The 56085-nt window shown below is 69.6% G+C and carries 55 protein-coding genes, 2 tRNA genes and 2 pseudogenes (2 of these 59 cut by a window edge); 34 read left to right on the top strand and 25 right to left on the bottom strand.

Annotated elements, in window-relative coordinates; all coding sequences use genetic code 11:
• Positions 1 to 1775, top strand: the 3' portion of a protein-coding gene (lon, locus tag KBY19_RS05495; RefSeq protein WP_099884164.1) for an endopeptidase La. It extends 709 nt beyond the left edge of the window; only the last 1775 of its 2484 coding nucleotides appear in the window; its start codon lies beyond the left edge, outside the window; it ends in the stop codon at positions 1773 to 1775.
• A 97-nt stretch (positions 1776 to 1872) separates the two neighbouring features.
• Here lon and KBY19_RS05500 read toward each other — a convergent pair whose 3' ends face one another.
• A complete protein-coding gene (locus tag KBY19_RS05500; RefSeq protein ID WP_210965274.1) occupies positions 1873 to 2826 on the bottom strand; it encodes a lysozyme in 954 nt (317 codons plus the stop codon).
• Positions 2827 to 3200: 374 nt separating this feature from the next.
• Here KBY19_RS05500 and KBY19_RS05505 point away from each other — a divergent pair, with 374 nt between their 5' ends.
• The gene (locus tag KBY19_RS05505) at positions 3201 to 3605 is read left to right on the top strand and encodes a MarR family winged helix-turn-helix transcriptional regulator (RefSeq protein WP_099886778.1); all 405 of its coding nucleotides are present in this window, start codon (positions 3201 to 3203) and stop codon (positions 3603 to 3605) included.
• Positions 3606 to 3639: 34 nt separating this feature from the next.
• Here KBY19_RS05505 and KBY19_RS05510 read toward each other — a convergent pair.
• The 3 genes and pseudogenes from KBY19_RS05510 to KBY19_RS05520 all read right to left on the bottom strand — a co-directional run.
• Positions 3640 to 3948 (bottom strand): annotated as a pseudogene (locus tag KBY19_RS05510) (roadblock/LC7 domain-containing protein); the annotation flags it as partial.
• 255 nt (positions 3949 to 4203) lie between these two features.
• Positions 4204 to 4350 (bottom strand): annotated as a pseudogene (locus KBY19_RS05515) (roadblock/LC7 domain-containing protein); the annotation flags it as partial.
• Positions 4347 to 7031, bottom strand: coding sequence for a nitrate- and nitrite sensing domain-containing protein (locus tag KBY19_RS05520; RefSeq protein WP_210965275.1), 2685 nt, complete (start codon positions 7029 to 7031; stop codon positions 4347 to 4349). The gene KBY19_RS05520 and the pseudogene KBY19_RS05515, both read right to left, overlap by 4 nt.
• Positions 7032 to 7681: 650 nt before the next feature.
• Here KBY19_RS05520 and KBY19_RS05525 point away from each other — a divergent pair.
• Positions 7682 to 8509 carry a protein phosphatase 2C domain-containing protein gene (locus KBY19_RS05525; RefSeq protein ID WP_185018128.1) on the top strand — a complete coding sequence of 276 codons (828 nt, stop codon included), beginning with the start codon at positions 7682 to 7684 and terminating at the stop codon, positions 8507 to 8509.
• A 26-nt stretch (positions 8510 to 8535) separates the two neighbouring features.
• Here the strand turns inward: KBY19_RS05525 and KBY19_RS37455 are convergent, their stop codons facing one another.
• From KBY19_RS37455 to KBY19_RS05555, 7 genes are all read right to left on the bottom strand, one after another.
• Positions 8536 to 9108 (bottom strand): C40 family peptidase, encoded by a 573-nt coding sequence (locus KBY19_RS37455; protein WP_307843442.1) that lies wholly within the window; start codon positions 9106 to 9108, stop codon positions 8536 to 8538.
• On the bottom strand, positions 9083 to 9658 hold the full coding sequence (locus KBY19_RS36245; RefSeq protein WP_247690628.1) for a hypothetical protein: 576 nt from the start codon (positions 9656 to 9658) through the stop codon (positions 9083 to 9085). The genes KBY19_RS37455 and KBY19_RS36245 overlap by 26 nt, the downstream gene beginning before the upstream one ends.
• A gap of 444 nt (positions 9659 to 10102) precedes the next feature.
• Positions 10103 to 10987, bottom strand: coding sequence for a protein kinase (locus KBY19_RS05535; RefSeq protein WP_210965276.1), 885 nt, complete (start codon positions 10985 to 10987; stop codon positions 10103 to 10105).
• 114 nt (positions 10988 to 11101) lie between these two features.
• The gene (locus KBY19_RS05540; RefSeq protein ID WP_099884174.1) at positions 11102 to 11377 is read right to left on the bottom strand and encodes a hypothetical protein; all 276 of its coding nucleotides are present in this window, start codon (positions 11375 to 11377) and stop codon (positions 11102 to 11104) included.
• A 4-nt stretch (positions 11378 to 11381) separates the two neighbouring features.
• Complete coding sequence (soxR, locus tag KBY19_RS05545) at positions 11382 to 12032, bottom strand: redox-sensitive transcriptional activator SoxR (protein WP_247690629.1); 651 nt, start codon at positions 12030 to 12032, stop codon at positions 11382 to 11384.
• Positions 12033 to 12111: 79 nt separating this feature from the next.
• Positions 12112 to 12852, bottom strand: a complete 741-nt coding sequence (locus KBY19_RS05550) for a TetR/AcrR family transcriptional regulator (protein ID WP_210965277.1) — start codon at positions 12850 to 12852, stop codon at positions 12112 to 12114.
• Between the two features lie 132 nt (positions 12853 to 12984).
• Positions 12985 to 13932: a diiron oxygenase gene (locus tag KBY19_RS05555; protein ID WP_185018131.1), complete on the bottom strand. Its 948-nt coding sequence runs from the start codon at positions 13930 to 13932 to the stop codon at positions 12985 to 12987.
• 229 nt (positions 13933 to 14161) lie between these two features.
• Here KBY19_RS05555 and KBY19_RS05560 point away from each other — a divergent pair, with 229 nt between their 5' ends.
• Both KBY19_RS05560 and dnaK read left to right on the top strand, forming a co-directional pair.
• Positions 14162 to 15277: a ferritin-like domain-containing protein gene (locus KBY19_RS05560; RefSeq protein WP_210965278.1), complete on the top strand. Its 1116-nt coding sequence runs from the start codon at positions 14162 to 14164 to the stop codon at positions 15275 to 15277.
• 53 nt (positions 15278 to 15330) lie between these two features.
• A complete protein-coding gene (gene dnaK, locus KBY19_RS05565) occupies positions 15331 to 17319 on the top strand; it encodes a molecular chaperone DnaK (RefSeq protein ID WP_210965279.1) in 1989 nt (662 codons plus the stop codon).
• An 89-nt stretch (positions 17320 to 17408) separates the two neighbouring features.
• Here dnaK and KBY19_RS05570 read toward each other — a convergent pair whose 3' ends face one another.
• Positions 17409 to 17903: a MarR family winged helix-turn-helix transcriptional regulator gene (locus KBY19_RS05570; protein ID WP_210956175.1), complete on the bottom strand. Its 495-nt coding sequence runs from the start codon at positions 17901 to 17903 to the stop codon at positions 17409 to 17411.
• A 56-nt stretch (positions 17904 to 17959) separates the two neighbouring features.
• Between KBY19_RS05570 and KBY19_RS05575 the strand changes: the two genes are divergently transcribed.
• On the top strand, positions 17960 to 18505 hold the full coding sequence (locus tag KBY19_RS05575; protein ID WP_210965280.1) for a carboxymuconolactone decarboxylase family protein: 546 nt from the start codon (positions 17960 to 17962) through the stop codon (positions 18503 to 18505).
• A gap of 21 nt (positions 18506 to 18526) precedes the next feature.
• On the opposite strand, the gene KBY19_RS05580 is transcribed toward KBY19_RS05575, so the two are convergent.
• Complete coding sequence (locus KBY19_RS05580) at positions 18527 to 19027, bottom strand: DUF5949 family protein (protein WP_210965281.1); 501 nt, start codon at positions 19025 to 19027, stop codon at positions 18527 to 18529.
• A 284-nt stretch (positions 19028 to 19311) separates the two neighbouring features.
• On the opposite strand from KBY19_RS05580, the gene KBY19_RS05585 reads away from it, so the two are divergent.
• A complete protein-coding gene (locus KBY19_RS05585; protein ID WP_099884194.1) occupies positions 19312 to 19758 on the top strand; it encodes a hypothetical protein in 447 nt (148 codons plus the stop codon).
• A gap of 311 nt (positions 19759 to 20069) precedes the next feature.
• Here KBY19_RS05585 and KBY19_RS05590 read toward each other — a convergent pair whose 3' ends face one another.
• The 5 genes from KBY19_RS05590 to KBY19_RS05610 form a co-directional block, all read right to left on the bottom strand.
• Positions 20070 to 20477, bottom strand: a complete 408-nt coding sequence (locus KBY19_RS05590; RefSeq protein WP_180289951.1) for a rodlin — start codon at positions 20475 to 20477, stop codon at positions 20070 to 20072.
• 140 nt (positions 20478 to 20617) lie between these two features.
• On the bottom strand, positions 20618 to 20899 hold the full coding sequence (locus KBY19_RS05595; RefSeq protein ID WP_099884198.1) for a hypothetical protein: 282 nt from the start codon (positions 20897 to 20899) through the stop codon (positions 20618 to 20620).
• A gap of 380 nt (positions 20900 to 21279) precedes the next feature.
• Positions 21280 to 21897: a chaplin family protein gene (locus tag KBY19_RS05600; RefSeq protein WP_307843443.1), complete on the bottom strand. Its 618-nt coding sequence runs from the start codon at positions 21895 to 21897 to the stop codon at positions 21280 to 21282.
• A 164-nt stretch (positions 21898 to 22061) separates the two neighbouring features.
• Positions 22062 to 22298, bottom strand: a complete 237-nt coding sequence (locus KBY19_RS05605) for a chaplin (protein ID WP_099884201.1) — start codon at positions 22296 to 22298, stop codon at positions 22062 to 22064.
• A gap of 336 nt (positions 22299 to 22634) precedes the next feature.
• On the bottom strand, positions 22635 to 23036 hold the full coding sequence (locus tag KBY19_RS05610; RefSeq protein WP_099884203.1) for a rodlin: 402 nt from the start codon (positions 23034 to 23036) through the stop codon (positions 22635 to 22637).
• A 378-nt stretch (positions 23037 to 23414) separates the two neighbouring features.
• Between KBY19_RS05610 and KBY19_RS05615 the strand changes: the two genes are divergently transcribed.
• Positions 23415 to 24341 (top strand): universal stress protein, encoded by a 927-nt coding sequence (locus KBY19_RS05615; protein WP_099884205.1) that lies wholly within the window; start codon positions 23415 to 23417, stop codon positions 24339 to 24341.
• Positions 24342 to 24877: 536 nt separating this feature from the next.
• A complete protein-coding gene (locus KBY19_RS05620; protein WP_210965282.1) occupies positions 24878 to 25900 on the top strand; it encodes a hypothetical protein in 1023 nt (340 codons plus the stop codon).
• Positions 25901 to 25968: 68 nt separating this feature from the next.
• Here the strand turns inward: KBY19_RS05620 and KBY19_RS05625 are convergent, their stop codons facing one another.
• The 3 genes from KBY19_RS05625 to KBY19_RS36250 all read right to left on the bottom strand — a co-directional run bounded on the left by KBY19_RS05625 (position 25969) and on the right by KBY19_RS36250 (position 29008).
• Positions 25969 to 27105, bottom strand: coding sequence for a branched-chain amino acid aminotransferase (locus KBY19_RS05625; protein WP_210965283.1), 1137 nt, complete (start codon positions 27103 to 27105; stop codon positions 25969 to 25971).
• A gap of 312 nt (positions 27106 to 27417) precedes the next feature.
• On the bottom strand, positions 27418 to 27738 hold the full coding sequence (locus KBY19_RS05630) for a hypothetical protein (protein ID WP_099884211.1): 321 nt from the start codon (positions 27736 to 27738) through the stop codon (positions 27418 to 27420).
• Between the two features lie 337 nt (positions 27739 to 28075).
• Positions 28076 to 29008, bottom strand: coding sequence for a hypothetical protein (locus KBY19_RS36250; protein WP_247690630.1), 933 nt, complete (start codon positions 29006 to 29008; stop codon positions 28076 to 28078).
• A 179-nt stretch (positions 29009 to 29187) separates the two neighbouring features.
• On the opposite strand from KBY19_RS36250, the gene KBY19_RS05640 reads away from it, so the two are divergent.
• A complete protein-coding gene (locus KBY19_RS05640) occupies positions 29188 to 29367 on the top strand; it encodes a hypothetical protein (RefSeq protein WP_210956179.1) in 180 nt (59 codons plus the stop codon).
• 167 nt (positions 29368 to 29534) lie between these two features.
• Here KBY19_RS05640 and KBY19_RS05645 read toward each other — a convergent pair.
• A tRNA-OTHER gene (locus tag KBY19_RS05645) sits at positions 29535 to 29639 on the bottom strand.
• A 75-nt stretch (positions 29640 to 29714) separates the two neighbouring features.
• Here KBY19_RS05645 and KBY19_RS05650 point away from each other — a divergent pair.
• Complete coding sequence (locus tag KBY19_RS05650; RefSeq protein ID WP_210965284.1) at positions 29715 to 30644, top strand: aminoglycoside phosphotransferase family protein; 930 nt, start codon at positions 29715 to 29717, stop codon at positions 30642 to 30644.
• Here KBY19_RS05650 and KBY19_RS05655 read toward each other — a convergent pair whose 3' ends face one another.
• Positions 30645 to 31901, bottom strand: coding sequence for a hypothetical protein (locus KBY19_RS05655; protein ID WP_210965285.1), 1257 nt, complete (start codon positions 31899 to 31901; stop codon positions 30645 to 30647).
• 404 nt (positions 31902 to 32305) lie between these two features.
• On the opposite strand from KBY19_RS05655, the gene KBY19_RS05660 reads away from it, so the two are divergent.
• The 5 genes from KBY19_RS05660 (at position 32306) to KBY19_RS05680 (ending at position 35663) form a co-directional block, all read left to right on the top strand.
• Positions 32306 to 32842 carry a bifunctional DNA primase/polymerase gene (locus KBY19_RS05660; protein WP_247690644.1) on the top strand — a complete coding sequence of 179 codons (537 nt, stop codon included), beginning with the start codon at positions 32306 to 32308 and terminating at the stop codon, positions 32840 to 32842.
• Positions 32832 to 33134 carry a hypothetical protein gene (locus KBY19_RS05665; protein ID WP_210965287.1) on the top strand — a complete coding sequence of 101 codons (303 nt, stop codon included), beginning with the start codon at positions 32832 to 32834 and terminating at the stop codon, positions 33132 to 33134. Before KBY19_RS05660 ends, KBY19_RS05665 begins: the two co-directional genes overlap by 11 nt.
• 23 nt (positions 33135 to 33157) lie before the next feature.
• A complete protein-coding gene (locus tag KBY19_RS05670; protein ID WP_247690632.1) occupies positions 33158 to 33481 on the top strand; it encodes a hypothetical protein in 324 nt (107 codons plus the stop codon).
• A 530-nt stretch (positions 33482 to 34011) separates the two neighbouring features.
• Entirely contained in the window at positions 34012 to 35061 is a 1050-nt protein-coding gene (locus tag KBY19_RS05675; RefSeq protein WP_210965288.1) for a ParA family protein, read from the top strand.
• Positions 35061 to 35663: a hypothetical protein gene (locus tag KBY19_RS05680; RefSeq protein ID WP_210965289.1), complete on the top strand. Its 603-nt coding sequence runs from the start codon at positions 35061 to 35063 to the stop codon at positions 35661 to 35663. Before KBY19_RS05675 ends, KBY19_RS05680 begins: the two co-directional genes overlap by 1 nt.
• 627 nt (positions 35664 to 36290) lie before the next feature.
• On the opposite strand, the gene KBY19_RS05685 is transcribed toward KBY19_RS05680, so the two are convergent.
• Entirely contained in the window at positions 36291 to 37046 is a 756-nt protein-coding gene (locus tag KBY19_RS05685) for a GntR family transcriptional regulator (protein WP_210965290.1), read from the bottom strand.
• Between the two features lie 171 nt (positions 37047 to 37217).
• On the opposite strand from KBY19_RS05685, the gene KBY19_RS05690 reads away from it, so the two are divergent.
• Genes KBY19_RS05690 through KBY19_RS05720 form a run of 7 tightly spaced genes read left to right on the top strand, consistent with a single transcriptional unit; the run spans position 37218 to position 42491 of the window.
• Positions 37218 to 37595: a hypothetical protein gene (locus KBY19_RS05690; RefSeq protein WP_210965291.1), complete on the top strand. Its 378-nt coding sequence runs from the start codon at positions 37218 to 37220 to the stop codon at positions 37593 to 37595.
• A complete protein-coding gene (locus tag KBY19_RS05695; protein WP_210965292.1) occupies positions 37592 to 38977 on the top strand; it encodes an FtsK/SpoIIIE domain-containing protein in 1386 nt (461 codons plus the stop codon). The genes KBY19_RS05690 and KBY19_RS05695 overlap by 4 nt, the downstream gene beginning before the upstream one ends.
• Before the next feature lie 18 nt (positions 38978 to 38995).
• On the top strand, positions 38996 to 39187 hold the full coding sequence (locus KBY19_RS05700) for a hypothetical protein (protein WP_209268813.1): 192 nt from the start codon (positions 38996 to 38998) through the stop codon (positions 39185 to 39187).
• A 17-nt stretch (positions 39188 to 39204) separates the two neighbouring features.
• Complete coding sequence (locus KBY19_RS05705) at positions 39205 to 39561, top strand: hypothetical protein (RefSeq protein WP_247690633.1); 357 nt, start codon at positions 39205 to 39207, stop codon at positions 39559 to 39561.
• Positions 39558 to 40916 (top strand): replication initiator, encoded by a 1359-nt coding sequence (locus tag KBY19_RS05710; protein ID WP_210965293.1) that lies wholly within the window; start codon positions 39558 to 39560, stop codon positions 40914 to 40916. The genes KBY19_RS05705 and KBY19_RS05710 overlap by 4 nt, the downstream gene beginning before the upstream one ends.
• The gene (locus KBY19_RS05715) at positions 40906 to 41103 is read left to right on the top strand and encodes an AlpA family transcriptional regulator (protein ID WP_114024264.1); all 198 of its coding nucleotides are present in this window, start codon (positions 40906 to 40908) and stop codon (positions 41101 to 41103) included. The genes KBY19_RS05710 and KBY19_RS05715 overlap by 11 nt, the downstream gene beginning before the upstream one ends.
• Entirely contained in the window at positions 41100 to 42491 is a 1392-nt protein-coding gene (locus KBY19_RS05720; protein ID WP_210965294.1) for a tyrosine-type recombinase/integrase, read from the top strand. The genes KBY19_RS05715 and KBY19_RS05720 overlap by 4 nt, the downstream gene beginning before the upstream one ends.
• 255 nt (positions 42492 to 42746) lie before the next feature.
• Here the strand turns inward: KBY19_RS05720 and KBY19_RS05725 are convergent.
• A tRNA-Arg gene (locus KBY19_RS05725) sits at positions 42747 to 42818 on the bottom strand.
• A 140-nt stretch (positions 42819 to 42958) separates the two neighbouring features.
• On the opposite strand from KBY19_RS05725, the gene KBY19_RS05730 reads away from it, so the two are divergent.
• From KBY19_RS05730 to prmC, 11 genes are all read left to right on the top strand, one after another.
• Positions 42959 to 43423: a response regulator gene (locus KBY19_RS05730; protein ID WP_307842512.1), complete on the top strand. Its 465-nt coding sequence runs from the start codon at positions 42959 to 42961 to the stop codon at positions 43421 to 43423.
• A 189-nt stretch (positions 43424 to 43612) separates the two neighbouring features.
• On the top strand, positions 43613 to 44470 hold the full coding sequence (locus KBY19_RS05735; protein ID WP_210965295.1) for a DALR anticodon-binding domain-containing protein: 858 nt from the start codon (positions 43613 to 43615) through the stop codon (positions 44468 to 44470).
• A 54-nt stretch (positions 44471 to 44524) separates the two neighbouring features.
• Entirely contained in the window at positions 44525 to 45943 is a 1419-nt protein-coding gene (gene lysA, locus KBY19_RS05740; RefSeq protein ID WP_099884250.1) for a diaminopimelate decarboxylase, read from the top strand.
• Positions 45944 to 46158: 215 nt separating this feature from the next.
• Positions 46159 to 47460: a homoserine dehydrogenase gene (locus KBY19_RS05745; protein WP_210956189.1), complete on the top strand. Its 1302-nt coding sequence runs from the start codon at positions 46159 to 46161 to the stop codon at positions 47458 to 47460.
• A gap of 116 nt (positions 47461 to 47576) precedes the next feature.
• Positions 47577 to 48701 (top strand): threonine synthase, encoded by a 1125-nt coding sequence (gene thrC / locus KBY19_RS05750; protein ID WP_099886782.1) that lies wholly within the window; start codon positions 47577 to 47579, stop codon positions 48699 to 48701.
• Positions 48702 to 49273: 572 nt separating this feature from the next.
• Positions 49274 to 50305, top strand: a complete 1032-nt coding sequence (gene thrB, locus KBY19_RS05755) for a homoserine kinase (RefSeq protein WP_247690634.1) — start codon at positions 49274 to 49276, stop codon at positions 50303 to 50305.
• Positions 50306 to 50708: 403 nt separating this feature from the next.
• The gene (rho, locus tag KBY19_RS05760) at positions 50709 to 52823 is read left to right on the top strand and encodes a transcription termination factor Rho (protein WP_210956190.1); all 2115 of its coding nucleotides are present in this window, start codon (positions 50709 to 50711) and stop codon (positions 52821 to 52823) included.
• A gap of 406 nt (positions 52824 to 53229) precedes the next feature.
• Entirely contained in the window at positions 53230 to 54414 is a 1185-nt protein-coding gene (locus KBY19_RS05765) for an LCP family protein (protein ID WP_099886783.1), read from the top strand.
• Positions 54415 to 54629: 215 nt separating this feature from the next.
• Positions 54630 to 54854, top strand: a complete 225-nt coding sequence (rpmE, locus tag KBY19_RS05770) for a 50S ribosomal protein L31 (protein WP_099884254.1) — start codon at positions 54630 to 54632, stop codon at positions 54852 to 54854.
• Between the two features lie 134 nt (positions 54855 to 54988).
• Positions 54989 to 56059, top strand: coding sequence for a peptide chain release factor 1 (prfA, locus tag KBY19_RS05775; RefSeq protein WP_099886784.1), 1071 nt, complete (start codon positions 54989 to 54991; stop codon positions 56057 to 56059).
• Positions 56060 to 56078: 19 nt separating this feature from the next.
• On the top strand, positions 56079 to 56085 hold the 5' end (the start) of the coding sequence (gene prmC, locus KBY19_RS05780) for a peptide chain release factor N(5)-glutamine methyltransferase (protein ID WP_099884256.1). Its footprint extends 839 nt past the window's final position; only the first 7 of its 846 coding nucleotides appear in the window; it begins with the start codon at positions 56079 to 56081; the stop codon falls past the right edge of the window.

A 56085-nucleotide genomic window follows, 5' to 3' on the forward strand; every position in this document is an offset into this window, starting at 1 on the left:
GCCAGCTCGAAGCCGTCCGCAAGGAGCTCGCCGAACTCAACGGCGACCCCGAGGACGAGAGCGAGGACTACCGCGCCCGCGTCGAGGCGGCCGACCTGCCCGAAGAGGTCAAGAAGGCCGCCCTCAAGGAGGTCGACAAGCTGGAACGCTCCAGCGACCAGTCCCCCGAGGGCAGCTGGATCCGCACCTGGCTCGACACCGTCCTGGAGATGCCCTGGAACGAGCGCACCGAGGACGCCTACGACATCACCGGCGCCCAGGCCGTTCTGGACGCCGACCACGCCGGGCTGCAGGACGTCAAGGAACGCATCACCGAGTACCTGGCCGTACGCAAGCGGCGCACCGAGCGGGGCCTCGGTGTCGTCGGCGGGCGGCAGACGGACAATGCCGCGCGGAGCGCGTCCTCTACGGGTGGTGGTGGGCGACGGGCGGGCGGCGCCGTGCTGGCGCTGACCGGCCCGCCCGGCGTCGGAAAGACCTCGCTGGGCGAGTCCGTGGCCCGTGCGATGGGCCGCACGTTCGTCCGCGTCGCACTCGGCGGCGTCCGGGACGAGGCCGAGATCCGCGGCCACCGGCGCACCTACGTCGGCGCCCAGCCCGGCCGCATCGTCCGTGCCATCAAGGAGGCCGGATCGATGAACCCGGTCGTCCTGCTGGACGAGGTCGACAAGGTCGGCTCCGACTTCCGCGGCGACCCGGCAGCGGCCCTGCTGGAGGTCCTCGACCCGGCGCAGAACCACACCTTCCGGGACCACTACCTGGAGGTCGAGCTCGACCTGTCGGACGTTGTCTTCCTGGCCACCGCCAACGTCCTGGAAGCCATCCCGCAGCCCCTGCTCGACCGCATGGAGGTCGTCGAGCTCGACGGGTACACCGAACACGAGAAGATCACCATCGCCCGCGACCATCTGCTGCCCCGCCAACTGGAGCGAGCCGGCCTGGAGAGCGGCGAGGTCGTCTTCGACGAGGCGGCACTGCGCAAGCTCGCCGCCGAATACACCCGGGAGGCAGGCGTCCGCTCCCTGGAGCGGTCGGTCCAGCGGGTGCTGCGCAAGGTCGCGGCCAAGCACCAGCTGGGCGAGGCCGAGCTGCCCTACACCGTCGGGGTGGAGGCGCTGCGCGAACTGATCGGCCATCCGCGGCACACCCCCGAGGCCGCACAGGACCCGGCCGAGCGCCGCACGGCAGTGCCGGGCGTCGCCACCGGACTGGCCGTCACCGGCGCGGGCGGGGACGTGCTCTTCGTCGAGGCGTCGCTGGCCGACCCCGAGACGGGCGCCTCCGGGCTCACCCTGACCGGCCAGCTCGGTGACGTGATGAAGGAGTCCGCGCACATCGCCCTGTCCTATCTGCGCTCGCGCGGCGCGGAGCTGGAACTGCCCGTCGGCGATCTGAAGGAGCGCGGCATCCATCTGCACGTACCGGCGGGCGCCGTGCCCAAGGACGGACCCAGCGCCGGTATCACCATGACGACGGCCCTGGCCTCGCTGCTCAGCGGTCGCCAGGTGCGGCCCGAGGTGGCGATGACCGGTGAGGTCTCACTGACGGGGCGGGTGCTGCCCATCGGCGGCGTCAAGCAGAAGCTCCTGGCGGCGCACCGCGCCGGAGTGACCACCGTGGTCATTCCCAAGCGGAACGAGCCCGACCTGGACGACGTCCCCGCGGAGGTGCTGGACGACCTCGACGTCCACCCCGTCTCCGACGTCCGCCAGGTCCTGGAGCTGGCCCTGACGCCCGCGCAGACCCCCGCCCGGGAGACGCCGGTCGCGGCGTGACGGACGTGACCGGCAATCGAGTGGCCCCCGCCGCAAGGCGGGGGCCACTCATGTGCGAGGGAGCCTCACAGCCGCTCGGGGACCACGAGACGCGGTCTCAGCCGTTGTTGGCCAGCACCTTCAGCCGTGTCATCGACCCGTTGAAGAGATTGTGGTCACCCACGGTCGGGCCGCTGGAGGTGTACTGCCAGAAGGTGTAGAAGCCCCAGCCGGCCGGGAGGGTGCCCGGTGAGGAGGCGTAGCGGGCGATCCACAGCGGGTTGGAGTTGCCGAAGGCGCTGCTGTTGCCGGTGCACTGGGTCCACCAGTTCGTGGTGGTGTAGATGACCGCGTCGCGCCCGGTCCTCGCCTTGTAGGTGCTGGTGAAGTCCTTGATCCAGTTCACCATCGCGCTCTTGCTCAGGCCGTAGCAGGTCGCGCCGTAGGGGTTGTACTCGATGTCGAGCACGCCCGGTAGCGTCTTGCCGTCCTTGCTCCAGCCGCCGCCGTTGCTGGCGAAGTAGTTGGCCTGCGTGGCGCCGCTGGAGGAGTTGGGCAGCGCGAAGTGGTAAGCGCCCCTGATCATGCCGACGTTGTAGGAACCGTTGTACTGCTGGGCGAAGTAGGGGTTCTTGTAGCTGGTGCCCTCGGTCGCCTTGGCGTAGGCGAAGCGGACTCCGCTGTTCCACAGGGTCGACCAGGCGACGTTGCCCTGATGGCTGCTGACGTCCACTCCGTGGACCGTCGCGAGCAGGCCCGCCCGGTCCTTGTCGGGCGGGTTGCCGTTGGTGGAGTCCGCCTCGTGCATCTGCACACCGGCGCCCATCCAAGCCTCTCCGGGCTTGCCGGGGGCCTTGGGGTTGCCACGCAGGCCTTCGGCGTCCTCGGCCGATTCCGCGGCCTTACCGGACTCGGCGGCCTTGGCCGACTTCGTACCGCCGTCCGCGTTGCCGGGAACGGCCGATGCCGCGCCCGGCAGTGCCAGGACGAGCGCGAGAAGGGACACGAACATCCCGACGACAGCCGCCATTCCGCGTCTGCGACGGGCCGTACCGGATCTGAAGCTGGGCATCGCTGCCTCCGGAGCCTCGATGGTGGGGGTCTGGTACGTGCGTAGTATTTACCGATGTGGGGGGTTTTGCTCTGCGACGCGCGGAGTAACTACACGCCACTGGTGTGGTCATGTCAGAACGAAAGTACGCGCGTAGACCGGCCACGCGGAAGACGCCCTACCGTCTGCCGTTGGTCTACTCCTGCGAAATACTGGCGGAGCTGGGACTATCGGGCTGGCTGGAGATAAGTTTCTTCATGGAAGACGCCGGAGACACCACTGACGTGCACAAGAACTCCACCGACTTCACGGACTCCACGGGCTCCACGGACGATGGGGAAGCGGCGGGCGCCGCTGAGCCCTTCGGGCCCGAATGCCTCGACGTCGAGCGCGAGTTGGCCGTTTTTTTGCGACGGGCCCGCGCCTCGTCGGGCGAGATGGCCCGCCAGGTCCACCCCGATCTGGAACCCGCCGCCTACGGGCTGCTGGTACGCCTGGAGGACGCGGGCGAGCAGCGGGCGACCGAACTCGCCGCCTATTTCGGCGTCGGCAAGGCGACGATAAGCCGCCAGCTGCACGCCCTGTTGGGGCTCGGACTGGTGGACCGGCGCCCCGACCCCGCGGACCGCCGGGCCTCGCTCGTCCGCCTCACCCCGGAGGGCCGCCGACGGTTCACCCGCGTACGCGACGCACGCCGCCTGTCGTACGCCCGCAAGCTCGCCGCCTGGGACCGCCGGGAGATCGCCGAGCTGGCCCGGCTCCTCCACCGCCTCAACTCGCTGGCGGACCAGGAGGAGTGAGGGAGCAGTGTGGCCGGCACCAGCCCGGGGTCTGCTAGCGGGCCGCGCCCGCGCCCACCGCCCCTCTCAGCTCCCTCCGCAGCTCGGGCGTCAGCACATGGCCGGCCCGCCCCACGAAGAGCCCCATCTGATAGCCGACCGCACCCATGTCGCAGTCGGCCGTCGCATGCACTCCCAGCAGTGAGCCGTCTCCGATGGCCATGATGAGCAGTGCCCCCTCATCCATGGACACGATGGTCTGCTTCACCGTGCCGCCCTCCATCAGATCCGCTGCAGCGAACGTCAGCGAGGCGACCCCGGAGACAAGGGTGGCCAGATCGCCACTGGTTCCCTTGGGACCGCGTGCCCGGCCTCCACCGCGTCGCCGTCGTACCGGCATTCCGCTCCGATGGAGGCCGGACTCCTCGCGGACCGTCACCCGCTCGGCGCCCTGCGCGGGGCATGCGGGCGGGTTCGCCGCCTGGTGCGCGGTCGGGTGCGCCGACTGGTGCGGGGACGGGTTCGCCGACTGGTGCGCGGGCTGGCGTGCGGGCGCGGGTTCGTGTGAGCGTTCGTGCTCGGCGCCCAGCGCAGCCGATCCGTGCTCCACCCCCAGAGTGGGGTCCGACCCGAGCAGCAGCAGTCCGTCGGACGAGACGACGGCCACGGACCGGACACCCGGCACCTCTTCGACAAGCTTGTCGAGGAGCCAGCGGAGGTTACGCGCCTCCGCGCTGCCGGACGGATCTGTGGTGAGCGGGTTCACTGACGTGCCTCCTTGGCGGTACCACCGTCACCCTGCGCCCCCGCTCGCTCTTCCGCATGGTCGGTGTCCTCGGTCTGCCGGGCCCTTGCCGTCTGGTCGGCCTGCTGGTCTCGCTGGTCCTGCTGCGGCGCCGGTGCTGCCTGCCGTTCCTTCGGGGCCTGCTGTTCCTGTGTGGTCTGCTCGGGCTCAGCGGCTGTGCCGGGAGCGGACGGAGCGACGTGCGCCCCGTCCCCGCTCCCCGCGTGGGCTCCAGTCCCGGCGTCCCGCAGGCCTTCCCGGGCACCCTGCTGGAACATGTCGAGCTTGCGGCGCAGCTCCTCGGCGGTGACACCGCCCTTGCGCGGATGCGGCGTGCTCGGCTCGCGGGGCGTCTCCCTGCGGACCCGCTGGGGCAGCCCCGGGTGGGTGACGGAACCAGGCTGCTCGGCCGGCACGGCCGACTGGTCGGCCGCCGCTCCGGACGTCGACTGGGCCGCCGGCTCCTCCGCCTGGGTCGGGGCCAGGTCGTCGGCCCGGGAGTGCTGGTCCTCGTCGTTGGTCCGGGAGGGCTCCGCCACGTCCGAGGGGTGGGCGCTCCCGGGCAGCAGTGCGCGGGGGACGGTGACATCGGCGACGGTGCCCTGGGTCGTCGGCTTGCGCAGCTGCACCCGTATCCCGTGCCGTGCCGACAGGCGGGCGACCACAAACATCCCCAGCCCCCAGGGGCTGCTCGTCCCCGGCGCTTCCCAGGCCGCCTGCGGCTCGCTCAGCCGGTCGTTGAGCTCGGCGAGCAGTGACTCGGGCATGCCCTCGCCCTCGTCCTCCACGGACACCTGTGCCTCGCCGCTCTCCAGGACCCGGGCGCTCAGCCGTACCCCGGACTCGACCGGGGAGAAGGCCGCCGCGTTGTCGAGGAGTTCGGCGATCAGGTGACTCAGGTCGTCGGCGGCCGGACCGCTGACCCGCGCCTCCGGTGGCAGAGCCCCCAACTCGACGCGTTCGTACTGTGCTATCTCGCTGACGGCGGCGCGCAGCACATCCAGCAGCGGTGCCGGGGGCAGGGCGGCCGAGGAGATGTCGCGCTCGGTGCGTTCGGCGTCGGCCAGCAGCAAGAGGTTCTCGCTGTGCCGCCGCATACGGGTCGCCAGATGGTCCAGCTTGAAGAGGGTGTCGAGCCGGTCGGGGTCGGCCTCCTTCTCCTCCATCCCCTCGATGATGCCGAGCTGCCGTTCGACCAGGGTGAGCGTGCGGGTGCCCAGATCGGCGAAGGCTCCGTGGTCCGCCGCCGCACCGGCCACGGCCACGCCCGCGTCGGAGCCGGCGCGGGCGTCCTGCCGCACGTCCGGGCCCGGGCCCGGGCCCTTGCTCATGTCCGCGCCGATACCGTGCGGCGCCGGGGCGGCCAATTGCTCGCGTACCGTCTCCAGCTCGGCCCGCAGGGCGGCGAAGTCCTCGCCCAGCAGCTGGTGCTTCTCCGTCAGCTGCGCCTTCTCGACGGCCAGCTGATCCTGCTCCCGCTCCGCACAGGCCGATCGGCGCCGCAGCTCGGCGGTGGTGGCCCGCAGCGTGTTGATCGCTCTCACCACGTCGGTGAACTCGTCGTTCCTGCCGCGGAAGGTGATCGGCTCCTCACCCGACGGGTCCTTGGCGAGCCGCTGCGAACCGCGTTTGAGCACGGACAGCGGACGGGTGAGGGAGCGGGCCGTGGCGACGCTGATGGCGACGGCGAGCAGCAGACAGCCGCCCACCAGCCCGGCACGCAGCTGAAGGGCTGTCACGTCGTCGTCCCGCAGCCCTTCCAGCCGCTTGACCTCCGCCGCCGCGAACGACGACTGCACACCGCGCATATGGGCGAGGCGCGCCGAAACGGAGCTGTCGAACCGCTCCCGGTCCACAGCCCGGGCACTGGCCGTCAGGTGGGTCCGCGCGGTGACGGCCTTGAGATAGCGCTCGGCGACGGTGACGTCCGCTCCGTTGACGGTCGTGCTGTAGCTCTCGCGGGCCTTGGTGTCCGCCGTCTCCTCGAAGTCCGCGAGTGCCGCCTGCTCGCGCAACCGGGCCTTCCCCGCCGCCGTCACCAGCGCTCGCTGGGTTCCCTGCCCGGTGAGCGCCGCTTCCAGCAGGCCACGGGTGGCCGACGCCTGGTCGACCGCGCGCGCCAGGTCGGGGAGAGCGGCCGCCGTGCGGTTCTCCGCCCGTGCGGGCAGCCCGTCGGCGACGCCGCGCGTGAGGTCGCGGAGCGTCCGGATGACGCCGGAGTAGGCCTCGTAGGAGTCCAGCGGGTCGCCCTTGCCCGTCATGGCGCGCTGCCGGATCGAGGGCAGCTTCTTGAGGGCCTTGGCGACCGTGCGGGGGGAGTCGGAGGGCGCGGCGGGGCCGGACGCCGCGGAGGAGGCTGCGGTGCGCAGCTCGCGGGCCTGGCGGTCCACCCGGTTGCGCTGGGCCTCGCTGACGCCCACGCCGTCCTTGCTGCTGCGGCCCGCCGCGATGTACTCGACCATGCCGTCCCGCTCGTCCGCGAGGGAGTGGGACAGCGCGATGGCCTGCTGGTTGAGCCGGGCCAGATCGACGAGCTCCTGTGCGTCGGCGGTGTCCTGAGAACCCGCCACGAGGGTGGGTGCCCCCGCGGCCACTACGGCCACGGCTCCCACCGCGACGGACACCAGCAGCCTGTTGCGCACCCGCGCACGTCGGCGTCCCACCGGAGTGACGGTCTCCGCCTGGGGCTCAGCCTCCGCGGAGGCCGCTGCTGTGGCGCCGGGGCCGGTCGCCGTGGCCTGGGGAACGTCCGCTCTGAGACGTTGCTTCTTCCGCACCCGCACTCGCAATCTCGTCCCGCCTCTCCCGGAGGGCCCGGGCGGCACAGTCCAACGTGTGTGGCGAGAGGGTGGCCCCGCCCCCGCGCCGGCACCCTCCGCGACCTTCGGTTCCCAGCTTTCTCTCCTGGCCTCCGGCCGCGCGGTGCTCCGCAGCGGTGTCCCCACACTCGACGACCGACCTTGGCAGTGCGCTCCTGAGACGGGTGAGAATCCCCTGCTGGGCCACCCGAAGGAGTGAACCTCACTCCTCGGCGGCGGAACAACTCGACCTGAGCCGGGCGCTGTCCGCACCTCGGGTACTGGTTGGAAATCCGTCCGGCGTCCTGGCAAGATGCCTGCCGCACTTTGCGGAGGGACAAATTCCGCTGTGCGTCCGGTCGTTTTCCGGCCGACCGCGCCCGTGTGCACGCTGGTGCGAGGTACCACGCACCAGGCCCGTGGTGCCGCCACGCACCGGCCTGGTGCGACACTCGGCGCCGTCACCACGCCACTCACCGGCCGCTCAAGAATCGGCTGTCCGGCAGACTGCCGTCATGCGCATCGACATGATCACCGAGCCCGGCAATCCTCAACGCCTCAACGAGGATTACGTGTCGGCCACCTTGCCGGCCTCCGGCACGGGGGGAGCGCTCGTGGTGCTGGACGGCGTCACCCCGCCCGAGGGTGACGACGGTTGCTGTCACGGAGTGCCGTGGTTCGTGGCACGGCTCGGTGGTGCGCTGCTCGAACTGGCGGGGTCGCGCCGGGACATGACTCTGGCCGAATGCCTCGCCGTCGCGCTGGCCCGCACGGCGGACGCCCATCGTGAGACATGTGATCTTTTTCACCCGCGTACCCCTCAGGCAACCGTCGTCGGGGCCCGGTGGGACGAGGAGCGGGTCGAGCACCTGGTGCTGTCCGATTCCGCGCTCCTGGTGGAGACTGCAGACGGTACGGTCCACCCCGTTCTCGACCGGCGCCTGGCCGCGTTGCCGCCAGCCGTGCGGGCACTGCGCGACCGCGTACGGCAGACCGGTGAGGAGGCGGACCGCGAGGCCTACGTGCGGGCCGTCGAGAGCTTGCGCAACGCGCCGGACGGCAGCGGCTTCTTCACGGCCGCCGCCGACCCGGGTGTCGCCGCACATGCGGTGACGGGCAGTCACCCGAGGACGGATGTGAGCGCCCTGCTCGCCCTCACCGACGGCGCCACCCGGTGGACGGAGACCTTCCACCTCGGTGACTGGGCGGGCCTCTTCGCGCTCGTCCGCAAAGAGGGCCCGCGCGCCCTCGTCCAGCGCGTCCGCACCGCCGAAGCGGACTCGTCCCCCCGCCGGGGCAAGCAGCACGACGACGCCACGGTCCTCCTGGCCGAACTGGACTGAGCCCTCACTCCGTCCTGGGGCCGACCTCATGCCCGCCGCCCGTCCGGCCGCACCGCTCCGATGGGCGGGTCCACCGCGAGCGGGGTCAGCCGCACCACGCTTCCCGGGCGAGGTGCCTGCACCACGCGACCGCCTCCGGCGTACATGCCCACATGTGTCGCCCCCTTGAAATAGATCACCAGATCGCCGGGGCGCAGCTTGTCCAGCGGCACCCTGGGCAGCTGCCGCCACTGCTCCTGGCTGGTGCGCGGGATCTCGCGGTGCGCATGGCGCCAGGCCCGCCAGGTGAGCCCCGAGCAGTCGAAGGCCCGTGGCCCCTCGGCGCCCCACACATACGGTTTGCCGACCTGCTTCAATGCCCAGTCGAGAGCCTTCCTTCCCTGTGCGGAAGCGGGGCGGATCGCGCCGCTGGGGTCGAGCGCGCCCGAGGCCACCAGCTTCTGCTGGGCCGCGTCGGTGCGGTCCCGCTCCAGTTCATGGAGGCGTGCGAGCTGGTCCCCGTCGAGCGAGGAGAGCAGTCCCTCCACCTTCTTGAGCCGTTTGCGCACCTCGTTGCGCTGCTTCTTCTTCCGTTCAGCCAGCCGTTCCTGCCGCGCCACCGCCGCCCGCGCCCGCGTGGGCCGCCGCCACGTACCGCTGCTTCCCGTCGCTCAGCCTCCGCACCGTGGCGGCCTGGTCGTCAGCGGCCCGCTGCAGCAGATGCCCGCGCTCCAGCAGCCGGTGGGGGTCCCGGGTGAGCAGCATCTGCACCGCCGGCGGGAACCCCGTCCCCTCTCCTCGGTACTGCTGCCGGGCCAGCTCCCCCGCCCGTCGCCGCTCGGTTGCCAGCACGGACCGGGCCCGGGAGAGCTTGGCCTGTGCCTTGCGGGCCACGGCGCGCTGGGCCTTGAGTTTCTCGGCCGTGCCGTTGTACGCCTCCGACGCCTCCTCAGTGCGCTGGTACAGCTGGCTCAGCTCGCCCAGCAGCTCGCTGACGGACTTGCGCCCCGCATCCGGTGGTCCCGGTGCGGGTCCGGGGCCCGGAGCCGCGGGCGCCCGCGCGCTCGCCGCCGGTGCCGCGCCCGTACCCACCGAGGCAGCCGGCCCCAGCACGGTCACGGCCGCCAGCAGGAGCCCGATCAGTACCGCGCCGCCGCGCGGCCTGGCCACAGTGGTCGGTAGCCCTCCTCCGCGCGCCGCCCGCGCCCTCGTCTGTCGCAACACCCTCAACACCGCACACCTCGTTCCTGAGCGGCGTCTCCCCGTCATCGACCGCTCTGCCGCGATCGTGGCACGGGCAAGGCCACCGGCTCAGGACGAGCCGAGCGGCTGGGCGCACGTCTCTCACCCGATCGAGACACGTCCGGGCGCTGACCCGGCGTCAGCGGCACGCCCGGGTACGACCGGGAGCGCGGTGGGCGAGGAGGGCCGTGAACCGCTGCCCTGCTGGTCCGGTGGCCATCGGAGCCCGGCACCGGGCCCCGGCGGGTGGAAATCGCCGGCCAATACCCCCCGCCCCCGCGCCGTGTCCAGCAGCCCTCGGGCCGCCTCCCGTCACCCGAACGTGTGAGGAACGGGCCCCGACGTACAGCTCAGCCGCTCGCTCACATCCCGTCAGCGCCCCCAGCCCCGCCGCCCGATCAGCGCCCGCGCCTCGTCCGCGCGGCTGCCGATCTCATGGAGATACGGCTCCGGAAGCCACTCCCGTGCCGGGCGGGTAGCCGTGCCGGAGAGGTCGAGCGTACGGGCCAGGGCCTCCGGGGTGGGCCGGGTCTCGGGGGCCTTGTGCAGGCAGGCCAGCAGCGGCACGCACAGCGCGTCGGGCACTCCGGCCAGGTCCGGGCCCTCGCGGGCCGAAGGCAGCGGGCTCCCGGCGAACGGATGCCGCGCGCTCGCCGCCAGCGCCAGTACGGTGCCCAACGCGAAGACGTCCTCGGCCCGCCGCGCCGACTGCCCGAACCCCGCAGCACCGACGGCCCCGGGCCGCCTGCCCAGTGCGATGCCGTAGTCCACCAGGCGTGGCCCGTCCGCCGTCAGCAGCACGTTCGAGACCCGCAGATCCCCGTGCGCCGTACCCGCCGCGTCCAGTGCCGCCAGCCCACGGGCGAGACCGCCCCCCAGCGCACGTACGGACATCTCCGGCAGCGGCCCGTACAGGGCCACCAGAGCGGACAGCGGCACGCCCGGAACGAACGCCTCGGCCGCCCAGGGGAGCTCACTGTCGAGTTCGCAGCCGAGCGCGTCGGCGACGAAGGGACTGTCGACCGCGTCGGCGACCCGCGCCGTCTCGTGCCGCAGCCGCGCCCGCAGCTGCCGGTCGCGCAGCAGTTCGGGCCGAACGGCACGGACGGCCGCCGCCCGTTTGCGCGCACCTCGTCGCGAAGCGCCCTTGCCCAGGTAGACAGTGCCCGCCCCACCGTGGCCGAGGGTTCCGAAGAGCCGGAAGGGGCCGAGCTGCCGGGGGTCCGTCTCGCGCAGCCCCGCGATGCGTTCGATCACGCCAGCAGAAAACCGTCTCTCCGCGGCGCTGTCCAGGCTGCGCGGCTCATCCGTGACCAGGGGCGCCGGTTCCGCGAAGCGCCGTGGCGGGGCGGGAGGACCAGACCACTGGCGTCAGCTGTCGCGCTTCCTGCGCCACGGCAACCGCTCCAGCGGGCCCTTCGCGGGCAGCCCGTCGGGCTCGTAGACGTACGCCCAGCCGCGCGGCAGCCCCAGACGGTTCACTGCGGCCGGTTCCAGCCGGTAGACGTGGACCGACGTCGGGCCGCCCTCCGGATCGGGCACCGGCACCTGGTAGCTGCGCGGCGGCCGGCCGGTCGGGCCCAGCGGCACGGAGAGTGTGCGCCCGTCCAGCGGGCCGCCGCGGAAGGCGGTCTCCTCGCTGCGCACCGTCTCAGACCGCTTCGCTGTCGGACACGACGGCAACCGTCGAATCGCCGCCGGCTGTGGCTGCAGCCGCGGAGCCGCCACCGGCCGTGGCGGCGACCGTCGAACAGTCCTCCTCCGAGCCCGTACACGGCTCTCCGTCGTCGGAGACCTCGCCGCCTCGGCAGTCCGACCGTTCGCCGGGCGTCTGGTCCGGGCCGCACGGCTGGGCGAGCTGGCGGGCTCCGGGGCCCTGCTCGCCGAGCCGGTCCTCGGGGTTGACCAGTGCGCACGCGGTCAGCGACAAACAGCCGCAGCCGATGCAGTCGGTGAGGTGGTCGCGGAGCTGTTCCATCAGTGCGATGCGCTGGTTGAGGTCCTCGCGCCAGCACTCCGAGACGGCGGCCCAGTCGTCCCGGGTGGGCGTGCGACCTTCCGGCAGCAGGGCGAGCGCGTCCCGGATGGCGGCGAGCGGGAGGCCGAGCCGCTGGGAGGCCCGGATGAAGGCGACGCGGCGCAGCGTGTCGCGGCTGTAGCGGCGCTGGTTGCCCGAGGTGCGGCGGCTGCGGATGAGACCTTCGCGTTCGTAGAAGCGCAGCGTGGAGGTGGCCACCCCGGCGCGTTCGGCCAGCTCTCCGACGGTCGCTTCTTTGGCCTTCCATGACAGCTGAGTCGGCATGGACCTCAGCTTAGCCAATCTTCAAGTAATATTTAAGTCCATGACCGGGGCGGTCCGGTCCGCTCCCGGCTCCGGGTGCTCACAACAGATGCCCGGAGTCGGAGACGACGGGCAGCACCCTGTGCACCAGATCCGCGACGGCGCCGTCGGCCTTCTCCAGCGCCAGAGCCCGCCTGGTCACCGCGGCAGTCTCCGGGTCGCCGGCCGCGGTGGCCGTCAGCACCGCGACGAAGTGGTCCACCAGCCAGTCCCGCAGCTCGGGCAGCGGCGGCTGTTTGCCCTCGTCCAGCCAGATCAGGGAGGCGGCCTCCACGGCGGAGATCCACGTCCGTACGGCCATGCGCAGCCGGGGCGATCCACCGCCCTGGCCGCCCTGGTCCGCAGCCAGGTGGGCGAGGATCTGCTCGGCCGCGTCCCTGCGTACCTCGTCGACCATGGCGCTCGTGCGCGAGGTCTCCACCACGCTGCCGCCCTGCAGCAGTGCCATGAAGCCCGCGTCGTGCTCGTCGACGAAAGCGAGATAGCGGTCGAGTGCGCGGGCCAGCCGGGTGGTGAGCGGCCCGGCGGGCGGCTCGGCGAAGCACTGTTCGAGCTGGTCGGCGGCGCTGCGCAGCGCGGCCTCGTACAGCTGTTGTTTGCCTCCGGGGAAGTACCGGTAGACGAGCGGGCGCGACACCCCGGCCGAGGCCGCGACATCGTCCAGCGAGACCTCCTCGGGCGGCCGGTGCGCGAACAGGCCCAGCGCGTGCTTGAGCAGTTGGTTGCGCCGCTCGTGCACGCTCAGCCTGCGATACGCCGGGGCGGTGCCGCTGCTGCTCATGCAGTGCAGCGTAACCGCCCCGGCGGTTGTCCGTGTTCCCCGCGTCCCACCGGAGTTCGTCACGCCTCCTTCACGCGGTTCCCATGCACTCCTCGTCGCGCCGGCGAACTGCTCATCAGGTCGACGGCTGTGTCACTTGGGCAGCAGCCCCGAGCTCACCCACAGCTTGCGGCCGACGCCCCGCAGTACGCCGATCTCGTCCAGGAAATCCGTCAGCCGCTTGGCACCGGACTGCATGATCTCGCGCCGGTGGCCGCTGGCCTTCACCTGGGCGACCGCTTCCTTCTTGTCCAGCCCGACGTCCTCGTAGACCTGCGGGTTGACGAAGGAGATGGAGAAGACGCGGGCGGCCTCGCCCGAGCTGATGCGCGTCAGTTCGGCCTCCCAGCGAGGGCACTTGACCATCTGGCGGCGCAGTTCCTCGCGTGCGTAGCGCACGTGCCGGGCCTCCTCGATGACGTGGATCCGCGTCACACCGCGCACCAGTGGCTGGATGCGCTCGTCCGGGAAGGTGAGCCGCTGCATCCAGTCCAGGATCTCCTCGCCCAGCAGTGTCGCGGTGAACGAACCAGGCGTCGTCGAGACGGTCTTCAGCAGCCGCGCCATGTTGTGGTGCAGCTTGGAGACGGGGTATGCGGGTGCCCCGGCGCGCTTGATCATGCGCGCGAACATCATCGAGTGCCGGCACTCGTCGGCGATCTCCGTCAGTGCGTAGCGGACGTGGTTGCTGGTCAGCGGCTTGTCGTAGATGTGCCGCACCAGCAGCTGCATCAGGATCACCTCGAACCAGATGCCCAGCGAGGCGAGCGAGGCCGCCTCGTGCCGGGCCAGGTCCATCCGCTGCTCCTCGGACATCCGCCGCCACAGCGGGGTGTCGTAGAGGGAGACCAGCTCCGGTGGCCAGAACCACTTGCCGTCCTCGAACGGGGCGTCCCAGTCCAGTTCGGTGTCCGGGTCGAAGGAGTGCTTCCTGGAGGACTCGAGGAGGCGCTCGGCGACCTGCTCGCGGTCCTTGAGCAGACCGAGGGCGTCCCTGAGCGCCTCGCGTTCCATGTCGGCGATGTCAGGCGCTGTCGTCATGCTGAGGCACCTCTTCATTGGGGGGTGCCGGCGATCTCGTTCGAGTGTTACCGGCGGTCACGTCTGCTGTCGTCTCTTATGAGACTGCTTGTCAGTAAGGACGTCAATCCCCTGGGCGCGACTTGTTGACCGTGCGGTAACCCACGTGTGAGCCTGCCGATTACCCGCCCGTACCGGGCAGTTCCGCACCGACTCCGACCGGGTACCGGGCAGTCCGTGACCGAAGGAGATGTCCGTGTCCACACACGATCTCTATGTGCACGCAACCGACAGCCCCCTCTGGCAGATCCCCGCCTCCGGCAGCGCCCGGCTGTCCTGGGAGTACGACGACGGCAGGGACCGCCTGCTGGCCCTGTACCAGAAGGGCAAGGACAAGCAGTGGGACGGACAGCGCCGCATCGACTGGGAGCTGGAGGTCGACCCGTACGACCCGCTGGGCACCCCCGACGAGGCCATGACGCTCTACGGGACGCCCTACTGGGACAAGATGAGCGAGGCCGAGCGCGGCCGGCTGCGCCGGCACTACGCCTCCTGGCAGTTCAGCCAGTTCCTGCACGGCGAGCAGGGCGCCATGGTGTGCGCGGCACGGATCGTGGAGTCGGTGCCCGACATGGACGCGAAGTTCTACTCCGCGACGCAGACCATGGACGAGGCCCGGCACGCCGAGATCTACGGTCGCTTCCTCCACGAGAAGATCGGCATGCTCTACCCGATCAACGACAACCTCCAGTCGCTCCTCGGCGACACCCTCCGCGACTCCCGCTGGGACATGCCGTACCTGGGCATGCAGGTACTGATCGAGGGCCTGGCGCTGGCCGCCTTCGGCATGATCCGGGACACCACCGACAAGCCGCTGCCCAAACAGATCCTCGCCTACGTCATGCAGGACGAGGCCCGCCATGTGGCGTTCGGCCGGATGGCGCTGCGCGACTACTACAAGCAGCTGACCGACGCCGAACTGCGGGAGCGCGAGGAGTTCGTCATCGAGGGCTGCTATCTGATGCGCGACCGGCTCAAGGGCGCCGAGGTGCTGGAGAACTTCGGCATCCCCCGTGCGGAGGCGGACGCCTTCAGCGAGCAATCCGAGTACCTTCAGCTCTTCCGCAAGCTCCTGTTCAGCCGCATAGTCCCCTGCGTACGGGACATCGGTCTGTGGGGCGAACGTCTGCAGCGCGCCTACGTCGACATGGGTGTCTTCGAAATGGGCGATCAGAATCTCGATCTGCTGATGGCCCAGGACGAGGAGGTGGCCGAGAAGCTGGACGCCGAGCGCTTCGCCGCGGAGGAAGCCGAACGGACGGCTGAGGTGGCCGAAGCCATCGAGGAGGGCAAGACTCAGGTGTAGCCCATCCGGCACTCCCGGACTCGCGGAGGCCGGCACTCCTGAGGAGGACGGCCATGGCACGCGCTGTCGGAATCGACCTCGGCACCACCAATTCGGTGGTCAGCGTCCTGGAGGGCGGGGACCCCACGGTCGTCGTCAACGCCGAGGGGGCCAGGACGACGCCGTCCGTGGTGGCGTTCGCCAAGGGCGGTGAGGTGCTGACCGGCGAGGTGGCAAAGCGGCAGGCGGTCACCAACGTCGATCGCACCGTCCGCTCCGTCAAGCGCCATATGGGTGAGGCCAACTGGCGCTTCCCGGAGTCCGGCAGCATCGACGGCAAGTCCTTCACCGCCCAGGAGATCTCCGCCCGCGTCCTGCAGAAGCTCAAGCGGGACGCGGAGAGCTACCTCGGGCAGGACGTCGCCGACGCGGTCGTCACCGTTCCCGCGTACTTCAACGACGCGCAGCGGCAGGCCACCAAGGAGGCGGGCGAGATCGCGGGCCTCAACGTCCTGCGGATCATCAACGAGCCGACCGCCGCCGCACTGGCCTACGGGCTCGACAAGGAGGAGGAGCAGACCGTCCTCGTCTTCGACCTCGGCGGCGGCACGTTCGACGTGTCGCTGCTGGAGATCGGTGAGGGCGTCCTGGAGGTGAAGGCCACCGCCGGCGACACTCGTCTGGGTGGTGACGACTGGGACCAGCGGATCGTCGATCACCTGGTCAAACGGTTCAGGGACGGCCACGGCGTGGACCTGTCCAAGGACCGGATGGCCGTGCAGCGGCTGCGTGAGGCGGCGGAGAAGGCGAAGATCGAGCTGTCCTCGTCCACCGAGACGACGATCAACCTGCCGTACATCACCGCGACGGCAGAGGGCCCGCTGCACCTGGACGAGCAGTTGACGCGCACCCAGTTCCAGCAGCTGACCGAGGACCTGCTGGAGCGCTGCAAGACGCCGTTCCACCAGGCTGTGAACGACGCCGACGTCGAGCTGTCCGCCATCAACCATGTGATCCTGGTGGGCGGCTCGACCCGGATGCCCGCGGTGACGGAGCTGGTCAAGGAGCTCACCGGCCGGGATCCGCACAAGGGTGTGAACCCGGACGAGGTCGTGGCCATCGGTGCGTCGCTGCAGGCGGGTGTGCTCAAGGGTGAGGTCAAGGACGTCCTGCTGCTGGACGTCACTCCGCTGTCCCTGGGTATCGAGACCAAGGGCGGCATCATGACCAAGCTGATCGAGCGCAACACCACGATCCCGACCAAGCGCTCGGAGACCTTCACCACGGCCGAGGACAACCAGTCCTCGGTGCAGATCCAGGTCTTCCAGGGCGAGCGGGAGATCGCGGCGTACAACAAGAAGCTCGGCATGTTCGAGCTGACCGGTCTGCCCCCGGCGCCGCGCAACGTGCCGCAGATCGAGGTCACCTTCGACATCGACGCCAACGGCATCATGCATGTCTCCGCCAAGGACCTGGGCACCGGCAAGGAACAGCGCATGACCGTCACCGGTGGCTCCGCGCTGCCCAAGGACGACATCGACCGGATGGTGCGGGACGCCGAGCAGTACGCCGAGGAGGACGCCCGGCGCCGGGAGGCCGCCGAGACCCACAATCAGGCCGAACAACTCGCCTACCAGACCGACCGTCTGCTGGCCGACACCGCCGAGGGCGCCGTGCCCGCCGAAACCCGCGCCGAGGTGGAGTCCGCGCTCGCCGACCTCAAGGAGAAGCTGGCCGAGACGCCCGACGACCCGGCCCGGGCCGCCGAGCACACCGCGACCCTGCGCGCGGCCGTCGACCGTACGACGGCCGTGGCCCAGAAGATCGGCACGGCAATGTACGCGCGGGCCAGGGAGGGGCAGCAGGGCGGCTCCCCGGGCGGCTCCGAGGGGGCCCAGCAGGCCGGGGAAGGCGCGGGCCAAGGCGGCGCCGCCACGTCCGACGAGGACGTGGTGGACGCGGAGATCGTCGACGACGAGCAAGCCGGCGGCCCCAGCGGGCCGGGAACCGGCAAGGAGGGGACCGAGGGCGACGGCACCCGCGGCGGCCCAGGGGAGCGCTGAACGACCGCTGAGCGGCGTCCGGGGGCTTCGCGGCCCCGGCGCACGGAGCGGCGTACGCCGGGCTCCGGGGTGCGCCGAGCGTGCGTTTGTCAGTCTCCGAACCAGCCCGCCGCGTCCAGTCGGAACGCGGCAGGGCCCACCACGGTCTCCAACGCGTCCTCCAGCTCCGCCAGCCGCTCCGGGCCCAACTGTTCGGCCCAGTTGTTGCGCAGTCGCTCGAAGACGGCGCCCGAGAGCACCAGCGCGTCCTGACCGTGCGGGGTGAGCCGGACGAGCTTGCGCCGGGCGTCGGCGGGGTCGGCGATCCGTTCCGTGTAGCCCAGCGCCGCGAGCCGGTCGACGGTCTTTCCCGCTGCCTGCTTCGAGACGCCCAGCCGCCGCCCCAGTTCGCTCGCCGTCACCTCGTCGCGCCCGATGGCCTGCATCGCGAAACCGTGCGCCGGGCGGAGTTCGGGGTGGCCGCGGTCGGCCAGTTCCGTGTGCAACTGGTCGATGAGCGACCGGAACCCGGCGAACAGCAGCAACGGCAGCTCGAATCCCCACCGCTCCCGCTCAGGCACGACGACCCTCGACAAGTTCGACAACCTGGTTTACCTTCTCTTCGACAACCACGTTGACCACTTTAGAAGAGAGCGCAGCAGTGCCTGAAAAGACGTTCACCGATCTGTCACCGCAGTCCGCACCCGTTGCCTCGCGCCGCATCATGGAGGCCACCCGGCAGCGCCTCGGATTCCTTCCCTCGGCGATGGCCCGTCTCGCCGTCTCGCCGCACACCTTGGAAGCGTTCACCAGGATGAGCGCCGCCTTCGAGGACACCAGCCTGGACGTGCTGGCGCGCGAGACCGTCGTCCTCACTGTCGCGACCCGCAACGGATGTCACGTGTGTGTGGCCATGCACACCCGCAAGTTGCGCGCCCTGCAGGCGGACGAGGAGCTGATCGAGGCCCTGCGCGGGGCGCGTCCGCTCCCCGACGCGCGCCTGGAGGCGGTACGCGTCTTCACCGTCGAGGTGCTCGACCGGGCGGGCGACGTGGACCAGAAGGCGCTCGACGCCTTCCTGGCCCACGGCTACACGGCGGAGCAGGCCCTCGAAGTCGTCCTCGGCATCGGCACGTACACCCTCTCCACCCTGGTCAACCGGCTCACCGGCGCACCCGTCGATCCCGAACTGGAGCCGTATGCCTGACGCTCCCGGCGCCTTGCGGTCTCAGCGTGCGAGCCTCCGCACGGGCAACAGGCAGTGCGCCGACGCGGCCAGCATCTCGTCGCTCACGAACTCCCGGAGCGCCTCCTGGTCGATCCCGTTCTCCAGGCGGGCCTGCGGCCAGGGGTGGGTCGCCAGCAGGAAGTAGACGTGCCCGCGATCGTGCGCCGCCGCGACCCACTCGGGCGGTGTCGGGTACTGCACCGACATCTTCGGCATCGTCAGAGCCACCTGGCCGGCCTCGACGAGCACGGAGACCGGGAACTGCCGCCCGCTCGAGGTGGCGTCCACGATGTCGCCGCCGACCGTCAGTCCGGCCCGCTCGGCGAGCTGTCGCATCGCCGCGACGGTCTCCTCCCGGGTGCCCGTGCCGTCGCCGAGCGAGAAGAGGAGCAGGAAGGCCATGTCCCGCCCGTCTCCGTACTCACCGGCCCAGCCGACCACGCTGAGGGTGCCGAACTGTTGCTGCTGAATGCCGCCTTGGGCGGTCTGGGGGGAGGTCATGGACGGGCACCCTAGTGGCGCCGAAGGCCGCAGCCGGTACCGGAATCACCCTGGATGACCACATTAAGCGCCTGTGCACGCCACCGAGCGTACGGTCGCTCAGCTGTACGTCCTCCCGGTGCTGACGCCTGTCACCCGGAGGCCGCCCGGAGGCCACGCGCCATCGGGAACCCTTCGGGCCCCCTCGGCAGGCTGGAGACAGACCTTGCCAATGACTACGCTAAGAAGCTGTCCGGTCACATAGTGTTGCCCTTCATTCGGGCAACTCGTACTCGGTGGTGAACATGTTGAATTCCGGAACCGCCCGTCACAAAGCACCCTCCCCGCGCGTCCTCGCGCGGGCAGGGGTGCTCGCCGCGGCTGTCGGCGCGGCGCTCGGCTCGGCCGTTCCGACAGCTGGGGCGGCCGAGCAGGGTGGCGACGGGAAGTCCGGCGGTGAGGTCGCGGTCGGGGTCCTGGCCGAGACCGTCACGACGCCTGCGCAGGAGACGGCAAGGGGGGCCGGCATGGCGCTCGGTGGTGCTTTGGGCGCGGTCAAGGATCTCCAACTCGATCCGTTGGCCAACACCGGCACCGACCCGTTGGACAACTCCGTCGGCACCCAGATCGCCGACTTCCGTCCGGTGAGCACCGCGGCCGTCACCGGCCCGCTCGCCCGCGGCGCCTCCCTCGGCGACCTACCGCTCGTCGGCCCGCTGGTGACCAAGGCGACCGACACGCTGCAGGGCTGAGACCGCCCCGCCCGCCCCGCCCCGATCTGCGGCGCAGCTGTCGCGGCGTCAGGTGCCGCCCACGGCCCGGCGGCGGCCTGCCGCCGTGGCACCAGATGACGGCGGAGAGCGTCAGGTGTCGCCGCAGCGGCAGCGGCAGCTGTCACAGTGGCAGAGCTGCCGCTGCCGCTGCTGTACTGTCGCCGTCACCGCCAGGACCCTAAGCGCAGTCACCGCGTCGGTTGTCGCCGCGGCAGCACGCGAAGAAGCCACCGGCTGGATGCCGGTGGCTTCTTCTATGCGGGTCCCGCTTCGACGCGTGGTCCTGCGTCTCAGCGGTTGTTCTCGCCGTTGGCGGAGAGCGCCGAGATGTCGTCCAGGATGTGCGACAGCGGCTCGTCGCCCTTGGCCTGGGACGAGTTCTGCGAGCACTTCTGGGACTGGTAGGCGGACAGGACGTTGATGTCCTGGACCGTGATCGGGATCAGGCCGATGAGGGAACCGACGTTGATCTTCTCCATGGGCAGGAGGCAGAGCCTGTTCAGCGAGCCCTGGATGAGCTGGTTCTGCGGGCTCAGGTTGCCGTACGTGGCGGCGTTGCTGTCGCTCTGGTCGGCGCCGTTGCCGTTCACGGTGGTGGTGCCGGTGTCGTTGCCGGTGGCCAGCGCCTGCGGGGCGGCCATCGCGGAGATGCCGACGAGTGAAAGGGCCACCGTGGCGGTGGACAGGGCCTTCTTCATCATGGGTTCTACCGTTCTTCCTGGAATGGTGCGGAAGTCTGGGACGTCGGGTCTAACTGTCTTCCGCCTCATGAGTTTTTCCTTTTCACCTGAATGGTGAGTACGCCGTGACCCGAATTTCCGTTACTGACGCGGGGTCGTCACTCGACCAGCGGAAGTCCGCCCAGCAGATTCTGATCGCCGATCAGTTTCCCGTCCTGCAGGGGGCGCTTCACTGCTTTCACCAAGGCGTCGAACTGCGGGCCTTCCACACCCACCGGGGGAGAGGAGGAGAGCAGCTCGCCACTTCCGAGGGCATAGTCGAGGCCGCGGTTCAAACTCACGCGCGGACCGACAGGCGCCTCGTTCGCGAAGGCGGGCGACGCCGCTCCCAGAGCCATCACCGACCCCGCGACGACAGCGGCGGTCTTCCTGTTTTTCATACGGTGTTTCTTCTCCCGGAAACTGTGTGATGTTCCGACAGCGCCTGCCCCGGTGCTGCAACCGGTCACCTGGAAACTTCCCCTTCTCTCCGATACGCGCCACAATGCCCGATGCCCAATCCTGGCCCGAGGCGCAACGTGAAACGCGGAACGCGGAACAGTACGCGGGGGAAACAGGGCGTGAGGCGGAACAGCGCGTATGGCGAAACGGCCGTATCGCGGAACAGCGGTAATGGCGGTTCCGCGATACCCGGACGTCCGCTGCACGGGCCGGTAGGCGGAGTGCGACGAATGCGACCGGTACGCCGAGTACGACGCGACGACGTAATGACGTAGCGACGTAACGACGCGACGATGCGCGACGCTCCGAGGCGTACGGGTCAGGCGTGACGCCGTGCGGCGCGGCGGTACAGCACCACACCGCCCAGCAGCGTGCCCACGCCGAGAGCCGCCGTGCCCCAGACGCCGGACCCGCCGGTCTCCGCCAGCGCCTCGGAGGGCGTGCGCTCGGGCTCGGCCGCTCGCGGAGCGGTTGGAGCGGCTTCCTCGGCGTCGACCGGCGTAGCCGCCTCCGGAGCACGCTCGCCGGTGCCCGGATCCGCGGGCTTCTCGCCGCGGTCTTCCACCGGTTCGGCGGGCTTCTCCGGAGCACGCTCGGGCGGGCGCTCCTGGGCGTTCTCCGGCGGCTCCTCCTCGGTCTGCTGCTTCGGAGGCTGCTTCGGCTCCTCCCTCGGCTTGTGGTGGTGAGGAGGTGTCTTCGCGGGGGTGTGGCCGTTGACGCACTTGTTGCCGAACGCCGGGTTGAGCAGCGCGACGACGTTCACCGTGTTGCCGCAGACGCTGGCCGGCACATGCACCGGAGCCTGGACCACGTTTCCCGACCCGACGCCGGGGGAGCCGGCGGCGCCACCACCGGCTCCCGCGTCGGCCTGTGCGTACCCGGCTGCGCCGGTGAGTGCTCCCGTTGCGGCGGCAGCGGTCAGGAGGCTTTTACTCAAGACCTTTCGCATGGTCTCTTCCTGCTCTCAGTCTGGTGCGGAAGGCGCGGAATTCCGACGATCCCGTATCCGCCTCTCAAGAAACCGGACGGCTCCGGCGCGTGGGCTCCACTCCCCGCACCGGAGCCGTCCGAACTCGTTCCCGCGCACGAGGGCGGGGAACGTCAGTCGGCGACGCAGGTGTTGCCGAACGCCGGGTTGAGCAGACCGATGATGTCGATGGTGTTGCCACAGACCTGGATCGGGACGTGAACCGGGACCTGGATGACATTGCCCGAGATGACACCGGGGGAGTTCGCGGCGCCACCCTGGGCGCCCGAGTCCGCGAGAGCCGGAGTGGCGGCGGTACCCAGGGCCATCAGCGTGCCTGCGGCGACGGTCGCGACCTTCGTGTACTTCACGTGGGAGTCCTTTCTCAAGCGGGGTTCCCTGGACCACGGATTTCGTATGTCCACGAGTGCTGGCTGATCGCCCGCAACTCCGCTGTCGCCATTCGTAACGATGTCACGTTCCGTACGACACGAGTTATGCCGAATTACCTGCTCCATCCCTCTGATGGAGTAATGGATCGTTCTGGCTACGTCACGGGTTACGTCATTCGATGAGGTGGACCCGGATGCGGAAATTCCTTCGGACAGATGACGGTCCACAAGCGCCAGCGCAAACAGCGGAAGGCCCGGGGCGTAGCCGCCCCGGGCCTGTTGCCCGCGTTCCGCTCTGGCCGCAGCCGGAGCTGCTTAGCGGTTTCCGGTGCCGTTGCCGGAGAGGAGGGGGATGTCCTGAAGAATGTGCGAGAGCGGCTCGTCGCCCTTGGCCTGGGTGGAGTTCTCGACACACTTCTGGGTTTGCGGGCTGGACAGGATGTTGATGTCCTGCACCGAGATCGGGATGAGGCCGATGAGCGAGCCCAGATTGAGCTTGTCCGGAAGGGCGATACAGGGCTTGTTCAGCGAGCCCTGGATCAGCGCGAACTGCGGGCTCCAATTCCCGTAGGTCGCGGAGTTCCCGTACATCTGGTCCGCGCCGTTGCCGTTCACCGTGGTGGTGCCGTGGTCATTGCCGGTGGCCATGGCCTGGGGGGCGGCCACACCGACGATGGCTGTGGCGGCGGCGGCAGTGGCCAGCGCGTTCTTGATCATTGATAGTCCTCCTGATGTGGAGCTCAGACGCGGAGCGCACTGGACAACTCGGTCACGCGGTGTTGGTTGCGCATATTCACCCGGACGACAACCACTGTGACCAGCGACGATGTGATCCTCGTGTCATCGGTCCGGTCTCTTGGCGCTCGCCTCCCCCCGCATACGCACCACGGGCAGAAAGCACCATGACGACCGCCACGACCGCCACGACCGCCACGACCGCCACGGCCGTCGCGCGGTGGGGTGGGGACGCGCCCGCCCGTTCGGGCCATCCGCCCTGCCGTCCAGGTCGGCAGACGGTATGCCTGGAGGGGTGGCCGAGGAACGTGTCGGACCGAAAAGCGTGGCGGCGGGCGGGTCGCGGAAGGGAGTGCGGCCGTGAGCGGCACCGTAGTGGTGGGAGTGGACGGCTCCCCGTCGAGCCTGGCGGCCGTCGACATCGCCGCTCAGGAGGCGAAGCTCCGCGGCGGCTCACTACGCGTCGTACACGCGTTCGTCTGGCCGATGATGAAGGTCCCGCTCGGTCCGTCCGCCGTGGGTCCTCCCGAAGGCGGACTGCGCAGCGTCGCCCACCGTACGGCCGAGGAGGCCGCGGCTCGCGCCAAGAGCTCCCAACCGACCGTCGAGGTCACCCACGCGGTCATCGTCGGTGAGCCGCTCTCCGTCCTCACCACCGAGTCGCGCGACGCCGAACTCGTCGTCGTCGGCACACGCGGCCTCGGCGGCTTCACCGGACTGCTCGTCGGCTCCGTCGCCGTCTATCTCACCGCACACGCCGAGTGCCCCGTGCTGGTCACCCGCGGCAGGAAGCACCCCACCGGACCGGTGCTGCTCGGGGTGGACGGCTCCGAGGTGGGTGACGCGGCCGTCGGCTGGGCCTTCGAGGAAGCGTCGCTGCGCGGGGCCGAACTCGTCGCGCTGCACAACTGGAACGCCTGGACGGGCCCGGTCGCCGCGGGACCGAGCGTCCAGGTCCCCACGTACTACGACGTGGACCTCTACCGGGCGGAGGAGGAGAGCGTACTGGCGACGGCCATCGCCGGGTGGCGCGAGAGGTACCCGGACGTGGAGGTGACGCCCCGGCTCGTCCAGGAGTACACCAGGCAGGCGCTGATCGCGGCCAGCGAGGAGTCCCAACTGCTCGTCGTCGGCGCCCGGGGGCGGGGCGGTTTCACCGGACTGCTGCTCGGGTCGGTCAGCCAGGCGGTGCTGCATCATGCGGACTGCCCGGTGGCGATCGTACGGGCGGACCGCGAGCGTCGGCACGCGCCGTCGTCGCACCGGGGACGGTTGACGGACGGCTGACGGAGGGGTGACACGGCCGCTGAGGGGTGGCGGTTCGGTGTCCCCAAGGTCGAATTGCGGTCCAACTGCTGCTCTCACAGCGGAGTTGAGGCATCCTGCCGGAACGTGGACCAGTAGGTGCTGGGCCCGGCGACATCCGCCGGCCGCCCGGCGACACCGACCGCGCCCCTCCGGCCATGCACTCAGGAGCCCCCACCATGTGTGCCTGTTGTCGCCCTCCCTTCCGGCAGCTGTCCCGCCGCCACAGGCCCGGACGTCCACGGGCCTCCGTAGGCGTCGTGCTTGCGGCCGCGGCTGCCCTTCTCATCAGCGCGGGGGCGGGGTGCGGGAGCGGACACGTTCCGGACGCTGTCGGCACGGGCAGCACGGGTGGTACGAACGAGTCCGGTGATGGGCGCAGCGGTTCGCGCAGCAACGCGCACGCTGAGGCCGGCAGTGGTGCGCGCGGCGGTGCTCGCGATGACGGGAGCGGTGACGGGCGTGGTGACGGCGGTCGTACGAGCGTGCCGTCGTCGGGTCCACGTTCGCACGGTGCCGTGACCGTCGCACAGGCACGCCGCATCCTCGACCGTTACGAGAAGATCGCCACGAGGGCCGACCGGACCCGGGATGCCGCCCTGCTGGCCGAAGTCGCGGCCGGAAACGTCCTGGAACGGCAGACAGCCGGCTACAGGCAGTACAACGCCCTTCCGCGGCACGAACGGGCTCCGTTCGCCCGGCCGACCGACTATCGAAGCCCCGCGTTCCATATCCCGGCGGGCGCTCCCTGGTTCCTGGTGACCGCCACCCGCGCCGCCCCCGCATCCCAGCCCACCGTGCTGGTCTTCGCCAGGGAAGGCGGAGCCGAGAGCGGGACAAGGGCCGGACGTGAGACGAGAGCTGAAGGCAAGAGGACAGAGCCAGACGAAGGCATGGAGACGACTGAAGGCAAGGGGACAGGCGAAGGCGAGGCCAGGGCCGAGGGGCGGCGGAGGGCGAACGGCGTGCGTGAGGGGCGCACGATGACCCGCTGGCGCCTACGTGTCGCGCTCCCACTACAGGCCGCCGGGCCGCTGCCCCGCATCGCGACGACCCGGTCCCGCATCGCGACGGAGGTCGACGCCACCTCCCGGAGCGGCGGGCCACGTCCGCGCCCGTACGACGTCCAAAGGGCGTACGAGGACCTGTGGCAGACGGGCGGCACCGACGAGGCAAGGCTGCTAGCCCCCAACGCCGTGACGACGGAGGCGCGTTCCACCTACCGCCACCGTGACGAGGAACTGGGCGCGGAGGGCGCCCGCAGACACTTCGTACCGGTGTCGCCGCGCCACCGTGACAGCTACGCGCTGCGTACCGCGGACGGGGGAGCGCTGGCGGTCGTACCGCTTGCGCACGAACAGCGGCTGCGCGTCACCCGTCCCGATTATCAGATCACCCCCTCCGACGAAGAGGCCGTCTACGACCCCGCTCCGCGCTCGACCGTCATCAGCACCTTTCACGGCCAGGCGCTCGCCCACCTGCCGCGGCAGGGGCGGCCGGCGGTGCTGTCGGCGAAGTACGCCCTGGTGGACTCGCGATGAGGGCTGTTGAACGGGGGCCCTGGACAGACGGCGACGACCTGATCCAGTGAGCGAGCCGCACTGCGCTGTCAGCACACGCGGTGCAGCCAGCCGTGCGGGTCCTCGGTACGGCCGTACTGGATGTCCAGCACGTGTTCGCGCAGCTCGACCGTCTTCCTGCCCGGTGAGCCATCGCCGACGGTGAGTTCGTAGTACCGGCCGCCGTCGCCCGGGTTGCCCGGGATGCCCGCGTGGCCTTGCCGGGCCTCGCCCTTGAACCCGGTGATCGGAGTGACCACGGCCGCCGTCCCCGCGGCGAACGCCTCGACGAAGGTGCCGTCGGTGACTCCGGTGCGCAGCTCGTCGATGTTGACCGAGCGTTCGATCGGAGTCAGCCCGTGCTGGTCGGCCAGCGTCAGCAGGGTGTCGCGGGTGACGCCTGCCAAGATGGTGCCCAGTTCCGGCGTGACCAGGTGCCCGTCCGAGGTGATCAGGAGGAGGTTCATGGTGCCGGACTCCTCCAGATTGCCCTTCCCCGCGCTGTCGAGATACAGCACCTGATCGCAGCCGTGCTCCGCCGCCTCGCGCTGCGCGGCCAGGCTCCCGGCGTAGTTGCCGCCGCACTTGGCGGCACCCGTACCGCCCTCCGACGCGCGGGCGTACGTGCTGCTCACCCACAGGGTGACACCGGTGACCCCGGACTCGAAGTACGGCCCCGCGGGGCTCGCGATCACGGCGTACTCGACGCGGGCGGCGGACCGTACCCCCAGGAACGCCTCGGAAGCGAACATGAACGGCCGCAGATACAGGCTCTCCTCACCGGCCGGTACCGGAACCCACGGTTCATCGACCTCCACCAGCGTGGCGCAGCTGGCGATGAAGTCCTCCTCCGGCAGCACCGGCAGGTCCAGCCGCCGCGCTGACTGTGCGAAGCGCCGCGCGTTCGCCTCCGGTCGGAACAGCCACACACTGCCGTCGCCGTGCCGGTACGCCTTCAGCCCTTCGAAGATCTCCTGCGCGTAGTGCAGCACGGCGGCGCTGGGGTGCAGCTGGAACGGCTCCAGCGGTCCGACCCTGTGCCCCGCCCAGCCCCCGTCGACCGTCCAGGTGGCCGCGGCCATGTGATCGGTGAAGTACTGCCCGAAGCCCGGCGCCGCCAGGATCGCCGCCCGCTCCTCCGCCCCCACGGGCCGCCCACTTCGCACCACGGCAAACTCAGTACTCACACCGACTCCTCCCGCCACACAACTCCCGACACCCGCCACGACTGCCCGGAATCGTAAGGTGCCCGACCCGCCAGGACACGGGTCGTACGCGGTACGGCGAGGCGCCCCCGGTGGCCGCCGCCGTGCGCAGCCACCGCGCACCGCAGCCACCGTCTGCTGTACCCACCGCCTGCTGCACCCACCGCGTCATCGCGGCCAGGCAGACCCGGGGCAGGGGCGCAGGCCCCGGGCAGGGGGCGGCGCGCGCACATACGGACGCTCGGGCTCATACCCCACGCGCACCGCCCGCCCCTACCGCAGGCCGCCCTCGGCCTACCCCAAGCAGTCGAACGCGTACTCGGCGGTTCCGCTGCCCTTCCAGTACACGGTGCCCGTCCCGTACGCGGGAATCGACACACAGTTCGGGTTCTTCCCGGAGCTCAGCTGGACGGACCCGCTGATCTCCACCCCGCAGTCGTTGCGCAACGAAGCCCAGCCCGGCCCCTGCTCGGTCAACTCGGCACAAGCCCCCAACACACTCGGCACAGCCGCGTCATGCGCTGCCGCCCCGGCGGCCTGAGCGGGTACGACGACCAAGGCGGCACCGGCCGCCAGCACACCCAGAACACGCGGAAGTCGAAACACGAAGGGCACGAAGAGTCCTCCCGTTGGCGGTGCGGAAACAAGGCTCGCCGCCCCCGGCCCGCACCCCCGGACGCGCCCTCGCCGACGGCCGCCACCCGCCGCACGCTCAGGTACGACTGGTCTCGACCACCGACCCAGATCCTCACCCACCCCCCACCCCACCGCAAGCCCCCGGCTGACACCCTCCAACTGCCGGCGGGCCCCACGCTGCGGGACCCCGAAGAATGCACGAAAGCTCTCACAAACCCCGCGTACGCGTTCCCGGAGGACGAACGACGAGCGACGAACGACGAGCGACGGACGCCAGGTCGTCCGTCGGCCACCCGCTCGCTGATGGCTCCGCCATTCAGCTCTCGCACCCACCGGTGCTCTCGGGGTTCTCCGGCTCGTGCCTCGACGCAAGGACCGATTTCAGTAGATCCTCGGCGGCGCGCAGTCGTGCACGTAGCTCATGGACTTCCTTGCCCTGTTCCCGCCGACCGAGTTCGGTATTGCGACGCAGACTTTCCTCTTCACGAGCCCAGGTGAAGTACAGCTCGGCGCGACGGGAGTGGAGACTGTTCAGCTTCTCAAGGAGGATCAACCGCTCTTCTCGGACGGACCGCAGCTCGTCCTGGAGGCGCTCGATGCGTTGGCTGTGTTCCTGGCGCTCGGCTTCCAAAGCAACGAGCCGCTGGCGTAGTTCCTCGTTGCGTCCCCGCTCATGACCCAACCGTTCGTGCAATTCGGCCAGACGGTCGGTGAGATCGGCCCGGGCCTCCAGTGCGGACAACAACTCCTTACGTGTCTCGCCCTCGCGACGACTGCGCTCGGCCGCTCGACCATTGAGGTCTTCCTCTGCGGCGTCGAGGTCGGGAAGAGACAACACCACTGTGTTCGACTGTTCGTCCTTCTCTTCTTCCCAGAGGCCGGGGGTGGGTAAGGCCAATGGCGACGTCTCGTCGCGCACAGCGATCCATAGTGCCCGGAACTCGTCCAGCTCGCCGCCCAGGGCCTCGGCGACAAGTTCCAGCGGTCCCCAGCCAGGCGGACTCTCGCAGCGCAGCACGTTCCCCACCGTCGTATGGCTGATCGCCTTGCCGGTGCGCTGTGCGACGACCCTGAAACTCGGCTCGCCTCTTTGCCGATGCAGCAGCTGAAGTCGGTACCGGAGCCGCTCCAGCGCCGACCCCGAAGCAGTCCCTGATGCTGCCGACACCATCGCTCCCCCCTCGATCTGCTCGCGCGGCCGATCATCCCAGGAGCTGCGCCCGGGTGCGCTGGTTTCCCGGAGGCACATGGGCGAAACGGTCCGTCAAGTTCTGTAAGCCGACGGTCCGAAGCGTCACTTCATGGAGGCCCGCGTACGAGTCCGGATGTGCATGTCCTCGTTCGTACGGTCCGGAGAACGGCGCGGGAGTGTGGAAGGGCCCAAGCCGCCCGGGCCCAATGCCCACCCTCCTAGGAGAAATCACGCCCATGACGCCCTACGCCCTCGCCCTGTTGCCTCTGATCGGCCTGGGAGCCGTCAGCTTGCTCGTCTACGTCCTGACCACCGTCTACCTCTGGTCGAACGACGCCGGGCGCCGGAGCAGGGCCTGGCGAGTGCTGCAGGCGCTGCTGCACGCCGCTGAACGCGAACGCCCGGGAGACGCATGACGCACAGCCCCGGCCGGGACCCCGGCTGCCCCCACCAACGCCATCACAACGTGATCACTGGCCTGGGGCTGCTTCGGCCGCACCCGCCTGCATCTGATCCCCGCACGAAGAACGCCCCGCACCAACATCAGAGCTGGTCACAGGGCGTTGCGGCACTTGCACAGAAGTACCCCCGGCAGGATTCGAACCTGCGCACACGGCTCCGGAGGCCACGGAAGCGGCGGACAGCGGATGGCGTCTGACCTGCGAGGGAAGGGCCACGTTCCAGGGGGGGTGACCAAGATCATTACGCTATTACTACGTGAACGGCCTGCCGGGCTCCCGGCGGGGCCGGTAGCGTCGTGGCCATGGTCTCGGATGGTGGCGAGTCGGGTGCCCGGGTAGCGGTGTTCACCGAGGACAGTGCAGGCGCGATCCTTCGGGAGGCGTGCGCCTCAGCCGGTCTCGACCCTACGGGCGCGGAGCTGCTGCGACTCGGCTCCAATGCCGTGTACCGGCTGTCGACCGCGCCTGTGATCGTCCGGATCGCACGGGACACCAAGGCCCTGGAGGAGATGCAGAGGGCTGTCGGGGTCGCTCGCTGGCTTGAGGCGGAGGACTTCCCCGCCACGCGAGTGCTGGGTGACGTGGAACAGCCGGCCGTCATTGGTGGCCGGGTCGTCACGTACTGGGTGAACCTTCAGGACGAAGTCGAGTACGCCCGCCTGGACGAGCTGGCCGACCTGCTGAAGCGGCTGCACTGGCTGGAGGAGCCGAAGTCGCTCGGGCTGCCGCACTACGATCCGTTCGCCAAGGTGTGGGACTCGCTGGGTGCTCTCGGCAACGGCGTCTCGGACGCGGATCGCTCGTTCCTGGAGGAGCGGGCCGGAGAGCTGAACAAGGCGTATGACCGTCTGGACTTCGTGCTGCCCTTCGGCATGATCCACGGAGACGCCAACGTCGGGAACTGCCTCCGCGACCGGACCGGACGCGCTGTCCTCATCGACCTCGACGGCTTCGCGCTGGCTCCTCGTGAGTGGGACCTGGTCCTCACCTCGCTCTACTACGAGCGCTTCGGCTGGCACACGCGGACCGAGTACGAGTCCTTCGTGCATCACTACGGATTCGACCTCATGAACTGGCCGGGCTACCCGGTGCTGGCCGACGTGCGTGAGCTGATGATGACGCTGTGGCTCGGGCATCAGGTGACGACGAACAGCAGGGCGGCAGAAGAGTTCCCTCGGCGGGTCGACAGCATCCGGACCGGAGGTAGCCGGAAGGATTGGCAGCCGTACTGATCAGCGGCTTCCGTCGCGTTGCCCCTCCGCAGCGACCCACAGCCGGTGCCCACTCGCCTGCTCGCGGAAGGAACGGACAGCGGCTGTCTCTCCCACTGCCGACAGGCCGTCCCGGAACTCCTTGAGGTAGCTGACGCATCGCGCTGACTTGAGCTGTTCTCCAAGATCAAGAGCGTCGAGGGCTACGCGGCATGCCTCTTCGGGATCTCCGGCCCGAAGGTGGGCGTCGGCAAGGACCATGGTGGCGAAGAAGTCGCTCCGCACGTGGCTGCCGCTCATGGCGTTCTCGGCATGGGCCACGGCTCGGCGGGCGCTGTTCACGTCGCGGAAGCAGTGGGCGGCCTCGGCTGCCAGCTCGGCCTCGTCGAAGTAGGTGATCCACTCCGGCTCGTCGCTGCTGTTGCGGCTCTCCAGCGCCTTGGTGGCCTCGCTGAGTGCCTGTTCGCACGCGCGGATGTCACCCGTACGGGCAAGGGCGCGGGCCTCCATCGCATGGAACTGCGCCATCAGGGTCGGTGTCGCCACGCCAGAGATGCCCATACGTGCGGCTCGGGCGAGTGTTGCGGCCTCGGTGTAGTTGCCCAGGAACGTGGCCTGGTGGCTCATCGCGGACAGTATGCTCCCCGCCAACCGGCGGTCGTCGCCGTCCTGGGCGAGACGAAGCGCCTGGAGGAAGTACCGCTGAGCAAGGCCGTGGTGACACGCGTCGTACGACATCCAACCGGCCAGCAGCGTGGACTCCGCGACCGTGGAGAACAGCGCCCGGCCGACAGCTTCCGTGTACTGGCCCGTGAGTAGGGGCGCCACATCCCGACTGAGGTACTGGACGACGGACTGTCGCGCATGCTCGCCGCCGAACCGGTCGTCCATCTCGGCGAACATGTCACTGGTCGTCTTGATCATCGCTACGTCGGCAAGTCCCACCCGTGCGCCATCCGTGCGGGCGGGCGACGGGAAAGAGGGGTCTGGTGCAACCAGCCACCGCAAGGACGCTTCGCTCCACGCGTGCTGTGACGCCTCGGAGAGCAACAGCGGCTCGTAGCCGTGCAAGTCGGCGCGCCACAACTGGCTGACGGTCTGAAACGCCTCCTCCGGGGTCGGCGGATAGCGCGTCTCCAGCAAGCGGGAGTCCTGGCCGACGGCGGCACTCAGCCCCAACTCGGCCGGAGCGATGCCGAACGCCTCGCAGATGAGTGCCCCGTAGAACTCGTCGGGCGTGCTGTGCCCGTTCTCCCAGGTTGCGATGCGGCGCTTCACGCTGTCGTCGGACGGGAGTGCCTTCCCGTGGCGCTTCGCGCACCGTCGCATCTCGCTGACGAGCCGGAGCTGTCCCCAGCCGCGGGCCTTGCGAGCCCCGCGGAGAAGTTCTCCAAAGGACCGGTTCGCTTCCGTTCTGATCGCCTCCCCCGCTCGTCCGGCCAGGTGCGCTGTCCTGCTGACCCCCTCCGAATTTACGGAATGTAAGCCCGTGCTGTCTGCCCGTCATGCGGAGGTTGCTGCGTTCGTCGGCAGGTGATCCGGGGTGACGCGGGACCGGAGGGCACGTCATCCCCCGTCACCTCTCGTCATCTGCCCAGCTCAGGGCGGTGCGGCCGAAGGTGGTTCCAACGCGGCCAACCGGCTGGGGCTTGGACCAACTGAGGTGACTCGACGTGCAGATGATGACAAGAAGGGGAGTTCAGTGGATCTCCTGCGCATCCGATGACCCGGACGAGTGCCGGGAGTACTGGGCGGTTGACCCTCGACGCCCCTGCGCGCTTCCGGCTGGGCGTTTCTTCGACGTCGTGGTGGTCGGGCAGCGGGTCGGGCTGGAGACGTTCGACCAACTCCAGCGCCACGGAATGCCGCTGGGACCCGTGATGGCGGACCGTGCATCCGAACAGGTCGGCTTCTTCGTCCCCACCTGGGCACGCGATCCGTTCGACCGCATGGTCCGGCAGGAGTCGGGGGATGAAGCGCCTGAGTACCGCTACCTGGGAGAGGGCTCTGTGGTGGTCGTTCCCGGGCCGATGCCGCTGACGGGCGATCGCTACATCTGGCTCCGGGCTCCGATGCGTCGGCCGGAGGCGTCCCCTTCGCGGATTGCCGCGCTCGCCGCGATGTTCGTCGCCGCGTCGTCTGTCGTGGCTCGGGCGGACCGGTACGGGCGTGAGCAGTCGGCCGCCTCCGTGGAAGGTGAGGCCACCCATGCCGGCTGACCACGAACACAGCGGCGACAGCGCGAGCTGGTCCCCGCTCGACAGCGAGGAGTGGTACGCGGCACGGGACGCGGTCGCGGGGCTCCGAGACGTACTGATCGCCGCTGGGATGGAACGCGACTTCCCGTACCTACGCGCCGACCTGAACGCCTTCGGACACGGCCTGATCGAACTCGGCCGCATCTCGCCCGAAACAGCCGAGCGACTGACGGAGTTGCTACAGCGGGCGCTGGAGAGCACGTACGAGGTTCCGGGCACGGGCACGAACGGCCGTCAGCAGCGGAACGACTGAGCAGAGCGGATGAGGTGGACGACGTGACGGACCCCAAGGGCGTGTGCGCCCGACCTGCGGATTGCCTCACTCCCGGTGTGGCCTACGTACGCGGCTGGGCGGAAGGCAAGCGCGCTGCTGACGGGCTCGCCGAGGTGCTGCGCGCGGTCGGCCTCGATGTGGACCTGCCGGGACTCAAGGCAGACGTGAACGTCTTCGGGGACGGCGTCATCACTCTCGGCACGGTACGTCCGGACGCTGCTCGGCTCCTGGCCGACTTGCTGACGACTGGGCTCACAGCAGAGATGGCATGGCAGGAAGACGGTCGGCCTGGGCTCGGAGGCGCCGCTGGCAGTTCAGCGGCATAGCACCGCTCGGCGAACAAGCCTGCCAAGCAGCACGGGTGGCTCGTCGTCGGCCGGGACCGGCGCCCCAGCGCCGCAGCCCGAGCCGAACGACGAGCCACCTACGTATCTGCTGAGCTATGGGCTTGGGAATCACGGGGCGGATGGGGGTCGTTGGGCGGCTGAGCTGGTCCGATGCGGGGTTCGCCGAGTGACGACAGGCCGTCGTGGTGTCCCTTGTTGACCGCTGATCACCGGACGTTCTGGTGCGCATCTGGTGCGCTGTGGTGCATCAGTGGCCAACGGTTAGCCTTCCCACCGACTCAGCCTGGTCGCTCAACGGTCTCTCGTGGCCAACGGATAGCCCTGAGTCGCTGCACCCCGCTGCCGTTCAGCAAGCGATTTCATCCTTGAGCCGTGCGACAGTGGCATGTCAGGTCTGACTGGGTGTTCGTTCCCGCAAACCGGCCACATGCCCAGCGACTTAGCAGTAATGTGGTTTTTGAACGTGTCCATCCATCGCAGGGCTGTAGTCGTCCATTTTAGGGGGAGGCATGGCGCAAGTAATCGCAATGTTCAATAACAAGGGTGGCGTCAGCAAAACGACCACTTGCTTCAACCTCTCATGGATGCTCGCAGAGCGAGGGAAAAAAGTGATCATGGTTGACGCCGATCCGCAGTGCAACCTCACAGGGATGGTTCTCGATCTAACTCAAGTCGATGCTTTGGATGAATTCTACGTGCAGCATCCGAATCAGAACTTGCGCGATGCACTCGACCCTGCATTCCAGTCGCGTCCACGGCCGCTTGAGCCAGTGGAGTGTGTGGAGGTTCAAGGGCGCGATGGACTGTTCTTGATCCCTGGGCATGTCGGCCTGGCGGAAGATGAGGTATCACTCGGTGTCGCCCAGCAGTTGTCCGAGTCGATCCAGGCACTCAAGAATCTCCCCGGCAGCTTCTCGCACTTGTTCAAAATCACTGCAGAGAAATACGATGCCGATTACGTAATCCTCGATCTCAGTCCTGGCCTGGGGTCAATCAATCAGAACCTCGTTTCCGTTTCTGATTTTTTCATTGTTCCCGCGAGTCCAGATGTGTTCTCTGTGATGGCCATGGACTCCCTTTCCCGAGTTCTCCCAAAGTGGATGCGCTGGGCGGAGCGCGCCGCCGAATTGGACGCCCTGGCCAAGGCGGACTATGTTTTCCCCAAGCCGAGACTGAAATTCATGGGAACAATCGTCCAACGGTATCGATTGAAGAATGGTGCGCCGACCATCGCATTCCAGGAGTATTTTGACGCACTGGATCTAGCTGTCGCTGACACGCTGATTCCAGCCTTGCGGTCGAGCGGCTTGATGCTGGAAGAAGCCCTGTACGAAAGCGCAGACGAAGAGCCTCCTTATCGACTCGCCTCAATCCCAGACTTCAACGCCCTAATCGCCAATTCGCAGCAGTCTCGCAAGCCAGTTTTCAAACTGACTCAGGCTGACGTCGGACGCGGAGGGAGTGTCTGGGAAATCACCGAGGATAACATTCAAAAATTTCACCAAACGTTCGATACCCTGGCTCAGAGGGTGGAAAAGCTCACAGGTCAAGATGTCTGATGCCCAGCAGAAGGTTGCCTGGTTTCGAAGTCGAAATTAAGCGTGCTCGCGACCTGGTTGGTATTGGTCAATCTATTTCCTCCATAACCCATGGGTTGGTGGCAGGAGAGGATCATTTCAGGTCGGGCCTCGTGCATTCTGTAGCCGCACTGGATTCGTACGTTCATGGCGTCATTCTTGACAGGGCGGTGGATATCCTGATGGGACGGCTAACCGTCAATACCGGGTCCAAAGTCGGCCTCGGGTTCGGTGCGATCGGGGAGGTGATGTCCGCTCGCCAGTCGGACGTCGCCACCGCAGAAATGATGGCGCGAACTTTCGTATCCGAACGGCTTGGCTTGGAAACCTATCAGCGTCCGGATGATATTGGAGCCGCTTTGTCCATGGTTGGGGTTTCGAGAATCTGGTCGTCAGCATTTCAAGCAGACGCTTACAATAAAAAGACTGCTCTAGGTGTCATTGTTACTCGCAGAAATCGAATCGTTCATCAGTGTGACTTGGACCCTCTTTCAGGGAGCCCAACCGTTATCACAGCCGCGGACGCGGTAGGGGCCATCGGTACGATTGAGGAAATCGTCAGGAAGATCGATCCGCACTGTTGAGTTGGTCGGTGGAGTGACTTCGGACTGGAGTTGCTGTGGCGCGAGAGGACGGGGTCCTCTCGCTCGCCAGTGGATCGGAGTTGACTCCCGCCTGCCCACAGGCTCAATTTCCCGTTTTGGGAGGCTCGGGCCAAAGTGACTGGCTATGCCGTGGAGCCGACTGCCTCAGCTGAGACGGCGCCCTCTCTCTCGAGTTCCACATATACCTCAAGGCGGGAAAGTCAGCCACGACGGCGGGTGGGTGCTTGATCACGTGCACGTGTGCCTCCTCAGCCACCCACCGGTATCAGCCACGCTTCCGAGGTTCTGATCTTTCACCCGCAGACGCCTCCGCGCCGCCCCGGCTGGCCACCTAGGGATGGCGGGACGGGCCGGCAGGCTGCGACGAGACTTGGGCGCAGCACCACGGGCCTTCCCGCTGCTTGGCTCGGCGATGGGGGAGGTGCTCGGCGTCGTGCGCATGTTCGTGGAGCGGCGCGTGTTCACTGTTCGGTCGAGCCCAGGCGGGTTGCCGCGCTGGTCTGCGCGCTGAGCGGGCTGGGGTCGGCGCGGAGCGGGGCGGAGACAGGAGCGAGCGGCGGCCACGGGCCGCCTTGAAGACGTGGAGAAAGTCTGAGCCAGATCGGCTCAGAGGGGGTACGTCAGCTCCAAGTCGCTGCCTGGTAGGTGCAGCTCTTCGAGGGCGAGCGGTCGGCCGTCAGCGTTCCGTGTGACTCGGAGGATCTGGAGGAGCGGTACGCCATCCGGGAGGCGCAGGGCTTCCGCCTGGTCTGGCTGGGGCATGCGGGTGCGGACGTGCTCGGTGAAGTGGAGTTCGTGGCCTAGGGCCGACAGAGCTTCGTAGAGCTCCGGTGCGGGAGGCGGGGGCTCTTCGTCGAACTTGGTGCCGACCAGTACGGAGAACGGCACGTACGTGCGGTGGAGCTGGCGGAGGGGGCTGCCCTCGGCGGTCTGGAGCACGTCGTACGTGAACAGCGGCTCGCCGGGTGGCACGCGGAGTAGGTCCGCAAGGGCGACCGGGGCGTCCGTGCGGGTGGCCGTGGGCTCTTCGGCGTTGGTCCAGCGAATGCCGTCGGCTTCGACGTAGCAGCCGTCCGGCTTGCGGCGCACACCCCGTGGGCGGGTGAGGCTGGGGCGGCTGTGCGGGGAGCGGACGAAACCGCCTCGGCCGGCCATGACTTCAACTAGGCCGGAGGCTCGCAGCTCCGCGATGCCCTGGCGCACGGTCGGGCGCGTGACGCTGAACTGCTTCGCCAGGGTTTCCTCTGACGGCAGCGGCTGGCCCGAGGGGTAGGTGCCGTCCATGATGCCGGCACGCAAGTAGTCCGCGATCTGGCGGTACTTGGGCTGTTTCTGCTGCTCGTGCGGCTTCTGCTTCGGCATCGGGTCTCCGGTTCTCGGGCTCGTCGTCAGCGGGTACAGCGTCTCTCATCCCAACACGGTTGACAACCCGTACTACGGGTAGTCACTCTGGACTCTCCGCAACCCGTACTACGGGTTGTCAAGCAAGCTGGAGGAAGGGCCTTCGGCTGCGACAGACAAGGAGTTCAGACAGTGGTAGCTCTACCGATCGATACGGCGAAGTTCACGGGGATCATCTGCGCTGTTGCCCCAACGCCGCGCATCGCCAACCGGGAGACAGGACAGGTTCGGGTCGACCGGGACACCGGCCAGACCGTCTATCAGGTGGGCCTCTGCCTCATGTCCGGGAGGTCGGCCGACGTCGTCACGGTGAACGTGCCGGGGGAGCCGTCGGGCGTGCAGAACGGGGTGCCCGTTCAGGTCCGGGACCTGGTGGCCACGCCGTGGGAGAACGAGGGGCGGCACGGCGTCTCGTTCCGCGCCACCGAGATCAAGCCCCTCACGGCTCCGGCGGCCTCGTCCGGGTCCGGCTCGGCGGCGACGGCGTCCGGGAAGGGGGCCGGACAGTGACCGCCCTGGCCTCCGCGAATTCGGCGGGGTCCGCCTCGTCGAGCTGGGTGCTCGTGGTTGCCGCAGTGCTGGTGTCGGGTCTGCTTCTGGTAGGCCCGGCCCTGCGCCGCCGCTACCCGGTGGCCTGGTGGGTGTGCCTCGGGTTTCCGGTGGTGTGCATACGGGTCGTGCGGACCTGGCGGCCCTTGATGGCCGGGTGTGGGCTGGCGGTGAGCCGTAAGGCGGCGCTGACAGTCGTCTCCGGGCTCGTCGGCAACGGTGCGCCTCCGCCACAACCTCGGGTTCCTCACCGGGGACTCATACGGCCGACTCGGAGCGGCTTCTGGTTCCTCGTCCGGCTGCTGCCGGGGCAGGTGCCGGAAGACTTCGTCAAGGCGGCTCCTGCCATGGCACACGACTGGGAAGTGCATGCGGTCCGCGTGACGACGTGGAAGCCCGGTCTCGTTCGGGTGGTGGCCTCGGCCAGTGATCCGCTCAAGGCGCCACAGATGCCGAAGCAGCGGGGTGCGGGCCGACTGCTGCGGGTTGCCGTCGGGGCGCTGGAGACCGGTGCTCAGTGGGTCATCGACCTGCGACAGGTACCGCACTGGCTCATCGTGGGCGCCACCCGGTCCGGCAAGTCGACGCTGATCAACGCCCTCGTCGCGGGCCTCGCTCGGCAACCCGTCGCGCTGGTCGGCATCGACTGCAAGGGCGGGATGGAGCTCTCGCTCTACGGTCCGCGGCTGTCCGCGCTGGCGACCAACCGGGCACAAGCGGCCAAGCTCCTCGGCGCCCTGGTCGATCTGACCTTGGACCGGATGACGGTCTGCCGCGCTGCCCGAGTCCGGAATGTCTGGGAGCTGCCGGATGACGAACGGCCCGTGCCGATCGTCGTGATCGTGGACGAGTTGGCGGAGCTGTTCCTGGTCGCCAGCCGCAACGAGAAGGAAGAGGCACAAGCGGCGAGTACGGCCCTCATCCGGCTGGCTCAACTCGGTGCGGCGCTCGGCGTGTTCCTCGTCGTCGCCGGGCAGCGGGTCGGCTCGGATCTCGGGCCGGGGGTCACGGCCCTTCGTGCCCAGCTCGCCGGCCGCGTCTGCCATCGGGTGGCAGACCCCGGTACGGCGGAAATGGCGCTCGGTGACCTCAACCCCGATGCGCTGCACGCGGCGCAATCGATCACACCCGAACAGGCCGGTACGGCGGTGCTCGCCTCGGCCGACGGCTGGGACCGTGCCCGGTCCCACCTGGTCTCGGAGGCGGAAGCGGAGCGCGTTGCTGCCGAGTACGCGCATCTCACGCCCTACGTGCCGGAGCTGGTCACAGCAGGGGGCGGAACCTCGGCGGACGACGTTCCCAGCGTGCGGCTCGAACGACTCGACGGCGAAGAGAACGAGTGAGAGAGGGGGTGGATTCCCGTGATCGTTTCCGTATCCGCCGTGGTGCTGCTCGGCCTCCTGATCTGGTTCCTGCTGCGCATCCGGTACTTCCGGTGGGCCGAAGTGCTGATCTGTTCGACCTTCGGCTTTCTCCTGGCCGAGACAGGCGCCGGACCCATCGTTCAGGGGGTCCTGGACGGCCTCGGCGGGCTCCTCAGCCAACTGAGCTGAAGGGAGGAGTCGCCCAAATGATCTCCATGAAAAACGGCTCCCGACGGGGCGCGAAGTCGCCAAACCCGACCCCGTCAGGAACCCACTCCATCCGCTACGTCAGCAGTGAAAGGAGCAGTCTCACTTTGTCCACTGCGCATCGATCGCGCAAACCGTCGCGCCGTCCCTGGTGCGACCTGAAGGAAGACGCCTACCGGACGTGCCAGGGCGGCGAACAGGTCGTTCTGGCCGACCGTGAGGGCACTGAGCGGCGCGTCTGCCCGGCGCACGCAGCCTCGCTCTGGTTGACGGATCCGAGTCTGCGCTTCTCCGCGAAGACTCTGCCGGAAGCCATCGCCGCAGTGATGCGGCAAGCGTTCGGGGGTGGCCGATGACGGAGGCCAGCAAGGCAGTCGCGGCGCTCGTCGAGCGCGCCGGGCAGCCGGACTTCGACGGCTGGCGGCGGAGCGTTCTCCGCCTCGGCGGCTGCACCAACCCTGTTCACCTCGTCGGCTCCGCCGCGTATGTGGACGCTGCCACAGGGGCGGTACTCCACTCGTACACCACGGAAGCACTCGGCAGTCGGCTCCTGGTCGCGTGCGGCAACCGCCGGGCGAGGGTCTGCCCGACCTGCGCTCAGCTCTACCGTGCGGACACGTATCAGCTCATCCGGGCCGGACTGGTCGGCGGTAAGGCGGTCGCGGAGACGGTGAGCGGGCACCCTCGGGTGTTCGCCACCCTCACCGCTCCGAGCTTCGGTCCCGTCCACTCGCGGCGGGAGCGGGGCGGCCGAGTGCTGGCCTGCCGTCCGCGGAAGGTGGGGGAGTGCTGTCCGCATGGCGCTCCGGTCGGGTGCCATTCCCGGCACGCGGCGGACGATCCGCGACTCGGTGAGCCGCTGTGTCCGCGCTGCTACGACTACGCCGGCGCCGTGCTCTGGCAGGCGCAATCCGGTGAGCTGTGGCACCGCTTCACGCTGGAGTTGCGGCGCGTGCTGGCTCGGCGTGCGGGGCTGTCCCGTTCGACGCTGGCGGATGCGGTGCGGCTTTCGTACGCGAAGGTGGCCGAGTACCAGCGGCGGGGCCTCGTCCACTTCCATGCCGTCGTCCGTCTCGACGGTCCTGACGGTCCGGGAGAGATGCCTCCTCGCTGGGCAACGTCGGGTCTCCTGGCGGACGCGGTGCGGGAAGCGGTCGGCCGGGTGCGGGTCGTCGCGTACGGCGCTGACGTGGTCGGCTCGCGCGTCCTGCGATTCGGGCGGCAGTTGGACATCCGTCCGGTTCCGGCGGCCGACTCGGCGGACGGCCTGTCCTCGTCGGCAGTCGCGGGCTACATCGCCAAGTACGCCACCAAGGGTGCCGAATCGGCCGGGGCCGTCGACGGGCGTATCCGGCACGGCAAGGATCTGGCCACGCTGCCCGTGCGGGATCACGTGCTCCGCATGATCGGCACCTGCTGGTGGCTCGGCGCGCTGCCCTCCTTCGAAGAGCTGAGGCTGCGGCGCTGGGCACACATGCTCGGCTACCGGGGCCACTTCTCGACCAAGTCCCGCCACTACTCCACCACCCTCGGCGCGCTGCGCTCGGCCCGCGCGGAGCACCGTGCGCGCGAACAGCGGTCGGCGCTGGGCCTGGACGACCGGGACGCGGTCCTCGTCGGCCAGTGGCGGTACGCGGGGCGCGGCTACAGCCCGGAGGCGGCCCTGCTCGCGGCCTCGGTCCGGGGAGGCGGTGACGGACATGGCGCGTAACCGCACAGAACTCCTCACCGTCCGCGAGGTCCTGAACGAGTTGGGAGGCGTTTCCCGGCGCACCTTCTACCGCTGGCGCGAACTGCGCACGGCTCCTCGCTGCATCCGGTTGCCCAACGGCGAACTCCGGGTCCGCCGTGACGCGCTGGAGGACTGGCTGGACGACCGGGCGGAGGGGGCGACATGAAGTCGTACAAGGTCTCCGTCTGGAAGCTCACCACGAACCGGACGACGAAGAAACCGACCTACCTGGTCCGCTGGACTGTGGACGGGCAAGCGTTCAGCGAGTCGCACAAGACGAAGGCGCTCGCCGACCGCTTCCGGGCCAAGCTGCTTCGGGCGGTCGACAAGGGTGAGCCCTTCGACACGGTGACTGGGCTGCCGGACTCCCTGCGGGGCGGCAGGGCGGCACTGAGCCTCTTGGAGTTGGCGACCAAGTATGTCGACCACCGGTGGCCGACTGCTTCGGCAAAGCAGCGGGACAGCATGACGGACGCTCTGGCGGTCGCTGTTCCGGCCCTGACGAAATCGATGCGCGGTCGGCCCGAACCCCGAGTCCTCCGTCGGGCGTTGCGCTCGTACGTGCTGCCGACTCATCGGCGCGAGCGGGAGCGACCGGACGAGATCGCGGCGGCTGTTCGCTGGCTGGAGCGGGCTTCGCTGCCTGTTGTGGAGCTGACGGACATCGACCGGGTTCACACGTTGGTGGATGAGCTGGGCCGGAAGCTGGATGGCAAGCCTGCTGCCAACCAGACGTACCGGCGCCGTAGGGCAGTCACGTACAACGCGCTGGAGTACGCCGTAGAGCTGGAGCTGCTGAGCGCCAATCCGCTCGACAAGGCGCGACGGAAGCGTGGGCAGCAGCCGGTGCAGGAGGTCGACAGCCGTGTGGTGGTCAACCCTCGGCAGGCGCGAGAGTTGCTCACGGCCGCTACCTACGTCGGCGGATGGAAGCGGGCATCCGGGCGACGGTTGCGGGCTTTCTTCGGCTGCATGTACTACGCGGCCACCCGACCTGGGGAAGCGCTCGGCCTTCGCCGTTCTGACTGCCATCTGCCTGCCAAGGGATGGGGCCGGATCACCGTGGAGGTGACTCGTCCGTCGGCCGGGAAGTCCTGGACGGACAGCGGGGAGGCGCACGACCGGCGTGGTCTCAAGCAGCGGAGTGCGGGTGAGGTGCGCATCGTCCCGATTCCGCCTCCGCTGGTGCGGATGCTGCGGGAGCACCTGGACGAGTTCGGTACGGCTGAAGACGGTCGGATCTTCAGCAGCGAGCGGGGCAACGTGGTTGCTTCCTCGTCCTACTACCGGGTGTGGACTCGGGCCCGAGAGTTCGGCCTGCTGCCCGAACAGGTCTCCACGGTGCTGGCAGCCAAGCCGTACGACCTGCGCCATGCCTGCGTGTCCCAGTGGCTCAACTCCGGGGTGCCGGCGCCGGAAGTCGCCAGGCGGGCCGGCCACTCGGTGGAGGTCCTGCTGAAGATCTACGCCAAGTGCATCGACGGTCAAGAGGACGAGATGAACGCGAGGATCATGAAGGGCCTCGGAGAGGAGGAAGCGACAGGGTACGAGTGAGCGGCGAGTGAGTGACTGAGTGAAGCCCCGGAGCGATCCGGGGCTTTCGTCGTGCTCGGAACCACTACGCAAGACTGCTGAAAGAGCAGCACTGACCTGCGGGAACGGGCCCCAAGATCATGACGCCATTACAACGTGATCACTGTCATCGGGCTGCTGCCGACGGCGTTCAGCCGCACCTGATCGCCCACACGACAAACGCCCCGTAATCAGCATTCAACCTGGTCACAGGGCGTTTCAGCACTTCAGTGGAAGTACCCCCGGCAGGATTCGAACCTGCGCACACGGCTCCGGAGGCCGTTGCTCTATCCCCTGAGCTACGGGGGCGTGGCCGTCTTGGCGGCGACAGGTAGAACACTACCAGGTCACCGGGGGTGGGCAGGAACGGGTTGTGCGGGAGGGTGGGGGCGGGGTGGAAATGGGCAAAACCCGGACGCAGGTGGAGGGGCGCGCCTACGCTTCTGGATGTGCCAGGTATGTCCGGCCGGGTGCTTGTTGTGGACGACAGCAGCGTCATCCGGCAGTTGATCAGGGTCAACCTCGAGCTCGAGGGCTTCGAGGTGGTGACCGCCGTCGACGGTGCCGAGTGCCTGGACGTGGTGCATCGTGTGCGGCCCGATGTGGTGACGCTCGATGCGGTGATGCCGCGTCTGGACGGGGTGCGTACGGCGGAGCGGCTGCGTGCCGATCCGCGTACGCGGCACCTGCCGCTCGCGCTCGTGAGCGCGTGCACCGAGCTGGAGGGTGGGGGTGTGGTCGACGGGGAGAGAGGTGTGGACGCGTTTCTCGGGAAACCGTTCGAGCCCGTGGACCTGGTGCGGATGGTGCGCTGTCTGATGCATGGGAGATCCGGAGGGGCCGGCGGGGAGAGCGGTGGCTCCGGGGGTGCGGCTGACGCTTTCGGTGTCGTCTCCGAGGTCGTCGAGCCCTGAGGAAGGGCAAGCCGGGGGAGAGGGGCCCAGGGGAGAGCCTTCTGGGGGCCGGGTGGTCGAGTCGGTCGGGTGCCCTGCGTCGCTCCCTCGCCGCAGTGCGTGACCAGCGCGGTCGCGTTCGGCCGCGTGGGCGTCCAGCTGCCGAAACCGGCTCGCGCAGACCCACCCCGCCTCCCATACGCTTGCTCTGTGACCCCCGCCCAGCTCTCGCGCACCATCCGGCACACGCTGCCTCGTGTGCTCCCGGAAGACGCAGACGCGGGGTCCCTCTGTGCCCGCGTACGCGTCGTCGTCGAGTCGCCGCCCCGGCGCGGCGAGGGGGACTACGCGACCGGGGCCGCTTTCCAGGTCGCCGCGGCCTGTGGGCGTCCCGCGCGCGAGGTCGCGGAGGCGCTGGCCGCCCGGTTGGTACGGGACGAGGACGCCGTCTCGGTGGCCGAGGTCGTCGGCGGAGGGTTCGTGAATGTCACGCTCACGTCCGCCGCCCGGATCGAGCTGGTACGCACCCTCGCGGGGAGCAGGCCGGTGGACAGCGACTCGGTAGACCGCACCTCGGCCTCCGCCCCCGCCGGTCTCCTCGCCCCCCTCACCCCCGGGCCGACCGACGATCCTGGCCGGGACATTCCGCGGTGGGCTGCGGTCACCGGGGAGGACCCCGAAGCGCTGGCGGTGCGTACGGAGCGGTCCAGCTCGCTCTTTCGGGTGCAGTACGCGCATGCGCGGATCTGCTCCCTGCTGCGTAACGGCCGACGGCTCGGGCTCAGGCCCGAGCCGGAGAGCGCGGGGTCGCTCGGTGCGGCCGGCGCGCGGCTGCTGGCGTTGCTCGCCGACCGGGCGCGGATCACCGCGCCGGGCCCGCTGGCGCGGCATCTGGATGCCGTCGCGGGGGCGTTCGCCGCGTTCCATGACGCGGGCGAGCCGCTGCCCCGTGGCGAGCAGAAACCCGGGGCCGCCCACCGCGGTCGGCTGGCCCTCGCCGAGGCCACCGGAGCGGTGCTGGCAGGCGGCCTGTCCCAGCTCGGCGTCACCGCACCCGTACATCTCTAGAGCCTTGGCTCCAGGGACTTTGGAACTCAGTAACAGGGACACAGGGACACGATCATGAGCCGTTCCGCACACCCGGCAGGACCCCGGCACGCCGACGTTCTCCCGGAGGGCCATTACACGGCGCCGCCGGCCGATCTGAACTCGCTCGATGCGCGCGTGTGGGCGCAGACGGTCGAGCGCACGCTGGACGGGGCCGTCTCCGTCGGTGGGCTGGACGTACGCCGGCTCGCCGAGGAGTTCGGCACTCCGGCGTATGTGATGGACGAGGACGACTTCCGCGCCCGCTGCCGCGCCTGGCGCGACGCCTTCGGACAGGATGCCGACGTCTTCTACGCGGGGAAGGCGTTCCTCTCCCGCGCTGTCGTGCGCTGGCTGTACGAGGAGGGGCTGAACCTCGATGTGTGCTCCGGCGGCGAGCTGGCGACCGCGCTGGCCGCCGGAATGCCGGCCGAGCGCATCGCGCTGCACGGCAACAACAAGTCGAACGAGGAGATCACCCGGGCCGTGGAGGCGGGCGTGGGGCGGATCGTGCTGGACTCGTTCCAGGAGATCGCCCGTGTCGCGCACATCGCTGAGCGGCTGGGGCGGCGGCAGCCGGTGCAGCTTCGGGTCACGGTGGGCGTCGAGGCGCACACGCACGAGTTCATCGCGACGGCGCACGAGGACCAGAAGTTCGGGCTCGCGCTGGCCGGGAGCTCGTCCCATCCGGAGGCCGGCGGGGGGCCGGCGGCCGAGGCGGTGCGCCGGGTGCTGATGCTGGACAGCCTGGAGCTCACCGGGATCCACTCGCACATCGGCTCGCAGATCTTCGACATGGCGGGCTTCGAGGTCTCCGCGCGCCGGGTGGTGGGGCTGCTCACCCAGATCCGGGACGAGCACGGGGTGGAACTGCCGGAGATCGATCTGGGCGGTGGCCTGGGTATCGCGTACACGCCCGAGGACGACCCGCGGGAGCCGCACGAGATCGCCAAGTCGCTGGGTGACATCGTCACGCGGGAGTGCGAGGCGGCGGGGCTGGCGGTGCCGCGGCTGTCGGTGGAGCCGGGGCGTGCCATCGTCGGGCCGACGGCCTTCACGCTGTACGAGGTCGGCACGATCAAGGAGCTGGAGGGGCTGCGTACGTATGTGAGTGTGGACGGCGGGATGTCGGACAACATCCGTACGGCGCTGTACGACGCGGAGTACAGCGTGGCGCTGGTCTCCCGTGCCTCGGAGGCGGAGCCGATGCTCAGCAGGGTCGTCGGCAAGCACTGCGAGAGCGGTGACATCGTCGTACGGGACGCGTTCCTGCCCGCGGACCTGGCGCCGGGCGATCTGCTGGCCGTGCCGGCGACCGGCGCGTACTGCCGTTCGATGGCGAGCAACTACAACCATGCGCTGCGTCCGCCGGTCGTCGCGGTGCGGGACGGGCAGGCGCGGGCCATCGTGCGGCGCGAGACGGAGGAAGATCTCCTGCGGCTCGATGTCGGGTAGCGAGATATACGTCCCACATACTGGAACAGGCGTGGAATCTCCGTTTCGGTAAGTGAGACTTGACGGACGAAAAACGCCCGGTCCGACGGGCCGGACGTCGGCTCGCGGGAGAAGGCGTCGGCCCGGACGACGAGAAGACGTCGGTCCGGGCGACAAGAAGTCGAAGAACGCCGAAGCACTTCGAGAAACAAAAAACGTCGAGAAACAGAGGTCAGATGATGCGTACGCGTCCGCTGAAAGTGGCGCTGCTGGGCTGTGGGGTCGTCGGCTCAGAGGTGGCACGCATCATGACGACGCACGCGGAGGACCTCGCCCAGCGCATCGGCGCCCCGGTCGAGCTGGCCGGGGTCGCCGTGCGCCGGCCCGACCGGGTCCGCGCGGGTGTCGACCCCGAGCTGGTGACCACCGACGCGGCGGGGCTCGCCGCGCGCGAGGACATCGATGTGGCGGTGGAGGTCATCGGCGGCCTGGAGCCCGCCCGGACCCTGATCACCTCGGCGTTCGAGCACGGTGCCAGCGTCGTGACCGCGAACAAGGCGCTGCTGGCCGAGGACGGCTCCACCCTCCACGAGTCCGCCGAGAAGTACGGCGTCGACCTCTTCTACGAGGCTGCCGTGGCCGCCGCCATCCCGCTGGTGCGCCCGCTGCGCGAGTCCCTGGCGGGCGACAAGGTCAACCGGGTCCTGGGCATCGTCAACGGCACCACCAACTTCATCCTCGACCGGATGGAGTCCACCGGCGCCGGCTACAGCGAGGCGTTGGACGAGGCCACCGCGCTCGGCTACGCGGAGGCCGACCCCACCGCCGACGTGGAGGGCTTCGACGCGGCGGCCAAGGCCGCGATCCTGGCCGGTATCGCCTTCCACACCCGGGTACGCCTGGACGATGTGCACCGCGAGGGCCTCGCCGATGTGACGGCGGCCGACATCGCCTCCGCGAAACGCATGGGGTGCACCGTCAAGCTGCTGGCCATCTGCGAGCGCGCCGAGGACGGCCGTTCGGTGACCGCCCGGGTGCACCCCGCGATGATCCCGCTCAGCCATCCGCTGGCCTCGGTGCGCGAGGCGTACAACGCGGTCTTCGTCGAGTCCGAGGCGGCCGGGCAGCTGATGTTCTACGGCCCCGGCGCCGGCGGTTCGCCCACCGCCTCCGCCGTCCTCGGCGATCTGGTGGCCGCCTGCCGCAACAAGCTCAGCGGGGGCAAGGGCCCGGGCGAGTCCGCCTATGCGCAGCTGCCCGTCTCGCCCATGGGCGAGGTGGTCACCCGCTATCACATCAGCTTGGACGTGGCCGACAAACCCGGCGTGCTGGCGCAGGTGGCCACGGTCTTCGCCGAGCACGGTGTCTCCATCGACACCGTGCGGCAGAAGGGCAAGGAAGGCGCGCACGACGGAGCCTGGCTCGTGGTCGTCACCCACCGGGCCCAGGACGCGGCGCTCAGCGCGACGGTCGAGGCACTGCGCGGCCTCGACACCGTGCGCGGGGTGGCCAGCATCATGCGGGTCGAGGGGGAGTGAGCGTGCGGCGCGCCGCAGCGACGGACTGTGTGCGGCACCACAGCACCGCAGCGTCGGACAATGGTCAGTAAGGGAGCCAAGGAACAGTGACCGTCATGGAGCCTCCGATGTCACAGATGCGTGCCGCCGTCGGCGATGCCGCCTCGTCCGCGTCCGCCGCCCAGGGGACGGGACGCTCCACGGGGCGCCCGCAGTGGCGCGGCATCATCGAGGAGTACCGCGACCGCCTGCCGGTCGCCCCAGAGACCACCCCCGTCACGCTCCGTGAAGGCGGCACCCCGCTGGTGCCCGCCCAGAAGCTCTCCGAGCTGACCGGCTGCGATGTCCATCTGAAGGTGGAGGGCGCCAACCCCACCGGCTCCTTCAAGGACCGCGGGATGACGATGGCCATCACCCGTGCCAAGGAGGAGGGGGCGCAGGCCGTCATCTGCGCTTCCACAGGTAACACCTCGGCGTCGGCCGCGGCGTACGCCGTCCGAGCGGGGATGGTCTGCGCGGTGCTGGTGCCGCAGGGCAAGATCGCGCTGGGCAAGATGGGGCAGGCGCTGGTGCACGGCGCCAAGATCCTCCAGGTCGACGGCAACTTCGACGACTGCCTGGAGCTGGCCCGCGGGCTGTCGGACAAGTACCCGGTGGCGCTGGTCAATTCGGTCAACCCGGTGCGGATCGAGGGGCAGAAGACCGCGGCCTTCGAGATCGTCGACATGCTCGGGGACGCCCCCGACATCCACGTACTGCCGGTGGGCAACGCGGGCAACATCACGGCCTACTGGAAGGGCTACCGGGAGTACCACGAGGACGGCCCGGCCACCCGCACGCCGCGGATGTGGGGATACCAGGCGTCCGGCGCGGCACCGATCGTGCGCGGCGAGGCCGTCAAGGAGCCGAGCACCATCGCCACCGCCATCCGGATCGGCAACCCGGCGTCCTGGACCCTGGCCGAGCAGGCGCGTGACGAGTCGGGCGGCTTCATCGACTCGGTGACCGACCGTCAGATCCTTCGGGCGTACCGGCTGTTGGCCGCTCAGGAGGGCGTGTTCGTGGAGCCGGCCTCGGCCGCCTCGGTCGCGGGGCTGATCCAGGCGGCCGAGCAGGGCAAGGTGGACCCGGGCCAGCGCGTCGTCTGCACCGTCACCGGCAACGGCCTCAAGGATCCGGACTGGGCGGTGGCGGGCGCGCCGCAGCCCATCGTCGTCCCCGTCGACGCGGACGCCGCCGCCGGGCGGCTCGGCCTGGTCTGAGCCGGCGCCCGGCGACAGCGGTCCCGCCACTGGTCTGAACCGGTTGCCGCCGGTCGGTCACGGTGGGTCGGTCGCCGCCGGTCCGAACCGGCAGCCGCCGGTCGGCTGCCAGCGGGGGAACCGGCTGCCACTGCGGGTCGCCGTAACTGGTCGGGACCGATTCCGGCCGGGGCGGTTTCCCGGGGCCGTGCTCCGGGGCAGATCCCTGATGCGGGTCTCACCGGACGCTTCCGGACGGGGTGCGCGGGGTCGGACACCCGCTTCGGAGCACGCGAAGCGGAGCGTCCGGCCAGCGACCCGTACCGGTTCCGCCCGGGCCGGTTCCGCCTCCGGGCGGGAACGGTCCGGTGCGCGGCACGCATGCGTACCGCGCCGAAGCACGGGGAGGCTCACGACACGCATCGTGCGCCTCCCGTGCGCCCTATGTCGCCAGTGAACCCACCTTCGATAGGCTGAGTTTCACCCCGACTCCCGTACGTCCCCACCGCGGGTGAGCGCGGAGCCGTGACCGGTCCGGCGCAGCCGCGGTCGAGGGTGCTCCGCAAACCCAAACCAAGGAGAGTCATCGAGAGATGGCCGGTCCCGCGTTCCGCGCCGCCGCCGTCCGGGTGCGCGTCCCCGCCACCAGCGCCAACCTCGGCCCCGGCTTCGACGCCCTGGGCCTCGCCCTGGGGATCTACGACGACGTGGTGGTCCGCGTCGCCGACTCCGGGCTGCACATCGACATCGCGGGCGAGGGCGCCGAGACACTGCCCCGCGACGAGAACCACCTGCTCATCCGCTCCCTGCGCACCACCTTCGAGCTGCTGGGCGGGCAGCCGCGCGGCCTGGAGGTCGTGTGCGCCAACCGCATTCCGCACGGCCGCGGCCTCGGCTCCTCCTCCGCCGCCATCTGCGCCGGCGTGATGGCGGCCCGCGCCGTGACCACCGGCGGCGAGGCCCGGCTGGACGACACCGCGCTGCTGGAGCTCGCCACCGAGATCGAGGGCCACCCCGACAACGTCGCCGCCTGCCTGCTCGGCGGCTTCACGCTGGCCTGGACGGACGGCGGCGCGGCCCGCGCGCTGCGGATGGAGCCCGCCGCATCCCTCGTCCCGGTGGTCTTCGTCCCGGCGAAGCCCCTGCTCACACAGACCGCGCGAGGGCTGCTGCCGCGCAGCGTGCCGCATGTGGACGCGGCGTTCAACGCGGGGCGCGCCGCACTGCTCGTCGAGGCCTTGACGCGCCGTCCCGAGCTGCTGCTGGCCGCCACCGAGGACCGGCTGCACCAGGAGTACCGCGCCCCGGCGATGACGGAGAGTGCGGAACTGGTCGGCGGACTGCGCGCCGAGGGCGTTCCCGCCGTGATCTCGGGCGCCGGACCGACGGTTCTGGCGCTGGCGGCGGACGACGGCGAGGCCGACAAGGTCTCGCGGCTGGCGGGCGACGGCTGGACGGCCAACAGGCTCTCCCTCGATCTGGCCGGAGCCAGCGTCCTGCCGCTCTCCGCCACGGCCCGGACCAGCGGAAACGATGCCGGGAACGGCGCCGGGCAGGAGGCCGGGAACGGGGTCGGGAACGGGCCCGGAAACGCACCGGGAGGCACGGGCAGCGGGCCCCGGTGACGGCGGGTTGCGGATCTTCGAGAGGGGGAATGTTTGTTGGATCCGGTAGTGTTAACCTCAAGTCTGCACTCGCAGTCTCGTGGGCCCCGCACAGGAAAGTGCGATGGTTCGAAGAGTGCGGTGCTTGCGTGTTCCCCTGGCAGCCCCAGCAGGGACCACCTCTTCTCCCAGGAGCCTCCCACACTGCTCGGCCCACTGCCGGGCAGGGGCGAACACGCTCCGGAGCCGACGTGAAGGACATCCATGTCGAGGCTTCACGCCGAACCCACGTACTGATCTCCCCGCCGTACATCAAGGCGGGACCACCGCCCCGGTCAGGTCCGCGAACACAGGACCCCAACCGGACAGCACAACCGGTCGCCGAGCCAGACTGGCCGACGTCCGCTCCAGGGAAGGACCCTTCGTGAGCGACACCACCGATCTGATGGGCGTGAACGCCGATACCGCAGCCGACGGTGCCGCGGCGCCCGCCGCTACGGACGCATCCGCCACGCCTGCCTCCGGTGCCGCACCCAGGCGTCGGCGCTCCGGCACGGGGCTCGAGGGCATGGTTCTGGCCGAGCTCCAGCAGGTAGCCTCCAGCCTTGGCATCAGGGGCACCGCACGGATGCGCAAGAGCCAGCTGATCGAGGTCATCAAGGAGCGCCAGGCGGGCGGCAGTTCGGACTCCGCGCCCGCCGCCTCGGGCAAGGGCGCCAAGGCCGCCGACAGCAAGGCCGCCGACACCAAGCAGGCCAAGGACGCCAAGGCCGACAAGGCCGCCGGCAGCGGCAAGTCCGCCGACGGCGCCGAGGAGGCGAAGCCGAAGCGCCGCGCCACCTCCCGGGCCCGTACCGGTGAGGCCGAGGCCGCGCAGCAGGACGCCTCCGGCAGCCAGCAGCAGATCGACATCCCCGGCCAGACCGAGGGTGACGCAAAGGCTGCCCAGGAGGGCGGCCGTGGCCGCCGCACCAAGGCCGAGGCCGCGGCCGACACCGCCGAGGGCCGTACGGACGCCAAGTCCGGCGGTGAGGGCGGCAAGCAGGCTGCCCAGGACGGCAAGGCCGCCCAGGACGGCAAGGAAGGCAGGTCCGAGCGGTCCGACAAGGACGGCAAGGGCGGTTCTTCCGGCGAGGGCAAGCAGCAGCAGGGGGACCGCCCCTCCAAGCGCGAGCGCCAGCGGGACCGCGACCGCAACCGCAACAAGAACGACGGCGGCGGTGGCGGTGGCGGTGGCGGCCAGCAGAACCAGGCCGGTGGCGGCGGAGGCCGCCGGGACGGCCGGGACGACTTCGACGACGACGGTGGCGGCCGTCGCGGGCGGCGCGGCCGCTACCGCGACCGTCGGGGCCGGCGCGGCGGCCGGGAGGACTTCGAGCCGCAGATCTCCGAGGACGACGTGCTGATCCCCGTCGCGGGCATCCTCGACATCCTCGACAACTACGCGTTCGTGCGCACCTCCGGCTACCTGCCGGGGCCGAACGACGTGTACGTCTCGCTGGCCCAGGTCCGCAAGAACGGCCTGCGCAAGGGCGACCACGTCACCGGCGCGGTCCGCCAGCCGCGCGAGGGCGAGCGGCGCGAGAAGTTCAACGCGCTGGTCCGCCTGGACTCGGTCAACGGCATGTCACCCGACGACGGCAAGGGTCGTTCCGAGTTCAACAAGCTCACCCCGCTCTACCCGCAGGAGCGACTGCGGCTGGAGACGGAGCCGAACCACCTCACCTCGCGGATCATCGACCTGGTGGCGCCGGTCGGCAAGGGGCAGCGCGGTCTGATCGTGGCCCCGCCGAAGGCGGGCAAGACCACGGTGCTGCAGTCGATCGCGAACTCCATCACCCGCAACAACCCCGAGTGCCACCTGATGGTCGTCCTCGTCGACGAGCGTCCGGAAGAGGTCACCGACATGCAGCGGTCGGTCAAGGGCGAGGTCATCTCCTCGACCTTCGACCGCCCGGCCGAGGACCACACCACCATCGCCGAACTCGCCATCGAGCGGGCCAAGCGTCTGGTGGAGCTGGGCCACGACGTGGTGATCCTGCTGGACAACATCACCCGGCTGGCCCGCGCCTACAACCTGGCGGCGCCCGCCTCGGGCCGGATCCTCTCCGGTGGTGTCGACTCGACCGCGCTCTACCCGCCGAAGAAGTTCTTCGGCGCCGCGCGCAACATCGAGGACGGCGGCTCCCTGACGATCCTCGCCGCGGCGCTGGTGGAGACCGGCTCCCGGATGGAAGAGGTCATCTTCGAGGAGTTCAAGGGCACCGGCAACATGGAGCTCAAGCTCGACCGGAAGCTCGCCGAGAAGCGGATCTTCCCCGCGGTGGACGTGGACGCGTCCGGCACCCGTAAGGAAGAGATCCTCATGGCGAACGAGGAGCTCCAGATCGTCTGGAAGCTGCGGCGCGTGCTGCACGCCCTGGACCAGCAGCAGGCCATCGAGCTGCTGCTGGACAAGATGAAGCAGACGAAGTCCAACGCGGAGTTCCTGCTGCAGATCCAGAAGACGACCCCGACGCCGGGCAACGGCCAGGACTGAGACGACGGCCCCGACGCCGGGCAACGGCCAGGACCCAGGTCCGTAGGCCGGGGCCGGCGGTCGGGCTGTCGCCCGGACGGATGAAGGCGAGGGCCGCTCCACCACGCACGGTGGGGCGGCCCTCGCCGTGCGTTTTGGCTGCTGAGAGCTTGACCACAGGCCCTACCGACCGGTGACCGGTGTGGTCTCGGCAGGCGCGGGTACGTCGTCGCAGGTAAAACGGGAGCAGTGCCGGGTTGCGGCCCGGTCCGTGCGCCGCTGTCCCGTCACGCGTGCTTACGGCGCGCGGTGACTCGTTGTGCAACCCTTCCGGCGAGATGCAGCGTCCCCTACGGGACAACGTCTGCACCGGAACGACGTCCACACAGGACAACGGCGCCACGAGGCAGGACTGAGGGAAGTGACCATGGCGGGCGACAGCTACGAGGGCGACACGGCGGCAGCGCGCCGCTCCCGGGGCATACGTGCCTCCGGCCGTCGCCGCAGGCCGCTCAGCGGCCGCCGACGTGCCGTGCGGGTCGCCGCCTGGACCGCCGCGGGGGCGGTCGTGCTCGGCGGGACGAGTCTCGGGTTCGTCTACTTCAAGCTGGACGGGAACATATCCGGCGTCGACATCAACGCGGCCCTGGGCACCGACCGGCCGCAGGACGTGCCGAACGGCTCGATGGACATCCTCGTGCTGGGCTCGGACAGCCGCGCCGGTGCCAACGCGAAGTACGGCAAGGACGAGGGCACCGCCCGCTCGGACACGGCGATGGTGCTGCACATCAACGAGAAGCACGACAAGGCCAGCGTGGTCTCGATACCCCGGGACACCCTCGTGCAGCGGCCCAGTTGCAAGGGCGACGAGTCGGTGGACAACAAAACCGTTCCGGCGCAGCGGGCCATGTTCAACTCGGCCTATGAGGTCGGCGGCCCCGCCTGCGCCGTCAAGACCGTCGAGTCCCTCTCCGGCGTGCGGATGGACCACTACCTCGAGGTCGATTTCGCGGGCTTCCAGCGCTTGATCAACACCCTGGGCGGCGTCGAGATGACCACCCACGAGGCGATCAAGGACAAGGACAGCCATCTGAATCTCAAGGCGGGCACCCACCGCCTCAACGGTGAGCAGTCCCTGGGCCTGGTCCGTACCCGGCACGGGGTGGGGGACGGCAGCGACCTGGGCCGTATCCAGCTCCAGCAGGCGTTCTTGAAGGCGCTGATCGACCAGGTCAACAGCGTCGGGGTGTTCAGCAGCCCGAAGAAGCTCTACGACCTGGCCGACACCGCGACCTCCGCGATCACCACCGACTCGGACCTGGACTCGGTCAGCAAGCTAACCGGCATGGCGAAGATGCTCAAGGGCATCAAGTCCGACGACATCCAGATGACGACGCTGCCGGTCAGGTACGACCCGAACGACCCGAACCGTGTCGTGCAGATCGACTCGAAGACCAAGAAGGTCTGGTCGGCGATCAAGCACGACAGGCCGGTGCCGAAGTCCGCCACCAAGGGCTCGGCGGGCGACAAGACCGACATAGGCGATGTGGTGCAGCAGGGCAAGGCCCAGGCGGCGCCCAAGGCGGAGCCGGACGGGCGGACCGGCCGCTGACGGACGGGCGGACCTGTCGCTGGCGGGCGAGCGGAAGCGGACCGGCGCCGCGCTGACGAGAGCCGGCGGGCCGACCAAGGGGGCCGGAGGAATACCGGGCGCCTCCCCCCGGTTTTGGGGGGTGCGGGAACCAGTGGCAAACTGGACCGTCGGCCCCGGTTCACGGGAAACAACCCGTATCCCGACCCGGTGCCCTCCCGAACCTAGGAGTCACCTTGAAGCGCGACATTCACCCCGAGTACCGCGAGACCCAGGTGAGCTGCACCTGTGGCAACTCGTTCACCACGCGTAGCACCATGTCGGAAGGCATGATCCGCGCCGACATCTGCTCGGCCTGCCACCCGTTCTACACCGGCAAGCAGAAGATCCTCGACACCGGTGGCCGCGTGGCCCGCTTCGAGGCCCGCTTCGGCAAGAGCGCCGGCAGCGCCAAGAAGTAGCGACACTGCAGCGCCGGTCCGCGGCTGCCCTGCGGGGCAGCGCGGCCCGGCGCTCTTTTGGTGCTCAGCGCCCCGGCGCCGCTCCGTTCACCCGGCGAAGCGGCGCCCCCACTCATCAGTAAGGGATGGCCACGATGTTCGAGGCGGTCGAGGAACTCGTCGGCGAGCACGCCGACCTGGAACGGCGGCTCGCCGATCCGGCGATCCACGCCGACCAGGCGGGCGCCCGCCGGCTCAACAAGCGCTACGCCGAACTCACCCCGATCGTCACCGCCTACAGCGAGTGGAAGCGGACCGGGGACGACATCGGCACCGCGCGGGAACTGGCCGCGGAGGACCCGGACTTCGCCGACGAGGTCAAGCAGCTGGAGCGGCGCCGCGAGGAGCTGACCGAGCGGCTGCGGCTGCTGCTGGTCCCGCGCGACCCCAGCGACGACAAGGACGTCATCCTGGAGATCAAGGCGGGCGAGGGCGGTGACGAGTCCGCGCTGTTCGCCGGTGACCTGCTGCGGATGTATCTGCGCTACGCCGAGCGCAACGGCTGGAAGACCGAGCTGATCGAGTCCAACGAGTCCGATCTCGGCGGCTACAAGGACGTGCAGGTCGCGGTGAAGACCAAGGGGTCGGCCGAGCCGGGCCAGGGCGTGTGGGCGCGGCTGAAGTACGAGGGCGGTGTGCACCGCGTGCAGCGGGTGCCGGCCACCGAGTCGCAGGGCCGTATCCACACCTCGGCGGCGGGTGTCCTGGTGCTGCCCGAGGCCGAGGACGTGGACGTGGAGATCAACCCGAACGATCTGCGCATCGACGTCTACCGCTCCTCCGGGCCCGGCGGGCAGTCGGTGAACACCACCGACTCGGCCGTGCGCATCACCCACGAGCCGACCGGCATCGTCGTCTCCTGCCAGAACGAGAAGAGCCAGCTCCAGAACAAGGAGCAGGCCCTGCGCATCCTGCGTGCCAGGCTGCTGGCCGCCGCCCAGGAGGAGGCCGAGAAGGAAGCCTCCGACGCGCGCCGCAGCCAGGTCCGTACGGTCGACAGGTCCGAGCGGGTGCGCACCTACAACTTCCCGGAGAACCGCATCTCCGACCACCGTGTCGGGTTCAAGGCGTACAACCTGGACCAGGTGCTGGACGGCGAGCTCGACCCGGTCATCCAGGCGTGCGTGGACGCGGATTCCGCGGCCAAACTGGCCGCCGCTCAGTGACGCCCGGGAGGGGGACGGAGTGAACG

It is taken from the genome of Streptomyces sp. B15, from assembly GCF_018070605.1.
In the GTDB taxonomy this organism is placed as follows: Bacteria; Actinomycetota; Actinomycetes; order Streptomycetales; family Streptomycetaceae; genus Streptomyces; species Streptomyces smyrnaeus.

What these genes read in the sequence shown, in the direction of transcription:
- KBY19_RS05710 (WP_210965293.1), top strand. Translation starts at nt 39,558, where the DNA reads ATGACGGAGGCCAGCAAGGCAGTCGCGGCGCTCGTCGAGCGCGCCGGG.
- KBY19_RS05715 (WP_114024264.1), top strand. Translation starts at nt 40,906, where the DNA reads ATGGCGCGTAACCGCACAGAACTCCTCACCGTCCGCGAGGTCCTGAAC.
- KBY19_RS05765 (WP_099886783.1), top strand. Translation starts at nt 53,230, where the DNA reads ATGGCGGGCGACAGCTACGAGGGCGACACGGCGGCAGCGCGCCGCTCC.
- KBY19_RS36250 (WP_247690630.1), bottom strand. Translation starts at nt 29,008, where the DNA reads ATGTGCCTCCGGGAAACCAGCGCACCCGGGCGCAGCTCCTGGGATGAT.
- KBY19_RS05675 (WP_210965288.1), top strand. Translation starts at nt 34,012, where the DNA reads ATGGCGCAAGTAATCGCAATGTTCAATAACAAGGGTGGCGTCAGCAAA.
- lysA (WP_099884250.1), top strand. Translation starts at nt 44,525, where the DNA reads ATGAGCCGTTCCGCACACCCGGCAGGACCCCGGCACGCCGACGTTCTC.
- KBY19_RS05525 (WP_185018128.1), top strand. Translation starts at nt 7,682, where the DNA reads ATGCGCATCGACATGATCACCGAGCCCGGCAATCCTCAACGCCTCAAC.
- dnaK (WP_210965279.1), top strand. Translation starts at nt 15,331, where the DNA reads ATGGCACGCGCTGTCGGAATCGACCTCGGCACCACCAATTCGGTGGTC.
- thrB (WP_247690634.1), top strand. Translation starts at nt 49,274, where the DNA reads ATGGCCGGTCCCGCGTTCCGCGCCGCCGCCGTCCGGGTGCGCGTCCCC.
- KBY19_RS05560 (WP_210965278.1), top strand. Translation starts at nt 14,162, where the DNA reads ATGTCCGTGTCCACACACGATCTCTATGTGCACGCAACCGACAGCCCC.
- KBY19_RS05550 (WP_210965277.1), bottom strand. Translation starts at nt 12,852, where the DNA reads ATGAGCAGCAGCGGCACCGCCCCGGCGTATCGCAGGCTGAGCGTGCAC.
- KBY19_RS05650 (WP_210965284.1), top strand. Translation starts at nt 29,715, where the DNA reads ATGGTCTCGGATGGTGGCGAGTCGGGTGCCCGGGTAGCGGTGTTCACC.
- KBY19_RS05745 (WP_210956189.1), top strand. Translation starts at nt 46,159, where the DNA reads ATGATGCGTACGCGTCCGCTGAAAGTGGCGCTGCTGGGCTGTGGGGTC.
- KBY19_RS05500 (WP_210965274.1), bottom strand. Translation starts at nt 2,826, where the DNA reads ATGCCCAGCTTCAGATCCGGTACGGCCCGTCGCAGACGCGGAATGGCG.
- soxR (WP_247690629.1), bottom strand. Translation starts at nt 12,032, where the DNA reads ATGCCGACTCAGCTGTCATGGAAGGCCAAAGAAGCGACCGTCGGAGAG.
- KBY19_RS05665 (WP_210965287.1), top strand. Translation starts at nt 32,832, where the DNA reads ATGCCGGCTGACCACGAACACAGCGGCGACAGCGCGAGCTGGTCCCCG.
- KBY19_RS05580 (WP_210965281.1), bottom strand. Translation starts at nt 19,027, where the DNA reads ATGACCTCCCCCCAGACCGCCCAAGGCGGCATTCAGCAGCAACAGTTC.
- prfA (WP_099886784.1), top strand. Translation starts at nt 54,989, where the DNA reads ATGTTCGAGGCGGTCGAGGAACTCGTCGGCGAGCACGCCGACCTGGAA.
- KBY19_RS05680 (WP_210965289.1), top strand. Translation starts at nt 35,061, where the DNA reads ATGCCCAGCAGAAGGTTGCCTGGTTTCGAAGTCGAAATTAAGCGTGCT.
- KBY19_RS05595 (WP_099884198.1), bottom strand. Translation starts at nt 20,899, where the DNA reads ATGAAAAACAGGAAGACCGCCGCTGTCGTCGCGGGGTCGGTGATGGCT.
- KBY19_RS05685 (WP_210965290.1), bottom strand. Translation starts at nt 37,046, where the DNA reads ATGCCGAAGCAGAAGCCGCACGAGCAGCAGAAACAGCCCAAGTACCGC.
- KBY19_RS05610 (WP_099884203.1), bottom strand. Translation starts at nt 23,036, where the DNA reads ATGATCAAGAACGCGCTGGCCACTGCCGCCGCCGCCACAGCCATCGTC.
- KBY19_RS05660 (WP_247690644.1), top strand. Translation starts at nt 32,306, where the DNA reads ATGACAAGAAGGGGAGTTCAGTGGATCTCCTGCGCATCCGATGACCCG.
- KBY19_RS05640 (WP_210956179.1), top strand. Translation starts at nt 29,188, where the DNA reads ATGACGCCCTACGCCCTCGCCCTGTTGCCTCTGATCGGCCTGGGAGCC.
- KBY19_RS05590 (WP_180289951.1), bottom strand. Translation starts at nt 20,477, where the DNA reads ATGAAGAAGGCCCTGTCCACCGCCACGGTGGCCCTTTCACTCGTCGGC.
- KBY19_RS05555 (WP_185018131.1), bottom strand. Translation starts at nt 13,932, where the DNA reads ATGACGACAGCGCCTGACATCGCCGACATGGAACGCGAGGCGCTCAGG.
- KBY19_RS05705 (WP_247690633.1), top strand. Translation starts at nt 39,205, where the DNA reads ATGATCTCCATGAAAAACGGCTCCCGACGGGGCGCGAAGTCGCCAAAC.
- KBY19_RS05585 (WP_099884194.1), top strand. Translation starts at nt 19,312, where the DNA reads ATGTTGAATTCCGGAACCGCCCGTCACAAAGCACCCTCCCCGCGCGTC.
- KBY19_RS05720 (WP_210965294.1), top strand. Translation starts at nt 41,100, where the DNA reads ATGAAGTCGTACAAGGTCTCCGTCTGGAAGCTCACCACGAACCGGACG.
- thrC (WP_099886782.1), top strand. Translation starts at nt 47,577, where the DNA reads ATGCGTGCCGCCGTCGGCGATGCCGCCTCGTCCGCGTCCGCCGCCCAG.